This is a genomic window from Sporosalibacterium faouarense, assembly GCF_016765695.1.
Classification (GTDB): Bacteria; Bacillota; Clostridia; order Tissierellales; family VENL01; genus Sporosalibacterium; species Sporosalibacterium faouarense.
The window spans coordinates 1-57,671 of record NZ_JAETGO010000004.1; the positions used below are offsets into that span (position 1 = coordinate 1).

General features: G+C 31.8%; 58 protein-coding genes and 4 riboswitches (1 of these 62 running past the window's edge). Of the genes, 51 read left to right on the forward strand and 7 right to left on the reverse strand.

Features of this window, described 5'->3' with window-relative positions; all coding sequences use genetic code 11:
• Positions 1 to 110: 110 nt before the first annotated feature.
• The gene (locus JMO20_RS00335) at positions 111 to 626 is read left to right on the forward strand and encodes an ECF transporter S component (RefSeq protein ID WP_243414584.1); all 516 of its coding nucleotides are present in this window, start codon (positions 111 to 113) and stop codon (positions 624 to 626) included.
• 42 nt (positions 627 to 668) lie between these two features.
• Here JMO20_RS00335 and JMO20_RS00340 read toward each other — a convergent pair whose 3' ends face one another.
• Positions 669 to 1,136: a hypothetical protein gene (locus JMO20_RS00340; protein WP_202707155.1), complete on the reverse strand. Its 468-nt coding sequence runs from the start codon at positions 1,134 to 1,136 to the stop codon at positions 669 to 671.
• A 492-nt stretch (positions 1,137 to 1,628) separates the two neighbouring features.
• Between JMO20_RS00340 and JMO20_RS00345 the strand changes: the two genes are divergently transcribed.
• The 6 genes from JMO20_RS00345 (at position 1,629) to JMO20_RS00370 (ending at position 7,515) form a co-directional block, all read left to right on the forward strand.
• Complete coding sequence (locus JMO20_RS00345) at positions 1,629 to 2,375, forward strand: AIR synthase related protein (RefSeq protein WP_202707156.1); 747 nt, start codon at positions 1,629 to 1,631, stop codon at positions 2,373 to 2,375.
• 405 nt (positions 2,376 to 2,780) lie between these two features.
• Positions 2,781 to 2,999, forward strand: a complete 219-nt coding sequence (locus tag JMO20_RS00350; RefSeq protein WP_202707157.1) for a hypothetical protein — start codon at positions 2,781 to 2,783, stop codon at positions 2,997 to 2,999.
• 46 nt (positions 3,000 to 3,045) lie between these two features.
• Positions 3,046 to 3,232, forward strand: a riboswitch (cobalamin riboswitch).
• Between the two features lie 170 nt (positions 3,233 to 3,402).
• The gene (locus JMO20_RS00355) at positions 3,403 to 4,581 is read left to right on the forward strand and encodes an aspartate-alanine antiporter-like transporter (protein WP_202707158.1); all 1,179 of its coding nucleotides are present in this window, start codon (positions 3,403 to 3,405) and stop codon (positions 4,579 to 4,581) included.
• A 16-nt stretch (positions 4,582 to 4,597) separates the two neighbouring features.
• Positions 4,598 to 5,758: an ADP-forming succinate--CoA ligase subunit beta gene (gene sucC, locus JMO20_RS00360; protein ID WP_202707159.1), complete on the forward strand. Its 1,161-nt coding sequence runs from the start codon at positions 4,598 to 4,600 to the stop codon at positions 5,756 to 5,758.
• A gap of 16 nt (positions 5,759 to 5,774) precedes the next feature.
• Complete coding sequence (gene sucD, locus JMO20_RS00365; protein ID WP_202707160.1) at positions 5,775 to 6,677, forward strand: succinate--CoA ligase subunit alpha; 903 nt, start codon at positions 5,775 to 5,777, stop codon at positions 6,675 to 6,677.
• Positions 6,667 to 7,515 (forward strand): YitT family protein, encoded by an 849-nt coding sequence (locus tag JMO20_RS00370; protein WP_202707161.1) that lies wholly within the window; start codon positions 6,667 to 6,669, stop codon positions 7,513 to 7,515. The genes sucD and JMO20_RS00370 overlap by 11 nt, the downstream gene beginning before the upstream one ends.
• Before the next feature lie 73 nt (positions 7,516 to 7,588).
• Here JMO20_RS00370 and JMO20_RS00375 read toward each other — a convergent pair whose 3' ends face one another.
• A complete protein-coding gene (locus JMO20_RS00375; protein ID WP_202707162.1) occupies positions 7,589 to 9,112 on the reverse strand; it encodes a putative polysaccharide biosynthesis protein in 1,524 nt (507 codons plus the stop codon).
• Between the two features lie 179 nt (positions 9,113 to 9,291).
• Positions 9,292 to 9,480: riboswitch (cobalamin riboswitch) on the forward strand.
• 147 nt (positions 9,481 to 9,627) lie between these two features.
• Here JMO20_RS00375 and JMO20_RS00380 point away from each other — a divergent pair.
• The 23 genes from JMO20_RS00380 (at position 9,628) to JMO20_RS00490 (ending at position 32,987) form a co-directional block, all read left to right on the forward strand.
• The gene (locus JMO20_RS00380; protein WP_202707163.1) at positions 9,628 to 10,404 is read left to right on the forward strand and encodes a sirohydrochlorin cobaltochelatase; all 777 of its coding nucleotides are present in this window, start codon (positions 9,628 to 9,630) and stop codon (positions 10,402 to 10,404) included.
• 36 nt (positions 10,405 to 10,440) lie between these two features.
• Positions 10,441 to 10,785, forward strand: a complete 345-nt coding sequence (locus tag JMO20_RS00385) for an ATP-binding protein (protein ID WP_207753393.1) — start codon at positions 10,441 to 10,443, stop codon at positions 10,783 to 10,785.
• Positions 10,786 to 10,829: 44 nt separating this feature from the next.
• The gene (locus tag JMO20_RS00390) at positions 10,830 to 11,873 is read left to right on the forward strand and encodes a magnesium chelatase ATPase subunit I (protein ID WP_202707164.1); all 1,044 of its coding nucleotides are present in this window, start codon (positions 10,830 to 10,832) and stop codon (positions 11,871 to 11,873) included.
• Positions 11,849 to 13,777, forward strand: a complete 1,929-nt coding sequence (locus JMO20_RS00395) for a magnesium chelatase subunit D family protein (protein WP_202707165.1) — start codon at positions 11,849 to 11,851, stop codon at positions 13,775 to 13,777. The genes JMO20_RS00390 and JMO20_RS00395 overlap by 25 nt, the downstream gene beginning before the upstream one ends.
• Positions 13,778 to 13,793: 16 nt before the next feature.
• Positions 13,794 to 17,471: a cobaltochelatase subunit CobN gene (locus JMO20_RS00400; protein ID WP_202707166.1), complete on the forward strand. Its 3,678-nt coding sequence runs from the start codon at positions 13,794 to 13,796 to the stop codon at positions 17,469 to 17,471.
• Positions 17,472 to 17,532: 61 nt separating this feature from the next.
• A riboswitch (cobalamin riboswitch) is annotated at positions 17,533 to 17,747 on the forward strand.
• A 232-nt stretch (positions 17,748 to 17,979) separates the two neighbouring features.
• The gene (locus JMO20_RS00405) at positions 17,980 to 19,026 is read left to right on the forward strand and encodes an ABC transporter substrate-binding protein (RefSeq protein WP_202707167.1); all 1,047 of its coding nucleotides are present in this window, start codon (positions 17,980 to 17,982) and stop codon (positions 19,024 to 19,026) included.
• 73 nt (positions 19,027 to 19,099) lie between these two features.
• Complete coding sequence (locus tag JMO20_RS00410) at positions 19,100 to 20,119, forward strand: FecCD family ABC transporter permease (protein ID WP_243414585.1); 1,020 nt, start codon at positions 19,100 to 19,102, stop codon at positions 20,117 to 20,119.
• Complete coding sequence (locus tag JMO20_RS00415; protein ID WP_207753394.1) at positions 20,116 to 20,901, forward strand: ABC transporter ATP-binding protein; 786 nt, start codon at positions 20,116 to 20,118, stop codon at positions 20,899 to 20,901. Before JMO20_RS00410 ends, JMO20_RS00415 begins: the two co-directional genes overlap by 4 nt.
• 123 nt (positions 20,902 to 21,024) lie before the next feature.
• Positions 21,025 to 22,395, forward strand: coding sequence for a cobyrinic acid a,c-diamide synthase CobB (locus JMO20_RS00420; RefSeq protein WP_202707168.1), 1,371 nt, complete (start codon positions 21,025 to 21,027; stop codon positions 22,393 to 22,395).
• Positions 22,396 to 22,527: 132 nt separating this feature from the next.
• The gene (locus JMO20_RS00425; protein ID WP_243414586.1) at positions 22,528 to 23,151 is read left to right on the forward strand and encodes a precorrin-8X methylmutase; all 624 of its coding nucleotides are present in this window, start codon (positions 22,528 to 22,530) and stop codon (positions 23,149 to 23,151) included.
• A gap of 134 nt (positions 23,152 to 23,285) precedes the next feature.
• Positions 23,286 to 24,434: a cobalt-precorrin-5B (C(1))-methyltransferase CbiD gene (cbiD, locus tag JMO20_RS00430; RefSeq protein WP_202707170.1), complete on the forward strand. Its 1,149-nt coding sequence runs from the start codon at positions 23,286 to 23,288 to the stop codon at positions 24,432 to 24,434.
• Complete coding sequence (gene cbiE / locus JMO20_RS00435; protein WP_202707171.1) at positions 24,427 to 25,050, forward strand: precorrin-6y C5,15-methyltransferase (decarboxylating) subunit CbiE; 624 nt, start codon at positions 24,427 to 24,429, stop codon at positions 25,048 to 25,050. Before cbiD ends, cbiE begins: the two co-directional genes overlap by 8 nt.
• The gene (gene cbiT / locus JMO20_RS00440) at positions 25,040 to 25,633 is read left to right on the forward strand and encodes a precorrin-6Y C5,15-methyltransferase (decarboxylating) subunit CbiT (RefSeq protein ID WP_202707172.1); all 594 of its coding nucleotides are present in this window, start codon (positions 25,040 to 25,042) and stop codon (positions 25,631 to 25,633) included. Before cbiE ends, cbiT begins: the two co-directional genes overlap by 11 nt.
• A gap of 7 nt (positions 25,634 to 25,640) precedes the next feature.
• Complete coding sequence (cobI, locus tag JMO20_RS00445) at positions 25,641 to 26,342, forward strand: precorrin-2 C(20)-methyltransferase (RefSeq protein WP_202707173.1); 702 nt, start codon at positions 25,641 to 25,643, stop codon at positions 26,340 to 26,342.
• A 24-nt stretch (positions 26,343 to 26,366) separates the two neighbouring features.
• On the forward strand, positions 26,367 to 27,149 hold the full coding sequence (gene cobM / locus JMO20_RS00450) for a precorrin-4 C(11)-methyltransferase (RefSeq protein WP_202707174.1): 783 nt from the start codon (positions 26,367 to 26,369) through the stop codon (positions 27,147 to 27,149).
• Complete coding sequence (cbiG, locus tag JMO20_RS00455) at positions 27,146 to 28,231, forward strand: cobalt-precorrin 5A hydrolase (protein WP_202707175.1); 1,086 nt, start codon at positions 27,146 to 27,148, stop codon at positions 28,229 to 28,231. The genes cobM and cbiG overlap by 4 nt, the downstream gene beginning before the upstream one ends.
• On the forward strand, positions 28,224 to 28,955 hold the full coding sequence (cobJ, locus tag JMO20_RS00460; protein WP_202707176.1) for a precorrin-3B C(17)-methyltransferase: 732 nt from the start codon (positions 28,224 to 28,226) through the stop codon (positions 28,953 to 28,955). The genes cbiG and cobJ overlap by 8 nt, the downstream gene beginning before the upstream one ends.
• Positions 28,952 to 29,722: a cobalt-precorrin-6A reductase gene (locus tag JMO20_RS00465; RefSeq protein ID WP_202707177.1), complete on the forward strand. Its 771-nt coding sequence runs from the start codon at positions 28,952 to 28,954 to the stop codon at positions 29,720 to 29,722. Before cobJ ends, JMO20_RS00465 begins: the two co-directional genes overlap by 4 nt.
• Before the next feature lie 82 nt (positions 29,723 to 29,804).
• On the forward strand, positions 29,805 to 30,170 hold the full coding sequence (locus JMO20_RS00470) for a sirohydrochlorin chelatase (protein ID WP_202707178.1): 366 nt from the start codon (positions 29,805 to 29,807) through the stop codon (positions 30,168 to 30,170).
• Positions 30,171 to 30,194: 24 nt separating this feature from the next.
• Positions 30,195 to 30,374: riboswitch (cobalamin riboswitch) on the forward strand.
• A gap of 119 nt (positions 30,375 to 30,493) precedes the next feature.
• Entirely contained in the window at positions 30,494 to 31,228 is a 735-nt protein-coding gene (locus JMO20_RS00475; protein ID WP_202707179.1) for an energy-coupling factor ABC transporter permease, read from the forward strand.
• Positions 31,212 to 31,502 (forward strand): energy-coupling factor ABC transporter substrate-binding protein, encoded by a 291-nt coding sequence (locus tag JMO20_RS00480; protein ID WP_202707180.1) that lies wholly within the window; start codon positions 31,212 to 31,214, stop codon positions 31,500 to 31,502. Before JMO20_RS00475 ends, JMO20_RS00480 begins: the two co-directional genes overlap by 17 nt.
• Positions 31,486 to 32,166 carry a cobalt ECF transporter T component CbiQ gene (gene cbiQ, locus JMO20_RS00485; RefSeq protein WP_202707181.1) on the forward strand — a complete coding sequence of 227 codons (681 nt, stop codon included), beginning with the start codon at positions 31,486 to 31,488 and terminating at the stop codon, positions 32,164 to 32,166. Before JMO20_RS00480 ends, cbiQ begins: the two co-directional genes overlap by 17 nt.
• 8 nt (positions 32,167 to 32,174) lie before the next feature.
• Complete coding sequence (locus JMO20_RS00490; protein WP_202707182.1) at positions 32,175 to 32,987, forward strand: energy-coupling factor ABC transporter ATP-binding protein; 813 nt, start codon at positions 32,175 to 32,177, stop codon at positions 32,985 to 32,987.
• A 33-nt stretch (positions 32,988 to 33,020) separates the two neighbouring features.
• On the opposite strand, the gene JMO20_RS00495 is transcribed toward JMO20_RS00490, so the two are convergent.
• Positions 33,021 to 33,446, reverse strand: coding sequence for a flavodoxin (locus JMO20_RS00495; protein WP_202707183.1), 426 nt, complete (start codon positions 33,444 to 33,446; stop codon positions 33,021 to 33,023).
• 117 nt (positions 33,447 to 33,563) lie between these two features.
• Positions 33,564 to 34,160, reverse strand: a complete 597-nt coding sequence (locus tag JMO20_RS00500) for a DUF3793 family protein (RefSeq protein WP_243414587.1) — start codon at positions 34,158 to 34,160, stop codon at positions 33,564 to 33,566.
• 263 nt (positions 34,161 to 34,423) lie between these two features.
• Between JMO20_RS00500 and recQ the strand changes: the two genes are divergently transcribed.
• The 3 genes from recQ to JMO20_RS00515 all read left to right on the forward strand — a co-directional run bounded on the left by recQ (position 34,424) and on the right by JMO20_RS00515 (position 37,941).
• Positions 34,424 to 36,604, forward strand: coding sequence for a DNA helicase RecQ (recQ, locus tag JMO20_RS00505; RefSeq protein WP_202707184.1), 2,181 nt, complete (start codon positions 34,424 to 34,426; stop codon positions 36,602 to 36,604).
• Between the two features lie 216 nt (positions 36,605 to 36,820).
• Positions 36,821 to 37,588 (forward strand): hypothetical protein, encoded by a 768-nt coding sequence (locus JMO20_RS00510; RefSeq protein ID WP_202707185.1) that lies wholly within the window; start codon positions 36,821 to 36,823, stop codon positions 37,586 to 37,588.
• Positions 37,589 to 37,626: 38 nt separating this feature from the next.
• On the forward strand, positions 37,627 to 37,941 hold the full coding sequence (locus JMO20_RS00515; protein ID WP_202707186.1) for an MGMT family protein: 315 nt from the start codon (positions 37,627 to 37,629) through the stop codon (positions 37,939 to 37,941).
• A gap of 32 nt (positions 37,942 to 37,973) precedes the next feature.
• Here the strand turns inward: JMO20_RS00515 and JMO20_RS00520 are convergent, their stop codons facing one another.
• Complete coding sequence (locus tag JMO20_RS00520; protein WP_202707187.1) at positions 37,974 to 38,207, reverse strand: DUF6199 family natural product biosynthesis protein; 234 nt, start codon at positions 38,205 to 38,207, stop codon at positions 37,974 to 37,976.
• Positions 38,208 to 38,470: 263 nt separating this feature from the next.
• Here JMO20_RS00520 and JMO20_RS00525 point away from each other — a divergent pair, with 263 nt between their 5' ends.
• From JMO20_RS00525 to JMO20_RS00560, 8 genes are all read left to right on the forward strand, one after another.
• Positions 38,471 to 38,704 carry a hypothetical protein gene (locus JMO20_RS00525; protein ID WP_202707188.1) on the forward strand — a complete coding sequence of 78 codons (234 nt, stop codon included), beginning with the start codon at positions 38,471 to 38,473 and terminating at the stop codon, positions 38,702 to 38,704.
• A gap of 1,377 nt (positions 38,705 to 40,081) precedes the next feature.
• A complete protein-coding gene (locus JMO20_RS00530) occupies positions 40,082 to 40,426 on the forward strand; it encodes an SDR family NAD(P)-dependent oxidoreductase (RefSeq protein ID WP_341533967.1) in 345 nt (114 codons plus the stop codon).
• A gap of 11 nt (positions 40,427 to 40,437) precedes the next feature.
• Positions 40,438 to 41,691, forward strand: a complete 1,254-nt coding sequence (locus JMO20_RS00535) for an MFS transporter (protein ID WP_202707190.1) — start codon at positions 40,438 to 40,440, stop codon at positions 41,689 to 41,691.
• Between the two features lie 436 nt (positions 41,692 to 42,127).
• Positions 42,128 to 42,739 carry a non-canonical purine NTP pyrophosphatase gene (locus JMO20_RS00540; RefSeq protein WP_202707191.1) on the forward strand — a complete coding sequence of 204 codons (612 nt, stop codon included), beginning with the start codon at positions 42,128 to 42,130 and terminating at the stop codon, positions 42,737 to 42,739.
• Between the two features lie 14 nt (positions 42,740 to 42,753).
• Positions 42,754 to 43,245 carry a peptide deformylase gene (locus JMO20_RS00545; RefSeq protein ID WP_202707192.1) on the forward strand — a complete coding sequence of 164 codons (492 nt, stop codon included), beginning with the start codon at positions 42,754 to 42,756 and terminating at the stop codon, positions 43,243 to 43,245.
• 28 nt (positions 43,246 to 43,273) lie between these two features.
• Complete coding sequence (locus JMO20_RS00550) at positions 43,274 to 43,693, forward strand: NUDIX hydrolase (protein ID WP_202707193.1); 420 nt, start codon at positions 43,274 to 43,276, stop codon at positions 43,691 to 43,693.
• Between the two features lie 148 nt (positions 43,694 to 43,841).
• Positions 43,842 to 44,138 (forward strand): hypothetical protein, encoded by a 297-nt coding sequence (locus tag JMO20_RS00555; RefSeq protein ID WP_202707194.1) that lies wholly within the window; start codon positions 43,842 to 43,844, stop codon positions 44,136 to 44,138.
• An 11-nt stretch (positions 44,139 to 44,149) separates the two neighbouring features.
• Positions 44,150 to 44,479 carry a tRNA-binding protein gene (locus JMO20_RS00560; protein ID WP_202707195.1) on the forward strand — a complete coding sequence of 110 codons (330 nt, stop codon included), beginning with the start codon at positions 44,150 to 44,152 and terminating at the stop codon, positions 44,477 to 44,479.
• A 167-nt stretch (positions 44,480 to 44,646) separates the two neighbouring features.
• On the opposite strand, the gene JMO20_RS00565 is transcribed toward JMO20_RS00560, so the two are convergent.
• Positions 44,647 to 45,255: a TetR/AcrR family transcriptional regulator gene (locus JMO20_RS00565; RefSeq protein WP_202707196.1), complete on the reverse strand. Its 609-nt coding sequence runs from the start codon at positions 45,253 to 45,255 to the stop codon at positions 44,647 to 44,649.
• A 194-nt stretch (positions 45,256 to 45,449) separates the two neighbouring features.
• Here JMO20_RS00565 and JMO20_RS00570 point away from each other — a divergent pair, with 194 nt between their 5' ends.
• From JMO20_RS00570 to JMO20_RS00585, 4 genes are all read left to right on the forward strand, one after another.
• A complete protein-coding gene (locus JMO20_RS00570; protein ID WP_202707197.1) occupies positions 45,450 to 46,301 on the forward strand; it encodes a CsxC family protein in 852 nt (283 codons plus the stop codon).
• 174 nt (positions 46,302 to 46,475) lie between these two features.
• Positions 46,476 to 47,231, forward strand: a complete 756-nt coding sequence (locus tag JMO20_RS00575; RefSeq protein WP_202707198.1) for a hypothetical protein — start codon at positions 46,476 to 46,478, stop codon at positions 47,229 to 47,231.
• 147 nt (positions 47,232 to 47,378) lie between these two features.
• The gene (locus JMO20_RS00580; protein ID WP_202707199.1) at positions 47,379 to 48,575 is read left to right on the forward strand and encodes an MFS transporter; all 1,197 of its coding nucleotides are present in this window, start codon (positions 47,379 to 47,381) and stop codon (positions 48,573 to 48,575) included.
• Positions 48,576 to 48,669: 94 nt separating this feature from the next.
• Complete coding sequence (locus JMO20_RS00585; RefSeq protein ID WP_202707200.1) at positions 48,670 to 49,236, forward strand: GNAT family N-acetyltransferase; 567 nt, start codon at positions 48,670 to 48,672, stop codon at positions 49,234 to 49,236.
• A gap of 79 nt (positions 49,237 to 49,315) precedes the next feature.
• Here the strand turns inward: JMO20_RS00585 and JMO20_RS00590 are convergent, their stop codons facing one another.
• Complete coding sequence (locus tag JMO20_RS00590; RefSeq protein ID WP_202707201.1) at positions 49,316 to 49,696, reverse strand: RidA family protein; 381 nt, start codon at positions 49,694 to 49,696, stop codon at positions 49,316 to 49,318.
• A gap of 427 nt (positions 49,697 to 50,123) precedes the next feature.
• Between JMO20_RS00590 and JMO20_RS00595 the strand changes: the two genes are divergently transcribed.
• The 6 genes from JMO20_RS00595 to JMO20_RS00620 all read left to right on the forward strand — a co-directional run.
• Positions 50,124 to 51,911 carry a MutS family DNA mismatch repair protein gene (locus tag JMO20_RS00595; RefSeq protein WP_202707202.1) on the forward strand — a complete coding sequence of 596 codons (1,788 nt, stop codon included), beginning with the start codon at positions 50,124 to 50,126 and terminating at the stop codon, positions 51,909 to 51,911.
• Between the two features lie 105 nt (positions 51,912 to 52,016).
• A complete protein-coding gene (locus JMO20_RS00600) occupies positions 52,017 to 52,793 on the forward strand; it encodes an ATP-binding protein (RefSeq protein WP_202707203.1) in 777 nt (258 codons plus the stop codon).
• A 241-nt stretch (positions 52,794 to 53,034) separates the two neighbouring features.
• Positions 53,035 to 55,155: a PTS sugar transporter subunit IIA gene (locus JMO20_RS00605; protein WP_202707204.1), complete on the forward strand. Its 2,121-nt coding sequence runs from the start codon at positions 53,035 to 53,037 to the stop codon at positions 55,153 to 55,155.
• A gap of 35 nt (positions 55,156 to 55,190) precedes the next feature.
• On the forward strand, positions 55,191 to 55,472 hold the full coding sequence (locus JMO20_RS00610) for a PTS sugar transporter subunit IIB (protein ID WP_341533966.1): 282 nt from the start codon (positions 55,191 to 55,193) through the stop codon (positions 55,470 to 55,472).
• A 23-nt stretch (positions 55,473 to 55,495) separates the two neighbouring features.
• Complete coding sequence (locus JMO20_RS00615; RefSeq protein ID WP_202707206.1) at positions 55,496 to 56,755, forward strand: PTS ascorbate transporter subunit IIC; 1,260 nt, start codon at positions 55,496 to 55,498, stop codon at positions 56,753 to 56,755.
• A 165-nt stretch (positions 56,756 to 56,920) separates the two neighbouring features.
• Positions 56,921 to 57,671: the 5' portion of a transketolase gene (locus JMO20_RS00620; protein ID WP_202707207.1), read on the forward strand. The gene runs 86 nt beyond the window's last position; only the first 751 of its 837 coding nucleotides appear in the window; its start codon is at positions 56,921 to 56,923; its stop codon lies beyond the right edge, outside the window.

The following is a 57,671-nucleotide window of genomic DNA, read 5'->3' on the forward strand; positions in this document are numbered from 1 at the left end:
AGGTGGAGTGGAGTCTCCATCTGAAGCCCCGATGTTCTGCTTGAGCAGAACGAGTTCACTGATAGGTAAAAAAATAAAAGTATAAAATCATTATATGAGGGGGTATATTTATGAAGTTTAAGGATATGAGTATTAAGATATCAAGTAATACTAGATTGGCATATATAGCTATGTTAATTGCATTATCAGCCGTAGGGTCATTGATTAAAATTCAAGGTAGTATAGCCTTTGATTCAATGCCAGGATTTTTTGCTGCTTTATTTTTAGGACCAGTGGCGGGGGCCTTAGTAGCTGGGATAGGTCATTTTCTTTCAGCATTAACCAGTGGATTTCCATATACATTGCCTATGCATTTAATTGTGGCAGCCGAGATGGCATTATTTGCTTTTATATTTGGTTGGGTTTATAGAAGAAGTAATGGAATAATAGCTTCAATAGTTGCAACAATTCTAAATGGTCCAGTTGCAGCTTTAGTTGTTGTGCCTACATCAATATTTTTTGGATTACCGTTTAATGGTTGGCCTTTATTTTATCTTCTTTTACCGACACTAACTATAGCATCTGCTGCTAATGTTATACTTGCATATGTTGTTTATAAGGGCATTAATAGAAGGATGATAAAGTAAAGTTGTAGAACTCTAAGGTGTATCCATTGGAAATATTAAGTATTATTCATTATCAGAATACTTAATATTTCCAGTATTATATTCTATTAAGATTGTTTTGTTTTTATTATCTCTTATGTACCAATAAACACCCTCAGATATGTTCTGAGACATTCCTTCTATGTTAGCTATGTAAGTTAGCTGAATATCTTTAACGTTTTCAATACCTTTTTTATGAGCTATTTTCAATGCATTTTCTTTTGAAATTCCTTGCTCTAGGCTAACTGAGTGAACTACTTTATAACTAATCCAAACTGCTTTCTTTTCGTCTTTGTAATCTTTCCCAATTACACACCTATAAATTGGTCCTGTAGTTGTCGTACTAATTTCTTGTATACTATTAACTTCTCCTGTAATTATTGCTAAACCTCCTGCTAACGGTTTAGGTAATAACCTAGTAAAATAAACATATATACTTAAGAATCCAATAATAATTATAAGTGTAAAAATTATAAACTTTGACTTTTTCACTTTAAAGACCAGCCTCCAATTTTAACTAGATTTAATTTGATTACTTGTTTAATATTTTACTCAATATATTATCACGTCAAGCTTTATACCAATCATTATCAAGCAAATTTAAATTTTTATATTTAGTTGCTGGAGGCATAATGCTTATTGAATGGATACTTTTTCTATCACAAGTATATTTATCTCCCATTATTAATTTTATATTTTATTACATTATATTTCAAATATGTATTTTATTTCTATACAGAAACTTAATATTATATTGTTTTAACTGACTTATTTTAAAGTTATTGTGTTATAGAGTGTACTGGCACAATTTTTATTTTTATATACTCACTAGAGTATTTTGATATAATATCATTAAGATGATTAATTTGTAGGTTTAAATTAATCTGAAAAGCTCAAATAACTAGTAAAGAGGAGTTACTTATAATAAAAAAGTTTAGGTTTTAAAGAAATTACTAATTAAGTAGATAAAAAAGGAGCATTTACATGTATAAGGCAGAGAAATATAGGGATTTAACCTTTATTGATATAAATAATAATCAAACAATGGTGATAGCCTGTGATTCATGTGGTAGTATTGGAGATAAAGAAAATGATATTGTTAAAACTGACCCAGAGACAGTAGGCTATTTTACATTACGAGTACCCTTGATGGAGATTCTTGCTATTGGTGCGAATCCTGTTACAATAACGAATACTCTATCGGTGGAAATGGATAATACAGGAAAGGGAATTATAAAAGGTATACAGAAAGCATTAAGGCCATTAAACATATCGGATGATATTATAATCACAGGTAGCACTGAGGAAAATTTTCCTGCATCGGTAACTGGAATTGGTATAACAGTTATTGGCATGATAGATAAGGATAATTGGAGAAAACCTGAAACTAAGGCAGGTAATTTAATAGTCGTAGTTGGGATGCCTAAAGTGGGACAAGAAGTATTAGAAGATAAAGAACAAACAATACTATCACCTTCAATTATAAATGAATTAAGAACAATCAAAGGAATCGGAGAAATTGTTCCAGCTGGCTCTAAAGGTCTTATACATGAAATAAAAGAAATTTCAAGAATGAGCAATCTTAAATATACTTTGAAGAATAATTCTATAGATATACATAAAACTGCTGGACCCGCCACCTGTGGGATTATTACTCTAAACAAAGAATCTTTTGAAGAAGTTAGAAAAGTATGCAACATACCATTTAGTGTTATTGGAGAATTTTATTAGGAAAGGAATATCTTATAATGATAAAAATATTTATTTCGATACTACTATTTATTTTATTGTGCGTAGTATCTTTTATTGTAAGAATGAAATCAGAAATAAGTTTCTTCTACAGTAAAAAAGAAGATGATAATTCAAAAAAGAAACTACAGAAGCTATATATTTTTCAAGGAATCATACTTATTATCTTTATAGTTTGGTTACTAATTATGAAATATTGGTAATTAAAGAAATTCTATATTTGAAAACTTCAATTTTTTGTAAGACTAATTTTGACTACGACCTAGAAAGTTGGTTTTTTCTTGAAATCAATAATTAGGGCACGTAATACTGGAGCTAAGAATGTATAATCTAACATAAAATTTTAGTTAATATAAAATTTCTTAAATTTTCAAATGGGGGTTTAAAATGCAGAAGTTTTTTATTTATTTAGGAGGTATCTTTATTTTATTAGCCATAACTGCTAAAGGGATTGTTGAAACTTTTATTTTAAGTAGAATCTTCTCAAAAGGCAAAAATAATAAAGATGAAAAAAGAAAAAGAATTATATTTAAAGTAAGAGTATTTCAGACTATATTTGCAATGACAGGAGCTATCATTCTATTTATTGTTATGATAACTCTTTAACCCTATATTGACATTAAAAATCATTAATGATATATTCATAATACAATTAAATATTGAGGCTGTTGGTGCAATCTTATTTTTGGATTGCTTAAAAGGGAAGTTTGGTGAAATTCCAACATGGTCCCGCCACTGTAATGGATAGAATCTCATTTATACCACTGTGCTAATAGCATGGGAAGGTGTGAGATTTGTTATTCTTAAGTCAGGAGACCTGCCAATAGTAACAATGCTGTTTTATTACTCACGAGGATGAGGAGGTGTTATTTGTAAGTAGAGATTAATCATACTCTACTATATATCAATAATGCCCTTTCTATGTCTAGAAAGGTTTTTTTGTTATGAAATAACTCATGTGTAAAACTCAGCTAATATTAGCTGAGTTTTTTTATTGGAGGTATTAGATTTGAACATTACAGACTTAATTTCAAACCCACTTTTACTTATGGCTTCTAGTATATTTCTAGGACAACTGGTTGGACGATTGCACTACAAAAATATTAAATTAGGAAGCTCAGGAGGATTATTTGTAGGTATTGTAATAAGCTATTTTGTTACTAAATATCTACAAATGCAAGATAGTGATTCTATAATGCTAGATGGTCAGTTTATACCAAAGGAAATATTTACATTAAGCCTTATAGGATTTATTGCATCGGTAGGATTATTAGCATCAAAAAATATCAGAAGTACTATAAAAGATAATGGATATAGGTTTATGATTTTAGCATTCACCATAACCTCCACTGGAGCTTTATCTACATGGTTGTTTATCAAATTATTATTTGGTGACTTAAAAATCAGTATTATTGGAACATATGTAGGAGCTTTAACTAGTTCACCAGGTTTAGCTACTGCTATTGAATCGGCAAGGGAGTTAATGGGGAGCAGTGAAGCGATGGTAGGGCTAGGCTACTCAATTTCATATATACCAGGAGTTATAATTGTAATTTTATTTGTACAACTATTAGGAAAATTTCAAGGTGAAGATAAGTATGTAAGAAAAGGGAAGAAGCAGGAAATAAGCAAAGGTTTCAAGGAAGTCAACTTTAGTATCATTTCCTTCTGCCTTGTTTGTCTAGTGGGAATCATCATTGGGAAGATAAAAATATATTTAGGAAGCTATCTAGGAAATTTTTCTCTAGGATCAACGGGAGGAGTACTTATTAGTGCGTTAGTTCTAGGGGATATAAGGAAAATAGGATTTTTAAATTTTAATATGAATAAGGGGCAATTAGGTGTGGTTAGAGATATATCCCTTAATATGTTTCTTTCCATAGTTGGGTTGAACTATGGATATAATGCATTGAATCTAATCGGTACATCGGGAGCACAGCTATTAGTAGTAGGTGGAGTCACAGCAACTATTAGTATATTTATGGGGTATATAGTTGGTAGGAAGCTATTGAAGTTACAAAACATATATTTGGTTGGAGGTATATGTGGAGGAATGACCAGCACACCTGGCTTAGCTGCTTCTATAGAAGCCTTTGATAGCGATGATGTTACGGTAGGGTATGGAGCTACATATCCCTTTGCATTATTTTTTATGATTTTATTTACTAGTATTTTATTCAAAATATAAGATGGGAGGTCTATTAATGAACATACATGAATATCAAGCTAAAGAACTATTGAGAAAGTATAACATATCAGTACCTAAAGGTGAAGTTATAAACAAGATGGAGGATGCTGAAATGGCTGCTTGGAAAATAGAAAGTGATATAGCAGTTGTAAAGGCTCAAATCCATGCTGGTGGAAGGGGAAAAGCAGGTGGAATAAAGGTAGCAAAGAGTATAGATGAAGTCAAGGCTTATTCAAAAGAGATATTAGGTAAAAAACTAGTTACCCACCAAACTGGCCCTGAAGGAAAGGAAGTTAAAACCCTTTTAATTGAAGAGGGTTGCGATATTGAAAAAGAGTATTATTTGGGAATTACTTTGGATAGAGAAGCTTCAAGATTGACGATGATAGCCTCTGAAGAAGGTGGAACTGAGATCGAGGAAGTAGCAGATAAAAGCCCTGAGAAAATATTCAAAGAAGTTATAGATCCAGTGGTAGGATTAGCTGAATATCAGGCACGAAGACTATGCTTTAATATTAACATACCAACGAAACTAATTAACGATACAGTAAACCTTATGATGAACCTATATCAATGCTTTATGGAAAAGGATTGCTCTTTAGCTGAGATTAATCCATTAGTTGTAACGGGAGACAATAGGGTTATGGCCCTAGATGCTAAATTAAATTTTGATGAAAATAGTTTATATAGAAATAAAGATATATTGGAGTATAGAGACCTAGATGAAGAGGATGAAAAGGAAGTAGAGGCTTCTGAACATGGATTATCATACATCTCTCTTGATGGTAATATTGGTTGCATGGTAAATGGAGCTGGGCTAGCAATGGCAACGATGGATATTATTAAGTTTTATGGAGGAGAGCCTGCTAATTTTCTAGATGTTGGAGGCGGAGCGTCAGAAGAAAAAGTAACTAATGCATTTAAAATAATCTTATCTGATGATAGAGTAAAAGGCATATTCGTTAATATATTCGGCGGAATAATGAAATGCAATGTAATTGCTAAAGGAATAGTTAAAGCAGCTAAGGAGGTTAATTTAACAGTTCCTTTAGTAGTAAGATTAGAAGGTACAAATGTTTCTTTAGGTAAGGAGATCCTTGACGATTCTGACATAAATATAATAACAGTAACATCAATGGATGAAGGTGCAAAAAAAGTAGTAGAGCTAATAAAATAGAAAGGTGGGGACAAAAATGAGTATTTGGGTAGATAAAAATACAAAATTAATTGTGCAAGGTATAACCGGAAAGACAGCTCAATATCATACAAAACAGATGTTAGAATACGGAACTAAAATAGTTTCAGGAGTTACTCCCGGGAAAGGTGGTACAAAAGTAGAGGATGTCCCTGTATTTGATACTGTAGAGCAGGCAGTTATTGAAACTCAAGCTACAGCTTCTGTAATATATGTACCAGCGAAATTTGCAGCAGATGCCATACTAGAGGCAGTAGATGCTGGATTAGATATGGTTATATGTATAACAGAACACATTCCTATAAACGATATGATAAAAGTTAAAAGATATATGGAAGGCAAAAAGACTCGATTAATTGGACCTAATTGTCCAGGTATTATAACACCAGGAGAATGCAAAATTGGTATCATGCCTGGATATATACACAAAGAAGGAAGAATAGGTGTTGTTTCCCGTTCTGGTACTTTAACATATGAAGCTGTTCATCAATTAACTGAAAAGGGAATAGGTCAATCTACAGCCGTTGGAATTGGAGGAGATCCTGTTAATGGTACAGATTTCGTAGATGTATTAAAGGCATTTAATGAGGATGAGAATACCGATGCAGTTGTTATGATTGGCGAAATAGGTGGAACTGCTGAGGAAAAAGCATCTCTATGGATTAAAGAAAATATGAAAAAGCCGGTAGTTGGTTTTATAGGAGGACAAACGGCACCTAAAGGAAAACGAATGGGCCATGCAGGAGCTATTATTTCTGGCGGAAAAGGGACAGCTGATGAAAAGATAAAAACCATGAAAAATTGTGGAATTTCTGTTGCAGAAAATCCTGCAGTCATCGGAAAAGCTCTAGCAAAGGCTCTAAAGGATAATAATTTATGGAGGGCTGAGTATGAGGATTAATATTGAGAGATTTATTCTTATTAATATAGGTATATTGACTATGGCCGTAGGATTATACTATTTCTTAATTCCTGCTAATCTTGCAGTAGGTGGAGTTACAGGATTAGCCATGGTTATAAACAAAGTTTTCCCTGTTATTCCAATAGGGATTATAATGACTATATCAAATATTATTCTTTTTGCCCTTGCCTTTCTAATAATAGGTAAGGAATTCGGTGGCTATACAATATATTCAAGCTTTCTTTTGTCCGGGGTGATATATTTATTTGAAGTTATAAGTCCTATGGATAAGCCAATAATTGATGATATAATGATAAATTTAATCTATGGGATTATAATCCAAGGAATTGGTATGGCTATAATTTTCTATCAAAACTCTTCCACAGGGGGAACTGATATTATAGCAAAGATTATAAATAAGTTTACCCATTTAGATATAGGAAAGGCCTTGCTTTCAGCCGATTTTATTATCACTATATTTGCAGGACTAACCTTTGGTGCTAAGCTTGGATTATATGCATTATTAGGAGTTATTATCAATGCCTATGTAATAGATAATGTTATCGCAGGATTTAGTAAAAAAATGAATATTATGATTATAAGTGATAAAAAAGAAGAAATAAACCAGTATATAATTAAGACCATAAATAGGGGAACTACTCTATATTATGCCGATGGCGGTTTTTCTAAAAAGAAGAAAAATATAATAAATACTGTCGTATCTAGGAAGCAATATATTAAAATTAAGCATTACGTTCAAAATATTGATCCAGATGCTTTTATAACAGTTGGGTTTGTCCATGAAGTATTAGGAGAAGGTTTTAACTTTAGTAAGTAGGGTAAATGAATTTTAAAATGCCTCCCTATAAGATGTGTAAATCTTATAGGGAGGCATTTTCATTAGTTAATATTTATACTTTTATATCGAGTGGATTTGCTTTTAGAAAAATAAGCAGTCCAATATAAGAAATAAAATAGATTAAAATCGTGAAAATCGTTGTATTATTAATCGGTATATTCCAACTCGTTGAAAAATTAGAATAAAGAAAAGTTAGAATAGTCGTAATTAAAATAGATATTCCTATTTTAGAAAAGAATATAAAATCTGTAAAGGTAGAGCGTAAATATCTGTGTAATACTGTCATATCAAAAAGAAAAACTATTATAGGTGATAATATAAATCCAATAAAATATCCATTAACACCATATCTAGGATTACTTATAAGAAATACTATACAAAATAATTGAAAAGCTATTCCTATTATACGATGTACAGTGGCCCTAACCTGCTTGCCAATACCATAAAGAATTCCAGAAAAGATATGTTGAATAGCCAGAAAAACCATACCGCAAGACATGATTTTTATATATTTTGCTGCATGGATATCATTGTATAATAAAACACTAAGGGGATGTGAATGAATAAAGAAAACTATCATAGTGGGTAATGTAATAATAAATGTGATTCTTATGGATAAAGTTATATTGATCTTAATGTCCTTATAGTTTTTTAAATGAGATTGATTTGATAAATTAGGAATAATATTAATTACTAAAGCCGATGTAACAATATAGGGTAGGTATACAAGGGGCATGCCCATTCCCATAATTCTACCTAATGTTTCAATAGACTGGGATTGAGATAAGCCAGCTTCTAAGAGGCTTTTGGGAATCAATATTGTATTCAATGATTGAGAAGCGACACTTACAAAGCCTAAAATAGTTAAAGGTGTGGCAATTTTAATTATTTTTAGCACAATGGATTTAAAAGAATCCTTACTATATATTGCTAGTCCAGTATCTCTTGTGTTTTTCTTATAAATAGACAACAAATAGATTAAATCAAAAAACTCTCCTATGCTAATTCCAAATATGGCAATTTTGCATGAGGTATAAGGAGATACAGGATGTATATAAAATAGTATAAAAATAATTATTATAAAACGCCCGATGTGTTCAATTATTTCTGAAAAACCAGCTTGAGCCATTTTATTTAACCCATAGAGATAACCCCTTAATACTGATGTTAGGGACAATATAGGTATAGCTGGAATAGAAACATAAATTAATGATAAAAGTCTTTCATTATTATATATATTAATACTTATATGTTTTGAAGTAACAATTAATATAAGGGCTAAAATAAAGGAAATTATTAGTGTCAGCAGAATCGTAGCATTGACAGTTACTGTTACATCATAATTACTATTTCTTGATTTAGCTTTTGAAACTAATTTAGAAACAGCAGTTGGAATGCCAGCAGTTGTAACCATTAGAAACATCATAAGAATAGGATTGACTAGATAAAATAGACCGATTGCTTCTGCTCCAATCATTCTAGATAAGGTTATATCATAGCTTAGACTCAGCATCCTTACGATTAAACTAGAAGTAGCAAGAATAATAGTACCATAAATAAATTTTGAATTCTTCAAAGAATCACCTCATAAAAAAATGTTGCTAATTCTATAAATATTAGTGGGAAATCCAAATATGATAAAATATAATTTATCGTTAAGGAAAAAAGAATAATAAGATTTTCATTCTATATGACATTGATACTGTTTAAGAAATAGGATAGAATGTAATAGAAAAGAGTTACTTAAAAATAATTTAATACTATACCTATCTAGGTTCTTTGAGATAATCTCAAGGATTAATAGGGAATCGGGTGAAAATCCCGAACGGTCCGGCCACTGTAAGTGGGGAGGGATTCTTTATATGTCACTGGTTTATTACTGGGAAGGCAAAGAATCAACTAAGATCCACAAGTCAGGAGACCTGCCTAGATAGATTTGCATAAAACCTTCCAGGAAAAGGTAGAGAGCAATATAATATATGTATGGATTCTAGCTTAAAATTTTACATATAGATATTTAGCCCTGACTTTTGGAAGTCAGGGCTTTTAATATACAAAAATTTAACTAAGAGAATGAGGAGGATACAAATAATGAAAAAAGGGATACTTGTAGTTAGCTTTGGAACTAGCTATGAAAACACAAGAAAAGCATGTATAGAGAGTGTGGAAAAGAGAATAGAGAAAGAATTTCCTAAAAGTGAAGTCAGAAGAGCATTTACGTCTAATATAATAATAAACAAATTGAAGAAAAGAGATAGCTTAATAATTGATACTCCAGAACAAGCTTTAAATAAGATGAAAAATGAAGGGTTTGATGAAGTTATTATTCAGCCAACCCATATAATTCCTGGTAAGGAATATGAAGAAATAGTGGAAACTGTAAAAGCTTTTAAGGATTCATTTGAAAAAGTAACTATGGGAAGACCATTATTAACTATGAATAAAGATTATAAGATCGCTGTAGATGCATTAAAGGATCAATTACCAGATATGAAAGAAAATGAAGCTGTTTTATTAATGGGTCATGGTACATATCATCATGCCAACGCATGCTACTCATGCTTACAAAGTGTAATCAATGATGAGGAATTAAATCTCTTTGTTGGTACAGTTGAGGGATATCCAGAATTGGATGATATAATCCCTAAGTTAAATAAGGCTAATATAAATGAGGTTACTTTAATGCCATTTATGCTTGTGGCAGGGGACCATGCAGTAAATGATTTAGTTGGAGAAGAGGATTCATGGAAAAGTATCCTAGAAGAGCAAGGATTTAAGGTGAAGGTACACATGAGTGGTCTAGGAGAAAACCCAAAATATCAAGATATATATGTAAACCACGTTTATGATGCTATGAAAGAACTATAAGAAAATATATTAAGGGAGTACAGGGGGAATATTGAAATGAAAGATTTTATAGAAGGGGTATGGCATCCCGTTATAGATGAAGATAAATGTACCAATTGTGATTTTTGCTATGAGTTTTGTCCAAAGGGAGTATATACTAAGGATAATGAAAAGGTAGTAGTAGAAAATCCCAGTAGCTGTGTAGATGGTTGTCATGGATGTGAATGGCAATGTCCAAGTGGAGCTATTAGATTTCCAGAGCCTATTACTAAGGAATATGTGACTAAGGTAATAAGATGGAGTAAGAAGAAAAATAAAGAGGTTTCAAGTAAGTTTTTAGATTATGTTTTGAAAAATCAAATAATAGAGGAATGTGAAATTAATAGAGAAACTAAGGCTTAATGAGATTTAATATATAAAACTAGAAATTAATTGGAGGTTCAAGGATGAAAAAAACGATTTTCCCATTCACTGCTATAATTGCACAAGAACGAATGAAGAGGGCCTTAATATTAAATGCGATAAACCCTAAAATTGGAGGACTTCTTATTCGAGGAGAGAAAGGAACTGCTAAATCTACAGCTGTAAGGGCTTTAGCTGATTTGCTTCCTGTTTTTGATACTGTAGAAGGATGTAGATTTAACTGTAATCCCCATGAAACAAACAACTTATGCAGAGAATGTGAAGAAAAGCTTAAAGTAAATGAAGAAGTTAAAGTAGAAAAAAGAAATATGAAAGTAGTAGAGCTCCCTGTAAGTGCAACGGAGGATAGAGTTGTAGGAACCATAGATATTGAACATGCATTGAAAAATGGTGAAAAGAAATTTGAAGTTGGAATTTTAGCCCAAGGGAATAGAAATATACTTTATGTGGATGAAGTGAATTTATTAGATGATCATATAGTGGACGTGCTTTTGGATGCAGCGGCAATGGGAGTTAATACTGTTGAGAGAGAAGGAGTATCCTATGCCCATCCTTCAAATTTTGTATTAGTAGGAACCATGAATCCTGAAGAAGGAGATCTTCGTCCCCAGTTTATTGATAGATTTGGATTATCTGTAGAGGTAATGGGAGAAGAAAATGTGAAGGATAGAATGAATGTAATAAAAAGAAGATTAGAATATGAAAGAGATCCAATCGCCTTTTGTGAAAAATTTAAAGAAGAACAGAATAACTTAACGAATACTATATTAAAGGCAAAAGAAAATTTACAGGATGTTAAAATATCTGATCAAGTACTGGAGCTAATAGCTTTAATATCAATAACATTAGAGGTTGATGGTCATAGAGCAGATATTACTATGATAAAAACTGCTTTAACTATTGCCACTTTAGAGGGCAGAAAAGAAGTAGAATTTAAAGATGTGAAGGAAGCAGCAAATTTAGTTTTTCCCCACCGATTGAGAAAAAGACCATTTGATCAAGGAAAGGCTCTGTCAAATACTTTAGATGAGGTTGTGGAAAGATGCAGAGAGCAAGTAAGCATGTAGTTTTTAATAATAAATGTCCCTATCCCTTTACTGCCATTGTTGGAAAGGATGCAGTTAAAAAAGCTATTATGATGAATGTGATAAATCCAAAGGTAGGAGGAGTTTTGATAGTAGGAGAGAAGGGAACTGCTAAATCTACTTTAGTTAGAAGCTTTGGTCAGATATTACCTGAAATAGAAATAATAAATCTTCCCTTAAACATATCTGAGGATAGATTGATAGGAAGTCTAGACCTGAAATATGCTGTAGAAAAGGGAGAGAAAAGACTTGAGACAGGTCTTCTACATCAAGCCCACGGAAACATATTATATGTGGATGAAGTTAATCTCCTTAGTAGAGGTATTGGCAACATGATTTTAGATGTATGGTCCAGTGGTGTTAATACTATAGAGCGGGAAGGAATGTCATATAGCCATCGAGCTAATTTCACTTTAATAGGAACAATGAATCCCGAAGAAGGGCTGCTATCAACAAGTTTCTTAGATAGATTTGGTCTTTATGTTGAAGTTAAAGGTGAGAGGGATGTTATTAATAGATTAGAAATTATGAAAAGAAGAATGGAGTATGAATCAAATCCAGAAAGCTTCTATGATAAATATAAGGATAGTTCATTAGATTTAAGAGAAAAAATAATAAGGGCTAAAGAGATCATTAAAGAAGTTAAAGTTTCTAAGGAAATATTAAAGGCTAGTGTTGAATTATGCAAAGCTTCAAGATCCATAGGCCATAGGGGAGATATTTACTTGGTAGAAGCAGCTAAGGCTATTGCTTCGTTAGAGGACAGAAAAGAAGTAGAGTTTTCTCATTTAAAAGAAGCAGCCAAATTTGTATTGCCCCATAGAATTATGGAACCAAGGGAAAAGCCACAGGAAGAATCTGAAGAGAAAAGAAACAATAACGAATCAAATAATGAGAATAACAATCAGAATCCGCAAGAAAATCAGTCTAGAGAAATTGATAACAATGAATCTAAACACATTGAAGAAGAAAATAAATTGGATATAGATAGTGATTATCAATCTACTCATGAAAATAAAGACTTAGAAAATAAAAGCAAAACAATTATGGAAGATATATCTGATATAGGCTCAATATTCAATGTAAAGGATATTGATATACAGATTAATGATACCATCATCAGAAAGGGAAGTGGAAGAAGGAGTAAAACACTTACTGGAATGACCCAAGGTAGGTATATAAAGGCTGTTATTCCCAAAGGCAAGCCAAAGGATATAGCCATAGATGCTACACTGAGAACATCTGCTTTATACCAAAAGCAACGGGGGAGGAAGGATAAGCTAATAATCAAGGAAAGTGATTTTAGGAAAAAGGTAAGGGAAAAAAGAACAGGAAATACATTGCTCTTCGTTGTAGATGGAAGTGGATCTATGGGAGCGAAAAAAAGGATGAAAGCTGTGAAAGGGGCTATAGTTTCCCTTTTAATGGATGCATATCAAAAGAGGGATAAAGTAGGTATGATTACCTTTAGGGGAGATTCCGCTGAGGAAATGCTCCAAGTAACTAGAAGTGTTGATTTTGCAAAAGACAAGTTAAAGGATCTTCCCACTGGAGGCAGAACTCCTTTAAGTGCTGGACTTATTAAAGGTTATCAAATTCTAAGGTCAACTATGCTTAAAGATAAAGACACCATACCGGTCTTAGTACTAATTACCGATGGAAAGGCGAACAATGCCCTTGGATTAGGTGATCCTGTGGAAGAAGCAATTAGTATATGTCAAGATATATCGCAAAAAGGAATTAAGGCATTAGTAATTGATACAGAATCTGGATTTATACAAATGGGCTTAGCTAAGGAAGTAGCCAAGGCCTTAGATGCACAGTACTATAAGCTTGAAGAGCTTAAGGATGAAAATATAGAGAGGGTAGTTAGAAATATTTTGTAAGGTGGAGGTGGGATAAATGAAAATAACTATTGCGACCGTTAGTTCATCTGCAACTAATGATATATCTAAGACATATAAAGACTTTAGATTAAAGTACTTAGATACCATGGACCTAAAATTATATTATTGTGCAGAAGACTATAGGGAGGAAAATATCAATAGCATTTATGATAGTATTGTAGAGTCTGATTTAACAATTTTAGACTTAATGGGAACCCCTGATAATCTACTAGATACTATAGAAAAGGCCTGTAGGAAAACAAAAGGCTTTATAGTACCCTATGGTGGAAATAATAAAGAAATTCATTCTTTATTAAAGCTCGGTTTAATTACTGGTAATGATATGTCTGGTAGAAATAATAGAAGAAGTATGAGGGCTACTAATCAAGCTAAAATTGATAAGACTAATCCTAAATTTAAGGATATGAAAAACTATAAAAAGATAAACGACTATATCAAGAGTGGAGGAGCAGAAAACATAACTAATCTTTTCCTCTTATTATTAAGGGATTACGGTAATGTTAAAGATATCCCAAAACCTGAAGAACCTATTAAGTTAACAGAGATGTCTATATTTGATCCTAAAACTAGCAAAGAATATAAGGAATTTAAGGAGTATGCAAAAAACTATGGATATGATAAAGACAAACCAATAGTAGCGTTGCTGTTTTATGGACATAACTATCCTACTAGAACTACGGACTGCATAGCTGAATTTGAAGGAAAAATAAAGCCATTTGCAAATGTATTGCCCATAGCCTTTCCTAGATCTGCCAGTAGAGATATAGATAAACTAAAAGAACTTTTAATTGTAGATGGAAGAAAGGTAGACTTAATATTAAACTTTACATCATTTAGATTGGGAGCTGGACCTATGGGTGGTAAGCCCCAAGAAGCTATAGATATGTTAGAAGAGCTGGATGCACCTATGCTCCACCCTATGATAATGTCTAGAAGAACTGAAAAGGAATGGCTTGAATCTCCTCAGGGAATCACATCATCAGAATTTTTAATATCAGTTATGTTACCGGAACTTGATGGAGCCATAGAAACAATACCTATTGCAGCTATGGAAACAACAGGATTAGATAATGAATTAAACATAGAGTTTAAAAGTGCAAGGTTGATAGAGGAAAGAGCCGATAGAATAGCCCACAGAGTTAAAAATTGGTTAAAATTAAAGGGAAAGATAAATAAAGAAAAAAAGGTAGCTATAATCTGTTATAATTATCCCCCGGGAGAGGATAATATTTTTGGCGGAGCATTCTTAAACACTTTTCAGTCTATTGAAAATATATTATTTGCTTTAAAAAAAGAAAATTATAATACAGAAGCCCTAACAAAAGAAGAGTTAATGGATACATTTACTGCAGGGAAGATAGTTAATTCAGGAAGATGGGCATCTGAAAAAGGAAATCAACACTTTATAAAATATAATAGTGATAAATATGTTAAGGAATTAAATAGTAAGTCTTGGAAGGGAGAAATTACAGAACAATGGGGACATCCCCCTGGTGAAATTATGTCTGACGAGGATGATTTCCTAATCCCGGGTGTAGCATTAGGAAATGTCTTTTTAGGATTACAGCCTACCAGAGGACTTCATGAAGACCAAGACAAGGTATACCATGATAAACAACTATTGCCCCATCATCAATATGTTGCTTTCTATAAATGGATAAAGGAAGAGTTTAAGGCAGATGTTATAATTCATGTGGGAACCCATGGAACTTTAGAGTTCTTAAATGGAAAGGAATGCGGTATGTCTGGAGGTTGTATGCCTGATAATTTAATTGGTGATATCCCCCATTTATATTTATATTACTGTGGAAATCCTGCTGAATCAATGATTGCAAAAAGAAGATCCCATGGAACCATTATTAGCTATTCTTCACCACCCTTTGTAGAAAGTGAGCTGTATGGTGAATATTCCAATATTGAGGCATTAATATCTCAATATTATGAATCTGAGCGGTTGGATACTAGTAGATGTAAGCAAATAAAAGAGCAGATATTTACTAAGGCTAAGGAAGTTAATCTTTCTTTTGATGATATGGAAGATATTGAAAAGGAGCTATATAGGCTTAAAAGATCCTTAATTCCAAAGGGGTTACATATTTTTGGCAAAGGATATAGCTCTGAGGAAGCAAAGGACTTTGCTAAATTTGTAATGAGGTATGATAGAGGAGAGGTTAAGTCACTAAAAAGAGTGGCAGCAGAAGCCAAGGACTTAAACTATGATGATATATTAGAGGATAATGATATAGAAAAAATGGAACTCCTTGAAGAAGAGGCTAATAAAGCATTAGAAAGCTATTTCCAAGCAGGAAATATCAAGGACGAATATAGAAGTACCCTTGAATATGGACTAAGGGCTGGGGAATATAGTAAAAAAACCTTTGAATTAGAAAATTTGATTAAGGCATTGAATGGAAGCTATATTCCAGCAAGGCTGGCGGGAGATATGATAAGAAATATAGATGTTCTTCCTTCGGGATTCAACCTCTATCAATTTGACCCAAGGATGGTTCCAAGCGACGTTGCCATAGATCGGGGAAGGAAAATAGCCCAAAATACAATTAATCAGTATGTAGAAAACCATGGAATATATCCAAAGAGCACAGCAGTGGTTTTATGGGGGCTATCCACATCTAGAACCCAAGGAGAAACCCTAGGTCAAATACTGGGATATTTGGGAGTAAGAGTTAAGAATAGAGATAATATCTATAAGCCAGTATATGAAGTGATACCCTATGAAGAGCTAGGTAGACCACGTATTGATGTAGTTATAAATATGTGTGGATTTTTTAGAGATATGTTTCCGAATATGATTGATGAATTAAATGATATTTTTAAGATGATATCCTTATTGGATGAATCCCATGATGAAAATTATTTTAAAGCTAATACTCAAATGATTTATAATAAGCTAATTAGTGAAGGATATGAAGAATCAGAAGCTAGAGAATTGTCCTATGCAAGATTATTTGGACCTGGAGAAGGGGAATACGGGACTAAGGTAGCTAAACTAATTGAAACAAAAAATTGGGAGGATGAGTCTAGTCTAGGACAAAGATATGTAGATAGCTTAAAGCATGTATATACAAAGAACTTTAGGGGGAGGAAAGCAGAGGATTTATTAAATACAAACCTAAAATCAGTAGATATTGTTTCTCAAATAAGGAGCAATCATGAATATGAGGTTACAGATTTAGACCACTATTATGAATACTTCGGAGGATTATCTAAATCTGTAGAGATGGCTAAAGGACAAAGAGCAGAGGTGTTTATCACCGATACAACCAATGAAGTGGTAGAAACTGAAACAGTGGATAAATCCATTGCTAGAGGGGTTAGAACAAGGGTTTTAAATCCTAAGTGGATCAATGAAATGCTTAAGCATGATTATCATGGAGCCCAGAAAATATACGATAGATTTGAGAATATGTTGGGTCTAGCTGCAACCACTGGTAAAGTAGACAATTGGATATTCAGCGAGATGCATAATAAATATGTTAATGATGAAGAGATGAAGGATAGATTAAAGGAAAATAATAAATGGGCATATCTATCAATGGTTGAAATATTATTTGAATGTAATAAAAGAGGATATTGGGATGCTACCGACGATGAATTAAAGGAGCTACAGAAAACATATTTAGAGTTGGAAGGAGATATAGAAGAATACTTATAAATATAAAATTCCTCTATTATGAATATCAGTATTTGTTGACAATCCCAATTTGCTTAATTATAATTAAGTTAGAAAAGATAAGAATTTTCTTTATAAAATACAAGTGAATATGTAGTAGGGAAGTTGGTGAAAATCCAACACGGGGCCGCCACTGTAAAGGGGAGCGTGTTGCAAATACCACTGTTTATTATAGCTATTATTAGCTTTTAATAGATGGGAAGGTGCAATAACGTATCGAACCTAAGTCAGGACACCTATTATCCGATTATGCTCACGAGCCTGAGCATGCGTAGTAGGATAATTGTGTAATTGTGCCCAGCTTAATGCTGGGCTTTTTTATTTGTTAGTGACTCGAGTTATATTATTTATAAAATTTTAAGGGACTGATCATTCCTTAAGACGAAAAACTATAGGATAAAAAAGTGTTAGTTACTTAAGAATGTTAGTTTCAAGGGGAAAAAGTGAAAATATGCAGTTTAACTAATTAAATTAAGGGAGGAAATAATCAATGAAAAAGATTTTAGTTTTTAGCATAATTTTATGTATGGCTTTAACTATGTTTGTAGGATGTACTGGCGATGAAAGCAATGAAACATCTCAAGTGGGAAATAATGACGTAAATGACAATAACAATAATAGTGAAAATAATGAGGATACAACTAATGAGTTTAATGTTTTAGTGGATCAAGTTGAGGTTAATGATGATTCAGTTACTTTTATTGATGCAATGGACAAGGAAGTTACTATAGAGAAAAATCCTCAAAAGGTTATTTGTCTATATAATTCATACTTAGACCTATGGTATGATGCCGGTGGAGAAGTAATAGGAAGAATAGAGAGTAGATCTAAGGTGCCAGAAGGGGCCATGGATGCAGAAGTGGTTGGAAGTATGACAGCTCCAAATATGGAAAAAATCATATCTATGGAGCCAGATCTACTAATATTAAGACCTGGTATGCAGGGTCATAGTGAGATTATTCCAATATTGGAGGAGAATGAAATTCCATATTTAGCTATTGAATATGATAACTTTAATCAGTATCTATATGTGACTAAAATATTCACTGAAATTAACGGAAGAGATGATCTATATGAAAAGAATGGAGCTGAGATTAGTAACAAAGTTAAAGAATTAGTTGATAAAGCACCTAGAGATGAAGAGCCAACTGTATTATTAATGTTTGCATCTACAAGAAGTGTGACCGTAAAACTTCCTAACACTTTCGTTGGCGATATGCTACAAGATTTAGGAGCTAAAAATATAGCATATGATGCTCAATTGACAGATGAGGAAATGGAAGTATTTAGTATGGAAAAAGTAATAGAAAGAGATCCAAATTTTATACTTGTACAAACAATGGGCGATGTAGAGGAAATTAAAGAAAAGCTTATAGAAGATGTTGAATCAAATCCAGCATGGAGCTCTTTAACAGCTGTTAAAGAGGGAAGATATATTTTCCTACCTAAGGATTTATACCTTTACAAACCAAATGCTCAATACGCTGAAGCTTATCAGGGGTTAGCAGAGATTTTATATCCAGATACTTTCAAGTAATATAAACAGCTTTAAATATGAAATCACCTCTCCCTTTGGGAGAGGTATTTCAAATATACATCTACTATAAAGGATGATAAAAATGGAAATGGCTAAAAGTAAAACTAACCATAAAAAAAAGGTAATTATTATTATAATTTTATTTTTTGTTTGCATAGGTAGCTTTTTTGTTAGTGTAGGAAAGGGTTCTTTAGATATTAGCTTTGATAAAGTAATTAAAGCTATATTTATAGAAAAGGATACTGTTAATCATCAAATCATATGGAATATTAGATTACCTAGGACATTAGTGGCTGCCCTTGTTGGAATTTGCCTAGCAATCTCTGGGGCTATTCTTCAAGGAGTTATGAGAAATCCCTTGGCAGCACCAAATATAATTGGAGTTTCCTCGGGAGCTGGACTTATGGCCTATATTATATTAATACTATTTCCCAAATACTATTATTTAGTACCTGTAGGAGCATTTGTAGGCGCTCTATTTGCAACCCTATTGATATATTTATTGGCGTGGAGAAATGGAGTTAGTCCAATGAGATTAATCCTTGCTGGAGTTGCAGTATCTTCTCTTTTAGGTGCAGGAATTAGCTCATTAATGACCTTATTTCCTGACAAGGTAGCTGGAGCAGTGGGATTTATGGTAGGGGGATTATCAGCTAGAACATGGCCAGATTTTAATATGCTATGGCCCTATGCAACACTTGGCATACTATTGACATTTCTGTTTCCAAAAAAACTTAACATACTTATGCTTGGAGATGAAATTGCAACCGGCTTAGGATTACATGTGGAGAGAACAAGAATGATGTTTATAGTATTTGCTGCTCTATTAGCAGCAAGTGCAGTAAGTGTAGTAGGATTATTAGGTTTTGTGGGCTTAATAGTACCCCATACAGCTAGATTGATTATTGGATCTGACTATAGATATTTATTACCATCAACAGCTTTATTAGGAGCTTCAGTGGTTATGATTTGTGATACTATAGCTAGACTAGTCTTTGATCCAGTGGAAATACCTGTAGGTATAGTTATGTCATTATTAGGGGCTCCCTTTTTCTTATTCTTGTTAAGAGAAAGGAGGAGTATGGAACGATGATTATAGAAACTAAGGATGTTTCTTTAAAATATGATAGTAAAGAAATAGTAAAGGATTTAAATATAACTATTAAGAAAGGTGAAATAGTTAGCATTATAGGACCCAATGGCTGTGGAAAATCAACTATATTAAAGTCATTATCAAGATATTTAAAACCCTCCAATGGTAAGATTTTTTTAGATGGTGAAGATATACAGAAAATAGATAACAAGAAAGCAGCTAAAAAAATAGCTATTCTACCTCAAGTAAGAAATGTGCCTAATGATTTTACTGTAGAGACCTTGGTTTCCTACGGCAGATATCCCCATTTGGGATTTGGCAATAGACTGAGAAAGAAGGATTTTGAAATTATTGATTGGGCTATTAATAAAACTGGAATGGATAATTTGAAAACTAGAACTGTAGGGACTCTATCGGGAGGAGAACAGCAAAGGGCATGGATAGCTATGGCTCTAGCCCAAAAGCCTGAGGTATTAATCCTTGATGAACCTACTACCTTTTTAGATATTTCTTATCAGCTAGAGATATTAGAACTGGTGAAGGAATTAAATAGAACCTTGAACTTAACAATTATTATGGTCCTTCATGATATAAATCAAGCTATACGTTATTCCCACACAATATATGTAATTAAAGAGGGAAATGTATATGGCTATGGAGATGCTAAAGAATTAATTGATTTGGAGCTACTTAAAAATGTATTCCGTATAGATGCCGATGCTTTGGAGGATCGTACAAATGGATGTCCATACTATATTCCCCAAAAGATGACATCACGTTAAGGCAGAAAATTATTCTAGACTTTTCTATCTTCATTTATTAAGAACGTATATTATTTTTAAATGTAAACCATAGAATTAAAATTTTTTTAAAAATTTTTCAGTTTAGGAAGAAGGACGATAAATATGAGTAGAATTATGATAGCTGGTACAGCCAGTGGAGTAGGGAAAACAACCATAAGTCTTGGAATCATGGCTGCCCTAACTAAGAGAAATAAGAGGGTATCCCCATATAAGGTAGGGCCTGATTATATAGATCCAGGCTTTCACAAATTTGTTACAGGGAATCCATCCCATAATTTAGATAGCTGGTTACTAAAGGAAAATACGATAAAGTACTTGTTTAAGAAAAATATGAAGAATAAGGATATAGGAATTATTGAAGGGGTAATGGGATTATACGATGGCTTCGGAACGGAAAGGGATCAAGGTAGTTCTGCCCATGTATCTAAGATATTAGATACTCCTGTAATATTAGTTATAGATGGAAAGGCTATGTCCTCCAGTGCAGCAGCTATGGTATTAGGATATAAGATGTATGATCACCATGTAGATATAAAGGGAGTTATTATCAATAATGTATCTGGAAAAGTTCATTATGATTTACTGAGATGTGCTATTGAAAGGGATATAAAGGTACCATGCTTGGGATATCTTCCATCAAACCTAAATGTGGCAATAAATAGTAGACATCTTGGACTTATACCAGCTGAAGAAATAGAGAATCTAAGGACAAAAATAGACGAATTGGCTAATATGATAGAAGAACATATAGACCTAGACAAGGTACAAGAAATCGCAGCCTCAGTAGAAGAAATTGAAGAGGTTGAAAATCCTATCAAAGGCTATGATGGAATCGGACAGGGATTAAGAGTTGGTGTGGCAATGGATAAAGCTTTTAGCTTTTATTATGACGATAGTTTAAATCTTATGAAAGAATTAGGAATAGAACTGGTGCCTTTTAGTCCTATTAAAGATAATGATTTGCCCCAGAATGTAGATGGAATATACCTAGGTGGGGGATTTCCAGAAGTATTTGCCAAAGAGCTTGAAGAGAATAAAAACTTTAGAAATAATCTTAAAAAGCATTTAGAAAATGGACTTCCTGCCTATGGAGAATGTGGTGGTCTAATGTATTTAACCAATAGCATCGAGGATTTAGAAGGGAATAATTATAAGATGGTTGGTTTTATACCAACTGATAGTAAAATGACTAAGAGGCTTCAACGATTTGGATATGTAAATATAAGCATTAATAATGAAATAGATACTAAAGGACATGAATTCCATAGATCAATGATAGAGGACAATGAAAATCTTGAATATGTATACCAAGTGTATAAAATCAGAAATGGAGAGGTTAAGAAACAATGGAAGTGTGGAGTGCATAGGAGAAACACTTTAGCTGGATATGCTCATATCCACTTCTATAGTAATATTGATTTTCTAATAAAGCTGATAAATATAATGAAGGATTACAAAAACTCTAAGAAATAAGGATATTTTATGCAAGATTATATGCTTGTGGCTTCGTTATTTATTATTTTACAGAATTATGTCTTTTACAAGAGATATCCAAGAACTTTACTAAACTAAAAATATATAAGAACAATGAAAGGAAGTGGAGAATTGAAACATATTAAAGATCCAGTAGAGATAGAAAGAAAGAGTTTTGAAATTATAACGGAAGAGTTGGGAGAAAAGAATCAACGCTTTGATGAAAAAACTGGAAAGGTCGTTAAGAGGGTAATACATACTACGGCAGATTTTGAATATGCAGATTTACTGGAAATCCATCCCCATGCTATAGAAAATGGAATGGATGCCTTAAAAAAAGGAAGCAATATTTATGCAGACACTCAAATGGTTCGTTCAGGAATAAATAAGAGAAGACTGGGAGAACTTGGTGGACAAATATGTAACTTTGTCCATGAGGAAAGTGTCTTCATTGAAGCTAAGGAAAGGGAAATTACTAGATCCATGGTTTCAATAGAAAGGGCTTGTAAAGATGAAAAGATAAAAATCTTTGTCATAGGAAATGCTCCAACTGCTTTATTTACTCTTATTAAGTTAATAGAAGAAGGAATGGATAAACCAGACTTAATAGTTGGTGTACCCGTAGGATTTGTTGGTGCAGCAGAATCTAAAGAAGCCCTTAGAAAGCTAGATGTACCATATATAATAACAAGGGGCAGAAAAGGTGGAAGTGGCGTTGCAGCTTCTATAATCAATGCTCTTTTGTATATGATTTAGAGGTGAGAATTTATAACTATAGGGCAATTTCTTCAGGTAAACAGAGGCTATACAATGTTCTCAGATAATGAATATTTCCTATAAGTTTTTTGTTTTTGTAAAAGTAGAGAGTTTGAATAGAATTGAGGGATTAAATGAATACTTTTAAAGGAAAAAAGCTAGATAAATTCGTTACCAAGGGTGGAAAAAAACTTAGATACGGATATACTACAGGCTCTTGTGCAGCTGCAGCTGCTAAGGCAGGAGTAATAATGTTGTTCTCAGGCAAATCAATCTCCACGATAGAAATAGATACTCCAATGGGGTGGGAGCTAGAGCTTCCAGTTGAAGATTCAGTTATAGATGACAAATTTGCCAGCTGCTGTATTGTAAAGGATAGTGGAGATGACCCCGATGTAACCCATAGCATAAGGATATATGCAAGGGTTGAAGAAAGTAATGAAATTGGAGTTGAGATAACTGGAGGAGAGGGAATAGGAAGAGTAACCAAGGCTGGACTAGCTGTTTCTCCTGGGAATTATGCTATTAACCCTGCACCAATGAGAATGATTGTAGATCAAATAAAAAAAGTACTCCCCAATAACAAAGGGGTCAAGGTAACGATATATTCTCCCGAAGGAAAAGAGATAGCTAAAAAGACATTTAATTCTAGATTAGGAATAGAAGGGGGCATATCTATCCTTGGAACTACTGGCATTGTTGAGCCCATGTCCGAGGAGGCAATGAAGGAATCCTTGGCATTGGAGATATCAATGATAAAGGAAAGGGGAATAAAAAGGATAATATTTGTTCCTGGAAACTATGGAAGAGATTTCACCTTCTCTATACTATCACAAGAAAAGACAGAGGATATAACTGTGAAGACCAGTAATTATATTGGATATATGCTAGACAAGGCTAAGGAATATGGTATAGAAGAAATATTTATAATTGGGCATATTGGAAAGATGATTAAAGTGGCAGGGGGAATATTTCATACTCATAGTAAAATGGCCGATGGTAGAATGGAAATTCTTGCAGCTAATTGTGGCTATTTAGGATGCTCTCACAGTCTTATTAAAAAGATTATGGAAAGCATAACAACCGACGAAGCAATTGGATATATAAAGGAAGAAATAGGCTATGAGGTCTTTAAGTTAATTGCTGATAAGATTAGTGAAAAATGCAAAATAAGAACCTATGATGACATTGAGATTGGAACTTTAGTTTTTTCTCAACAATATGGAGAATTAGGAATATGCCATACTGGTAGAAGGATTTTGGAGGAGTTACGAAATGAATAAAATAAAAATAGTAGGATTAGGGCCTGGACATCGAAGTTATATAATACCAAAGGGCAAAAAAGCTATTGATGAATCGGATATAGTTGTGGGAGCTAAACGGAATTTACAAAGTTTAGATTTAAGGGGAAAGGAAAGTCTTCCTATTACAAGTAAGCTTGATGAGGTAGTAGACTATATTAAAAGTAATTATCTTGAGAAAAAAATAGCAGTTATAGTATCGGGAGATACTGGTTTTTATAGTTTTTTAAGGTATCTTAAAAAGCATTTCTCCGTTGATCAAATAGAAGTGATTCCAGGAATAAGCTCTATGCAATACATGTTTTCTGCAATAGGTGAAACATGGGATGATGCTTATATAGCCAGTCTCCATGGTAGAGAAATGAACTTTATTGAGAAGGTAAAGAAATACAAGAAGATAGGTCTTCTTACTGATAAAAATTGGACACCTCAAAAAATCGCCGAAAAACTATCACAAGAAGGGCTAAATAATAGGACTATATATATAGGTGAAAATCTTTCCTATGATAATGAGAAGATATCAAGGATGAATATAGAGGAAGCTAAGGATGCAAATGATTTCGATATATGTGTGGTGGTGATTGTTGATGAAGACTAAATGGAATTATAGGACACCGGGTATTCCAGATAAATTTTTCATTAGGGGAAAAGTTCCAATGACAAAGGAAGAGGTTAGAGCTGTAACCCTTAGTAAACTTAGATTAAAATCAGATGACATAATTGTGGATATTGGAGCTGGTACTGGTTCAATTTCCATAGAATGTGCTTTGATAGCAGAGGACGGACTGGTATATGCTGTGGAAAGGAAAGAAGAAGGGATAAAGCTTATAAAGGAAAATTCACAAATTTTTGAGATTGATAATATTGAAATAATACAGGGAATAGCCCCTGAAATTTTAAAGGAAGTCCCTAAGGTTGATAAGGTAATCGTTGGAGGAAGCGGAGGAAAATTAAAGGAAATATTTCAATGGCTTGAACTTAGTCTAGTAGAAAGTGGAAGGTTGGTTATGAACTTTATAACTTTAGAAAATATGTATAGAGCTATAGAACTATTGAAAGAAAACGGATTTAAGGATATTGATGTGACTCAATTATTTGTTTCTAAGGGCCGAAGCATAGCCAATTTAACAATGATGGAAGGTCATAATCCAGTTTATATAATTTCAGCAGTCAAGGAGTGATTTGATTATGGGAAAATTTTACGGCATAGGAGTCGGGCCAGGAGATCCAGAGTTAATAACTATAAAAGCCATAAAGACCTTGGGAAATATGGATATGGTCATATGCCCCGAGGCTAAAAAGGATAAGGGAAGCATAGCTTTTAGTATAGCTAAGGAATATTTAAAGGAGAATATAGAGCTTTTATATCTTACTTTTCCCATGACCCATGATAAAGAGGTTCTTAAGGAGAAGTGGAGAGAGAACGCTTTAATAATAAAAGAACAGTTGAACAATGGTAAGAATATAGGATTTATAACCATAGGTGACCCTATGGTATTTAGTACATATATGTATCTTCTACCCCACTTAAAGAAGGAAGGAATAGAAATAGAAACTATTCCTGGAATCACTTCATTTTGTGCAGTGGCAAGTAAAGTAAATATTCCTTTATCGGCTGGAGATGAGACCTTAGGTATATTACCCCTAATGAAGGATTGTAATAATCTAGATAAAATGTTAGATGACTATGATAACCTCATAATTATGAAGGCATCCCATAATAGTGCTAAGATGGCAGACAAGCTTGAAGAAAAGGGATATAGGGATAAATTCGTTATGGTATCTAGATGCGGCACCGATAAAGAAGAAATAGCCTATGATATTGACAGATTAAAGGAAGAAAAGGTTCATTATCTTTCTACATTAATAGTGAAAAAGAAAGGTATATAAATGTAATAAAAGGGATGTGATAAAATGGCAATTCAACAACAGGATTACTATAATAAAGTATATTTTATTGGAGCAGGCCCAGGAGACCCTGACCTTATAACAGTTAAAGGTAGAAAGATAGTTGAGGAAGCTGATGTAGTTGTGTATGCAGGCTCTTTGGTAAATCCTAAGATTATAGAGTGCAGAAAAGAAGATAGTCAATTGTATAATAGTGCGGGAATGGACTTAGATGAAATAATTGAAGTAATGAAGAAAGGTATACAGGAAGGTAAGATAGTAGCCAGAGTTCATACAGGAGATCCAAGTATTTATGGCGCTATTAGGGAACAGATGGATAAGCTTAAAGAATTAGAAATAGATTTTGAGGTAGTTCCTGGAGTAAGTTCTTTTGTTGCATCGGCAGCAGCATTAAAAAAAGAATTTACATTACCTAATGTTTCACAAACGGTAATATGCACCAGACTGGAAGGAAGAACGCCTGTACCAAAGGAAGAAAGTCTTGATTCTTTAGCATCCCATAGAGCATCTATGGCTATTTTCCTATCGGTTCATATGATAGGAGATGTGGTTAATAAGCTTAAAAAACACTATAGAGAAGACACTCCTATAGCGGTAGTTCAAAGAGCTACATGGGAGGATGAAAAAATTGTTACAGGGACCCTTATGGACATAGAGGAAAAGGTTAAAGAAGCTAACATAACTAAGACTGCTCAAATTTTAGTTGGAGATTTCCTAGGAAATGAATATAGTCTTTCAAAGCTTTATGATAAGAGTTTTAGTCACGGTTATAGGAGTGGAAAAGAGTGAAATGGGCAATTGTAACATTAACCAAAGGGGCATTAAATCAAGGAAAGATAATACAAAAAAAGATAAAAAATGAAAACCAAGTACAAGTTGAAGAAGTTCATATCTATACATCTACTAAGTGGGAAGGTAATGATTCCTATAGGATTGAAGGTGGATTCTCCGATTTCGTAGGAAGGATTTTTTATAAATACGATATGATTCTTTTTATTATGGCATCTGGAATAGTTGTTAGGTCGATTTCTAAATATATTCAACATAAATCCAAGGACCCAGGAATTCTTGTAATGGATGAAGGAGCTTCCTTTGTTATAAGCTTACTTTCTGGACATTTAGGAAGGGCAAATGAAGGGGCTAAAATTGTAGCCAGCTTGATAGGAGCTCAATCGGTAATAACTACTGCTTCCGATGTTAAGGGAACAATGGCCGTAGATACAATGGCAATGAAATTAAATTGTGAAATCGAAGATTTTGATGATGCAAAGGAAATAACCTCCCTTATAGTTAATGATGAAAGAGTTGGGATAATTTCAGATATCAGAATCAATCTAGATTTGCCTCAAGATATAATAGAAATTTCCAGTGAGACTAAGGATAGGCATTTAGAAGATATAAATGGCATGATATATATTACCAATAAGAAAAGTATAGAAGATAAAAGGGTTAGAACTTTTAATCTACCTAGTGTTATCCTTATACCTAAGAATATAATTATAGGCATTGGCTGTAGAAAAAATATTCCAGGAAAGAAAATAATCGAAGCTATAGATGAAGCCCTTGAAAAATTAAATATAAATAAGGGTAGCATTAAAACAATCTCAACTGTTGATATAAAGAAGAATGAGAGCGGAATAAAGGAAGCCAGTGAGCATTTTGATTGTGGACTTGAAATCATTGATAGACAGGAGATATCAATGATTGAGGATAAGTTCAAAACATCTGAATTTGTTAAAAAGACCATTGGCGTTGGAGCTGTATGTGAGCCTTGTGGATATATATCATCAAATGCAGGTAAATGCTTGCTTAGAAAAACAGCAGTAGATGGAATAACATTATCAATATGGGAGGAGAAAATTAATGGGTAAAATATATGTAGTTGGTCTTGGTCCAGGGGATAAGGAGCATATGTCTCCAGCAGCAACTGCTGCCATATTAAAATCTAACGTGATTATAGGCTATAAAACCTATATAGATCTAATTGAAGAGTTGGTGAAAGATAAAGAAATTCTTTCATCGGGGATGAGAAAGGAAATAGATAGATGCGAAACAGCCCTATCCTATGCAGAAGAAGGTAAAGTTGTTTCTTTAATAAGTAGTGGAGATCCTGGAGTATATGGTATGGCAGGAGCAATGCTAGAAGTTGTACATAAAAAAGAAAGTACAGTCGAAGTTGAGATAGTACCAGGAATTACTGCAGCGAATGCAGCAGCATCAAGCATAGGAGCTCCTTTAATGCATGACTATACAGTTATAAGTCTAAGTGATTTATTAACTGATTGGGAGCTAATAAAAAAGAGAATCCATTGTGCTGGGGAAGGGGATTTTATAGTGGCATTATATAATCCTAAGAGCATGGGAAGACAAACCCATATTGAAGTAGCGAGGGAAATTCTTCTTAAATATAAATCCAAGGATACTCCAGTAGGAATAGTAAGAAACGCTAAAAGGCAAGGAGAAAGCGCTGTATTAACTACCCTTGATAAAATGTTAGATGAAAATATTGATATGTTAACTACTGTTATTATAGGTAATTCCAATTCATTCATTGAAAATAATAAAATGATAACTCCCAGGGGGTATAATGTGTGATATTAGTATTGTCAGGAACCAAGGATGGAAGAAATATAGTAGAGCTTCTTCTGACAAAGGGGCATAGAGTAATTGCCACAACTGCCACAGAATATGGAGGGAAGCTATATAATTCCCATAATAACTTGAAGGTTATTTCACAAAAGCTAAATCATATGGAAATGAAGGAGCTCATCATTTCAAATGGAATCAATCTAGTCATAGATGCCACCCATCCCTATGCTCAAGAGGTATCAAAAAATATAATTGAAGCTGTAAAGCTAACTAATATACCTTATTTTAGATATGAGAGAAAGGATGCTATATTTGAGGATGTTATAGTATGTCCAAGCTTTACGGAAGCAGCCCAATGGTTGAAGAACAAGAAGGGGAACGTCTTATTAACTATAGGAAGTAATCACTTAGAAGTCTTTACTTCAGAAGTTAATTTAAAAAGACTTTATGCTAGAGTTCTCCCCACTGTAAATGTAATGGAAAAATGTGAAGACCTAGGCCTTTTACCTAGACAAATTATAGCCATACAAGGCCCATTTTCTAAGGAATTTAATAAGGTCATATATAATAAATATGATATAAAATATATGGTAACTAAGGATAGTGGAGATATAGGAGGAACTAGGGAAAAAATCCTTGTAGCTCAAGAGCTAGGAATAGAAGTGTTATTGGTAGAAAGACCAAAACTAGAGTATGGTAAATATGGTAAGGTCATAGATGAAATTAATAAGCTAATAGAAGAGATAGAGAATCAAAGGGATTCTTTAGTATAGCTTCGTAAAGTAGAGCAATGCATACAAGAAGAATTATGGAATTTTGATAAATATATGACATAAATAGAAGGAGTGGTTTTAAATGACAAAAGCATTATTAATAGTCGGACATGGAAGTAGGTCTAAGGATGCCCAGGAGACATTTAATAAAATGGTGGAATTAGTAAGAGAAAAATCTTCATATACTATTGTAGAAGGTGCCCATATGGAGATTTGCGGTCCATCAATAGAAGAAGTTGTAGAAAATCTAGTAAAAGAGGAAGTAAGAGAAATCCTAATGGTTCCATATTTCTTATACGAAGGAATACATATAAAGCAGGATATACCTAATCTAATAGGTAAAATATCTGAAAAGTACGATGGTATAAAAATCAAGCTGGGAAGACCTATTGGAGTTGAGCCTATGTTGGCAGACATTTTAATTAGTAGAGCAGAGGAGTTGTCTTAGTAGCAGAATTAAACAGATTAAATAAAATTTAATAGTTATTAAGGTGCTTTGTAATAGAAGCTAAGAGGGAAAGAGGTGAAAATCCTCTACAGCCCCCGCTACTGTAAGTAGGATGAAATCTTCTATATCCACTGGGAAACCGGGAAGGAGAAGAGAGTAAATTAAACTATGAGTCAGGAGACCTGCCTTAATAATATTTATTATTGATACTTCGGAGGGAGGTGTTAGATATGTAGGGTTCTTATTGGGTTCACACATAGATTGCATTAACTCCATCTATGTGTTTTTTTGTTTTTATAATACTATAAAAGGGAGGAATTCTAATGAAGAAGTACAATAAGTATTTTCTAGTTACCGCGTCATTACTAATATTAATAACTCCAAGTTTTGCCCATGCTATGCATATCATGGAGGGGTTCTTACCACCTGTATGGGCTGCAGTTTGGGGAGTAGTAGCTTTACCATTTGTAATTAAAGGATTTATGAATGTAAATAAAATTGTGAAAGAAGAGCCTAATAAGAAGCTTTTATTAGCTCTAGTGGGAGCTTTTGTTTTTATTCTTTCAGCATTAAAGCTACCATCGGTTACAGGAAGCTGTTCTCATCCTACAGGAGTAGGATTAGGTGCAATTTTATTTGGTCCAACTGTTATGAGTGCTTTAGGAATTATAGTGCTATTATTTCAAGCAATATTCCTAGCCCATGGAGGTTTAACAACCTTAGGTGCTAATACTTTTTCTATGGCAATAATAGGTCCTCTTGTAGCCTATGGGATTTATAAGCTTCTTAAAAAGCAAGGAACTAAGGGAGGAGTTGCAGTATTCTTAGCGGCTACATTGGGAGATTTAGCTACTTATGTAGTTACATCAATACAGCTGGCACTAGCCCATCCCGATGCTACTAATGGAGTAATGGCATCAATGGTTGAGTTTTTATCAATTTTTGCTCTAACTCAAATACCAATCGCTATAGCAGAAGGATTATTAACTGTAATAGTATATAATTTATTAGTTGAATATAAAAAAGAAGGGGGAAATTTAATTGAAAACCTTCAATAAGAACTTAATATTAATAGCTTTACTAATAATAATGGTTATAGTTCCATTGGCAATTAATAAGAATGCTGAATTTGGAGGAGCAGATGGAGAGGCCGAAGGGGTTATTGTAGAAGTTTCACCGAACTATGAACCATGGTTTAGCTCCATTTGGGAACCACCAAGTGGAGAAATTGAAAGCTTATTATTTGCTCTTCAGGCTGCCTTAGGAGCAGGAATTATTGCTTACTATTTTGGTTTTATGAAGGGAAAAAGAAATAGTGCTGATAATAGATAAGTATGCCTATACCAATAGGTTAAGAAGTACTAATCCTATGCTAAAGACTTATATAGGATTAACTCTATTAATCTTAGCAATATTAACAGAAACATTCTATATTCATATTGTAATTATTTTAACAATGGCATCTACAGTTACTGTAATAGCTAGAATTCCAATAAAAAACTATATAAAAATCTTATTTTTACCATTAACATTTGCAGCTTTAAGTGTTATAGCTATACTCATATCCTTTTCAAAGGATGATATTAGCTATCTTTGGGGATTTAGTATATCTAATATAAAAGTTTTTATAACAATTGAAAGTCTAAGAGCAGCGAGGATTCTATTTTTTAGAGCCTTTGCTGCTCTAAGCTCTACATTATTTATAGTTTTAACTACTCCGATGGAGCAACTAATATATGTACTAAAAAAGCATAAAATACCTAGAATATTTATAGAGATGTCTATACTAATTTATAGATTTATATTTATCTTTTTAAAGGAATCTAAGGAGATTTATTATGCTCAAGAGTTAAGGTTTGGGTACATTAATTTAAGAAATTCATACAAATCATTATCTTCATTAATTGTAGCTTTATTTACTAGAATAATGATAAGGTACGAAGAAATGGAAACAGCTTTGATAAGTAAGAATTTTGATAAAGAATTTTATCTATAGGTGATTATATGTTGAAAACTAATAATTTAAAATATATATATGAAGATGGAACTATCGCATTAAAAAACATAACTATAGACTTAAACGTGGGAAATATTATAGGTATAATAGGCTCTAATGGGTCAGGGAAGACAACTCTCTTTCTAAATTTATTAGGCATATTAAAACCAACAGAAGGAGAAATTTATTTAGGTATAGATAAATATAGGTATAATAAGAAGTTTTTAGTAAATCTAAGAAAATCCGTTGGAATAGTTTTTCAAAATCCTGATAGACAAATATTTTATTCAAAGGTCTATGATGATATTGCATTTGGACTAAGGAATCTAGGATATGATGAGGATGAAGTCAAAGAAAGAGTAGATAGGGCATTAAAGAAGGTGGATGGAGAAGATTTTAAGGATAAACCTGTTCACTTCCTAAGCTATGGGCAGAAGAAAAGGGTGGCCATAGCAGGAGTCCTAGCCATGGATAATGAAGTAATATTTTTTGATGAACCAACTGCAGGATTAGATCCAGATATGGAAAGAAGAATGATAGAAATTCTAAAGGGAATATCCAACGAAGGCAAAAAAATTGTAATTGCCAGTCATGATATGAATTTGATATATAGAATCTGTGATTATGGATATGTACTAAATAGAGGAGAAATATTAGCATCTGATAAAATAGAAAAAGTATTTTTGATGGATGATATATTAGAAAAAGCTAAGCTCGCTGAACCTTGGCTGGTTAAGCTACATAAGAATTTAGAAATCCCTCTTTTTAAAAAGGAAGAAGAACTCTATAGTTATTGGAAAAATAATAAAAACCCTAGCTAGGACTAGTCCTTACTAGGGTTTTTATAGAGAATACTATTTTCCTAATTCTTGACCTAAGCTTTTGCATTTGTTTATTCCATCTTCCTCAGGAGTTAAATGAATAATCAATCCTTCTCCGATTAGGTTAGCACCATACCCATTCATTCTCTCCACCCAATCTATCATCCATTCACCATCGCCCCAATCATATGAGCCGAATAGAGCAACGGGCTTTCCTGATACTACATCTGAAAGAGATTCTACAAAGGGTTCCATAAAGCTCTCTTCTAAGACTTCAGCCCCCATAGAAGGACAACCTAATGCCACTGCATCTGCGTTAACTACATCCTCTTTTGATGCATCTTCAACTCTCAATATTCTAACTTCATTATCATTTATGTTTGCCCCATCTGCTAAAGCATTTGCCATTAACTCAGTATTTCCAGTTCCACTCCAATAGATTACCACAACTTTTTTCACATATATCCCTCTTTTCATAATAATTTGTTTATATAGATGAGTAATATGCACATTATAGGTTTATATAAAATTAAAATCCTATGATTAACTTATGCAAATTTCTCAAATGTAAGCATTTTATGTATATGCCAATATAGTGTCTATTCCACTACAAGCTAAAATATTTTTCACTCTAAATTTTGCATTTAAGAATTCATTATATCTTTTATCTGATAATGTTGAATCTCCATACACTCTCCAACCTTTAACCTTAGTGAGCTTTAAAGATGGATGACCAATAAATCCCATAACATCCTTTAAAGGATATCCAAGGAAAATTCCAATCTCATCAGGAATAGTTCCACCTTTCATTTTTTCAATAATATAATTTAGATAGGACTCTAAACTATAAGCTTTAGGATAGCCTATACTTATAAGAAATTTATTATTTCTCTTATCTATTAATACAGAATCAAGAGATTTTGGTGTGTAAAAGAGTATTTTCGTGCTTTTTTCATTATAGCGAAAAATCTTAAAAGAAATTTTCCTGCAATCCTTAAAGAAAAAGCGTATTTTACTAATTTTATCAGCTATATTTACATCATTCTTAGGAAAGCTAAGAATTTCAGCTGGTTTAACCCCCAAAATAACTGGCCCTAACGTTTGAATAAGCCAATTAATATAATCATCATCAGTCTGTTTAAAGCAAATTCTAGTATTCATTTCCTTAATCATAAGATGACCCCTTTCCTCCCTCTCTATATGATAACGATAATCACTATCATTTATATTATCAAACGCTTTGCCGATTGTCAATGATAATCATTATCAATTAACCAAAGAAATAAAATTATGGAAAAAGCATATCATTTGATGAAGGAATATTGTTTACTTTTCAAGAATTGAATAAATATAGAAAGAAAAATTAGAAATTAGAATTTTAAATAATAAATAATAAAGAATGATAAATCAAAGCTCATTTGAAGAGGTGTGACAAGATGGATTTAAAATCAATATTAAAAAAATATTTTGGATATGATGAATTTAGAAAAGGACAACAGGAATTGATAGAGGCAACTGTTAATGGTAGAGACGTTTTAGGCATAATGCCCACAGGCGGCGGTAAGTCGTTATGCTATCAGTTACCAGCTATGGCCATTGATGGAGTAACAATAGTTGTATCTCCATTGATTTCTTTAATGAAGGATCAAGTGGATGCTTTAAATGAAATAGGTATAAGTGCTACCTATATAAACAGCACACAGACATATGAAGAATTAACAAATGTATTTAATGATATCTCAAGAGAAAAATATAAAATAGTTTATGTGGCACCGGAAAGGTTAAGTGTACCGTCCTTTCTTAATCTTATTAAATATATAAAGATTTCTTTTATTGCAATTGATGAGGCCCATTGTATAAGTCAGTGGGGTCACGATTTTAGGCCAAGCTATTTAGAGATACCAAAATTTATAGAATCTATAAATCCTAGGCCACCAGTATCAGCCTTTACTGCTACAGCCACAAAACAGATAGTTGAAGAAATTAAACGTCTTATAGGACTAAACAATCCAGTGGAAGAAATAACAGGTTTTGATAGACCGAATCTATACTATCAAGTTTTAAAAGTAAGTAAGAAATTTAAGCATTTATTAGAGTATTTAAACTCTAGTTATGAGGACCAATCTGGAATAATATACTGTGCTACTAGGAAAACAGTTGAGTCGGTGGCAAAAAAGTTAGAAGAAGAGGGTTTCTCAGCTGTAGCCTATCATGGAGGTATGAGAGCCGAGGATAGGCAGAGAAATCAAGATGACTTTATATTAGGAAATAAGAAAATTATAGTTGCAACTAATGCATTTGGAATGGGGATAGACAAGCCTGACGTAAGATTTGTTATCCATTACAATATGCCTAAAAATATGGAAGCCTATTACCAAGAAGCAGGAAGGGCAGGAAGAGACGGAGAAAAAAGTGATTGTATTCTAATGTATTCACCTGCAGATATTGTAAAGCAGAAACTAATTATTCAAAGTAATACTTTTGATGAAGGCAGACAAGAAATACTATATAAAAATCTTCAATATCTGATTGATTATTGTAATACTAATGATTGTCTTAGAAATGAAATACTAAATTATTTTGGGGAGAGGACAAACAAGGAAAATTGTCAAAACTGCAGTAATTGTCTAGATGAATCTGAAATGGTAGATATAACAATAGAGGCTCAGAAAATATTGTCATGCATATACCGTTTAAATCAAAGGTATGGAGTTAATACAGTTATTCAGGTCTTAAGGGGTTCAAGAAATAAAAGATTATTGGAAGCTAGACTTGATAATGTATCAACCTATGGAATAATGAAGGACTACAGCAATCATGTGATTAGAGAGATAATAATGACTCTAACCTCAAAAGGATATGCTCAAATAACTGCTGATAAATATCCAATACTCAAGTTAACTGAAAAATCAAAGATGATACTTAAGGGAAAGACTCAAGTATTTCATAAAAAGGACTTAATTCATAATAAGGCAGATGTAGATAAAAAAGATATGAAGAGTGATAGTTCAGTTTCATCCTATGATAAAGGGTTATTTGAGGAACTAAGGGAATTAAGGTTGGAAAGAGCAACAGAAAAAGGGGTACCACCATATGTTATTTTCCATGATAGAGCATTAAAGGAAATGGCAGCATATATCCCTAAAGACAAAGAGTCTTTCTTAGAGATAAAGGGTGTTGGAGATAAAAAATATGAAAGTTATGGAGAAGAGTTTATTAAATTGATTGAGGAATATTGTAAAATAAATGATATTAAGCCATTAGGTAATAGAAATAAAAATAATCAATCAATGAGTGAAGTTTTGGATAGTAACAATCCAAATTTAGATAGATATGAATTAACATATAATCTTTATTTAAAAGATATATCATTACAAGAGATATCTGAAAAAAGAGGATTTACAAAGGCAACTATTATTAAGCATTTAAAAAGATGTGAAGATAAAGGTAAAGATGTTAACTGGTCAAAATTCATAGATGATATGGAAATAGAAGAAATGATAATAGATAAAATAGAAGAATTAGGGAATGAAAGTTTAAAGACTATAAAAGATGCGTTACCAGAAAATATAACATATGAAGATATACACTTAGTTATTTATAAACATAATATATAGTTTAGTTGGAGATATGTTGATTTTAACTTATAGATTAATAATATGACAAATTAATTTGAAGCAATTGGTAGGATGATTCTTCCTAAGAGATATTTAAAAGAGGATTCTAATAGTTTATATAGAAAATCAAATATGTAGGAAAATAAATATAATTATGAAATCAAACTAAGAAATTTAGTCAGGATATTTTGGGGAGTTATGATAAAGGAGAAGAATATGATTAAGAATAAATTTTTAATGGCTTTAATTATAGTATTATTATGTTTTTTTATAATATTATTGATAAATTGGGCTCCGAGTAGTAGTACATTGGACAATAATATTGATAAAGTAAAGGTTGATGAAGAAAAAGTACATAGCATAAATCACAATAAAGTTTTTCAAGAAATGTTTCCAAATAGCCAATATCCATATGGAGAATTTGAAGCTATTGACAACAATATAATTAGAATGTATAGAGATGATAAGAATCACTACGATGATTTTTCTATAGAGAATATTATTTATGATAAGTTTATAGAGAGTAAGAATGAATATTTAGTAATCATTAGAAAGCTCAATACTAGTCACCAAGAGGGACTTTACAAGGTATTCATGGGAATCTTTGATTTAGAAACTAATACGCTTATAAGTCCTGTTCATGATATTAGTTCAGATCAAGGTGACTTTGGATTTTTTAAGGGTAAGGAAAAAACCTACATTATGTTTGTCGGAAGTACAACTTATAATGGATGGGAAGAGTACTATGGTGATTTATATGACGTAACTAGAAATGATTGGAAAAATGTTTTGCCTAAGGATAATAAATTTTGGGAGAATAAAAGAGCTCTAATCTCCAAGGATGGACTTATTATATATAAGAGAGAAATTGTAGGAAGGGATAATGGAGCAGTTATACCAGATTATAGGTTTGTTTATGATTATGAAATGATATGGGATGAATTAAAATCTAACTTTACTATTGAGAAAAACAAGAAAATATAAAAGTAACAAGAAAGTAATGTTAGAAAGAAGGGATATAAATGACAGCATTTACAGCAAAGGTAATAAAAATCATAAAAAATATTCCCAAAGGAAAGGTAATGACCTATGGTCAAATTGCTGCTGAAGCAGGCAGTCCTAGAGGTGCAAGGCAGGTGGTAAGGGTATTACATTCTATGAGTGATAAATATCAGCTGCCCTGGCATAGGGTTGTAAATAGAAATGGAGAAATATCTCTAAAAGGCGAGAACTACCATATTCAAAAGCAGCTTTTAGATGAAGAGGGAGTTTGTTTTAGGGATGGGAGGATAGATTTGGGGAGATATTTAAATAGAAGTTATAATTTGCTAAATTAGCAATTAGTCACGGAGTTTTCCTAGACCTTATTTTACATGGTAATAGCACTTAAAAAATAGAGTACAATAATTAGCACACAAATAATTATTCCAATAATCGAAGTGAGTTTAGCAAACTCGATAGCTTCTTTACTTGGTTCAAGATCTTCATTCTTAAACTGCCATCTACGACCAAATTTTATAAATTTTTCTGGATACTTTATTTGATAAACAAGCAAAACTATCATAGGTAAGAAAACCATAAACACTACTATGAAACCTGCCATTTTAATCCCCCTTAAATATTTAATAATTTCAATTAAGCAAAACTTGTTTTAAAATTCTAACATTATCTATCCTTAAAATCTCATATATGAGTAAGGCTATATCTAGTTGTGCATATGTTAATATTTTACTATATGTAAATCATATCATACATAACTATAAATGATGTGGAATTTTATGGAATAATCTAGTATGCTTGAATTGAGAAGGAGAATATTTCTTTTGTGCAACAAAGCCATATTAAAAATAAGGTGTTGATTATTTTATGTATACGAAAAAAGCAAGAACAATTCTAATTATACTTACCCTTGCGGTAACTATTTTAGCTCTATTAAATCTTGACAATAAACTTTTTGTGACTTTACCAATATTAATAGCGATAATGATACAAACCTATTCAATCTTAAAGAATAAAAATAGTAAAAAGCTAGATATATTAATGATTTTACCATTGATATTAGCAGTTGTAGTTCTTGTTGTTTCTCATTTTAATAATTAAATTTAAAAAAGGCTTTCAGAGAATAAAATCTGAAAGCTTTTTTTAAAATGAAACAATAGACCTAATATTATGATTCTACTCTTCTTTACTTAAGGCTCTCATATGTTTTCAATGTGTAACAATTTCCTGTATTTTTAAAGAATAATAGATTGTCATAGATAAATATAATTTTAAATCTTTCTGTTTTACTATATTAAATATTAATTCATTGTTTGGTAATTTTTGTTAAATTTGTACAACATATATAATTAAAAAGAAAGAAATTTATAAAAAAATGTCAATACCATTAATAAAAAAAGCAATTAAGGGTTCAAGAATTCTTATATATTGATGTTTATGTATTTCATCAGTAAGGATAACGGTTATGAGTTGTGTTATTCCAGCTAATAATAGATCAGCATGAAGAGTTTTTTTATTTTTAGTTTTATGTCTGTAATGCAGAAACTTTCTTTAAAGTGATTAACCGATTGTTCCAGGATAGAATCTTAACATAGGATGTATTTAAATACTTTTTGTTGGTTGTACTATGTTTTATATATTTAAATAAGACCTTGTTTAAGTTCTCCTGTTTTTATTTTAGCATCACCCCTTTGATTTCAAGGGAATTTAGAGTTTTTGTAGATGAAATAATAGTTGTATAGGAGAAAAAAATTTAATTATGATAAAAAGTATGCATCGAGATTCCTGTGGGATTTCGGTGCATACTTTTTATTGACAAGAGATTTGAAATATTTTCTAAAGATATTTGTATTAAATGCTTCAGTTAACTAAATACAATAAATTTCGATATGGATTTTGTTAAATAAAAATTGTATTATTTATATATAATAATAGACAAATGTTCTTAAATAGCAAACATAAATGAAGATTATAAGTACTAAAAACACATTATATTATTTACTAATAGAAATAACAATTACTAAATTTAATTATTGAATATAATTAAATTTAGTAATTGTTATTTAGGGACTATATTTGATATTTTAATAAGTAGAATATAAGGAAAACGATTGCTTAACATTAAAATGATATTTTATAAAACTAATTTGAATTTTTATGTTAAAGAAAAAAATTGAAAGGAGGGTTTTATGTATAATTATCACGAAGGATATCAAAGAGTGTTGGGACCAGATATTGACGGACTAGATGACAAAGTAAATAGAATAACAATGTGTTCCATAGAAAGATATCCTTAATCTATCAGGAGAGACTATAATAGTTACTAGCAGTGTTATAGGATTGGGACCATGTGTAGTTAATAGATCAGTATAAGCAGGAGCAAATATTGTAACTGTTGACGTTTCAGTAGAATTTACCACAAATGAATTTGGGGGAATTGACATATTAGTTAGTAATGCGTAAATATGGAATTATAAAATATTATCACAAACAACAGAAAAATTTTATCACATAATAATTAATGTTAATTTGAAAGGTGCTATGTTTTTGATAAAAGAAGTTGTAAATAAAATGAAAATTCAAAGTAAAGGTAGAAAAATAATAAACGCAGTCTCTGTTGCAGAACTTTCTGAAGAAGCTATTCCTGTAATGTATAATTATGTAGCATCTAGGTCAGGTTTAATTACTTTAACAAATTTTTTTATAAAAAGATTTAAAACTACAAGGGATAAATATAAATTGTGTTATTCCAGGGGGACTATAACTCCAAGAGCAATAAATACCCTTGTAATTGAAAAAGTTAAAGGAATAGTAAAAAAATAGGGGGAGAAAATATGGAAAATAGAGCTCGTAACACTTTTATTGGAGCTATTATAATGACAATATGTTCGATTGGTTCTTATATGGCTATACCTGTTTATATAGTACCGCTTATGGAAAAATTAAAAGTTGGAGTTGGGCAAATAACACTAATGTTTACTTTTGCTGCAGCTGGAAGCTTAGCAACATCCTTACTAATGGGAACATTGGTAAAAAAGTTTAGTATTAAAAAGCTTGTTATGATAGCAGGAATATTAATAGGTAGTTTTTTTATAGTATTAGGGTATTCCAATAGTATCTTAATTATTTATGCACTAGCGGTATTGTTTGGATTTAGTACTATAGTAGGAGGTTTTGCCACTGCACAAACAGAAATTAATTGGTGGTATGCAACAGGAACTGGAAAGCGAATAGGGTATTTAAGTACTGCTGTAGGACTTGGTGGAATGGTATTTCCCGTAGCAGTAGCTAAGCTTATAGAGATATTTGGTTTGCGAATTGCAGCATCTGGACAAGGGATTTTTATTGGAGGCATAATCATACTGATTGGCGTATTTGTATTATCTGAAGAACCAGATAAATACGGTCTTAAGCCTGTAGGTTATGAAGAAAATGAAGAATTAAATAAAAAAGAAAATACAAGTGGACAGACAAAGTCTAGTCTTACTATAAAACAAATAGCTACTAAGCCACAATTCTGGTTCATACTAATTTCGATTGTATTGATTTCTACAGCTAGTACAGGATTTAATAATAATGCTTCAGCTTTATATCAAAGCAAGGGTATAGATGCAGTAAAAGCAGCACTATTGATATCTATTATGAGCGGTGTTAATTTTATTACAGCACCATTGTATGGTATCCTCATGGATAAAATAGGATATATTAAGGCAACAACACTTTATGGATTAATAGTAGCTGGTATATTTTTCGGTTCAACACTCCTATATGGCTTCGTAGGAGGAGTTATCATAGCAGCATTGATGGCATTCAAGACATTTAATAGTATGCTTGGACCAATTACATTACCAAAACTATTTGGGCGTAAAGAGGCTGCAAGTCTAGTCGGTTTTACAACTGCAGCCCAAAGTGTTGGAACAATGATAGGAGCACCTTTAGCAGGTTTTATGTTTGATGCAACAGGTACATATGACACATGGATGATTACTGGTGGGGTTTTGACTGTAGTTACTGTATTGCTTGTAATCATTGGTAATCGAAATAAGGGGGATGCAAACATAAAGCAACAGGCAAGAACAGCTGAATAAATAATTATTGAGTAAAACATATATGAGGTGGGATTCCCACCTCATATTATAAATAGAGCAGATATTTCCTTTTTATTTCTCTTCTTAGATTTTCTATCTTTACCTTGCATTAATCCACAATTCATCCGTTTCTTCAAGCGGTACTTTTGTTTCTTTGTCTCCAATTAACTTTACTTTCTTATCTAACTCAAATTCTCTATTCTCTTTTTCATTAATTCTTTCCCTTAAACTTCGTATTAAATTCCAAATTCCCTAAGACTTATGTTTTGCCATTTCAGTTACTTTATCTGTAGCTTTTCTATATACTTCATTAATAGTAGAATAATAAGTATCTAATCTATATATAATAAATTGCATAAAATTGGTAGCAATAGTCAAAATTCTATTACACTTGTGATAAAATTAGAACTATACAAGCCAATATGGAGGAGATATAATGATGAAAAAGAAGATACTTTTTGGGACAACCAATCCATCTAAGCTTAACAGAATACGCAATATAGTTAGAGAATTACCCCTTAAAATTATTAGTTTAAAGGATTTAGATATTGAAATCGAGGCTGATGAAGATGGTAATGATGTACACGAAAACGCTTATCAAAAAGCTTTGACATACTATAAAGAAAGTAAAATTCCAACTGTATCTATAGACTCAGGGCTTTATATAGATAAATTTTCAGAGGACAAGCAGCCAGGAATATTTGTAAGAAGAATAAATGGTAAAAAAGCAACTGATGAAGAAATGTTTGAGTACTATAGAGATGAGTTAATAAAAGTAGGAGGGAAAAGCGAAGGGAAGTGGATATCATCAATTACTTTTGTTTTAGACGAAGACAGAACTATTAAGCATGAAGTAATTGAAGAAAGACTTTTTATTGACAGACCCAGTCCAATAAAAAAGAAAGGATTACCCTTGAGCAGTTTAGCCATAGATAAAACATTTAATAAATATGTATCTGAAATAACTGAGGAAGAGAGAACAAAGCTACAAGAAAAGACTGACAAAGAGATATTTAATATGTTTAAGAAAGTTTCAGAAGAGATTTAAAAAGGGGGAATATGATGTCAATTAAGAAAATATTATTACTAGGAAATCCTCAATTGTATAAGGTATCGGAAGAAGTACATAGAGAAGAGCTAGATAATATAAAAAGAATAGTCCAAAACTTACATGACACCATGATGGAATTTAGAAGAAAATATGGTGTAGGTAGAGCAATAGCTGCGCCACAAATAGGTGAAATGAAAAGAGTAATATATATGAATATAGAGAATCCAGAGGTTTTTATTAATCCTAAAATGATTTTTGAGGATGACGATACTATTGAATTGTGGGACGATTGCATGAGCTTTCCTCAGCTTATTGTAAAGGTAAAAAGATATAAGAAAGCTCGAATAGAATATAGGGATTTGGAATGGAACAAGAAGGCCATGGAGTTAGAAGGAGATTTGGCAGAGCTATTACAGCATGAATATGATCACCTTGATGGTATTTTAGCAGTGGCTAGGGCTATTAACGATAAATCTTTTGCAATAAAAAACCATGAAGAATAGATGAAGGCTAGTAAAGGGGCGTTAGAAAATGATAGAAGTTAAGTTTTACGATGATGATACCGTAAGGGAAGGCAAATTGAAGTTTGCAGTTATTATGGCAAAATACAATCAACAATGGATTATGGTACGACATAGAGAAAGGAATACTTGGGAAATTCCTGGTGGACATATCGAGAAAAATGAGAAATCAAAAGAAGCAGCAGCAAGAGAGCTTAAGGAAGAAACCGGGGCCCTTGACTTTGAAATAGTGCCAATATGTATATATTCAGTATCAAGAGATGGAGGAGAAGAAAGCTACGGTAAGCTATTTTATGCTAAAATATTCGAAATCGGAAAATTACCAGATAGTGAGATATGTGAAATAAAACTCACAGACACAATTACAGGTGACTTAACTTACCCAGAAATACAGCCTAAGCTTGCTAAACGTGTTATTCAGGTTATATAAATAAAGTAACTAGATAGATTACTTCAATACATTTAGCTGAAATATAACTAATATAATGGTGAAGAGATCAAATTAATATGTAAAGAATGTTTATAAGATATTAGGGTATTAAATTGAATAATTATATTTAGTAAGGAGGCAGAGCATTATGAAAAAAAGGATTGTAATGGTATTATTAATTAGTGTATTGGCGGGCATACTTTTAACTGGGTGTATTCCAGGGGATGATAGCTATAGTGCAAATGATCCAGCAAACTTTTTATCTGGTGTATGGCACGGATGGATTGCGCCTATATCATTAATTATTTCTCTATTTAATCATGATATACAAATATATGAGCCAATTAATACTGGCTGGTGGTATGACTTTGGATTTTATATTGCAATAATAAGTGGTTTCGGAGGAATTTCATTAAGTAGAAAGAAAAGAAAATCTAGAGACTAAGGAGTGGAACAATGGCAACTATAGATGATTTTAGTAAGTTAGATATTAGGGTTGGAGAGATAATAGAGGTTGAAGATTTCCCCAAGGCAAGAAATCCAAGTTATAAATTAAAAGTTGATTTTGGTGAAGAAATAGGTATTAAAAGGTCCAGTGCACAAATAACTGATTTGTATTCCAAAGAAGAGCTAGTAGGAAAAAAAGTTTTAGGAATAGTAAATTTTCCACCAAGAAACATAGCAGGATTTCAGTCTGAAGTGTTAGTTTTGGGAACATATTCAAAGGATGGTGTAATACTTATAACTTCTGACAAAGAAGCTGATAAGGGAGATAAGCTTGGGTAAAAGTAGAATAGGATTTATGAATAAAAAAACTGTCCATATATTTTTAATATGGATAGTTTCTTTATTGTGGTGTAGTTATTGATTTGAAGTTATATTAGAGATTCATATAAATAATTACTTCATATTGCAGTATCATAGTATGCGATATTTATTAATTAGTCTTTTTTTCATTTGTCACCAAATATAAAATTAATTTTTCGTTTTATACCTTCACAGCATTCGTCAAAGGCAACATCTTCAGAATATATATATAAAGCATACTCAAAGAATAAGGCACTATAGATTAATTCAATAGCCTCTTTAGTATCAAAATCTTCATCTAAAACCCTTTTATCTTTTAAGTCATTCAATAAATCTTTTAACTTAAGCATAATTTTATAATCAAGACTTACCAGCTTATGTAGGAAATTAGGATTTGACTTAAAGCTATTAAGGGATGCCAATAAAAGCTCACGCATAATCTTTTTACTAAACAAATCCAGTTTCTTTACATACTTATAGATAATATTATATACAGCATTAGAAACACCCTTATTTAAATCTATCATTTCATCAAATTGCATATCATTATTAATGTCAAATTCTTCCTTCATGGCAGCGATAAATATATCTGATTTTGAATTATAATAATTGTATACGGTACCTACACCAATTTCTGCCCTTTGTGCAATTTCTTCGGTAGTACACTCTTCATAACCATTTTCCTTAAATAATTCCTTTGAAGCTTCAAGAATTTTTTTTCTAGTTAACTCTTTTTTCTTACTACGTAGTCCCATAATAATACCCCCTAAAAAGTGAATTTATTTATTATGAACACATTCACATTTTATACCCATAAAATTAATTTGTCAATTAATAAATAAAATCTATAAAATATGTAACCAAACTTGTGTCGGGGCATAGTATGTACTAGGATTTGGACAACAGATCTAATTCAACTAATATTAATAAATGGGGGAGTTGAAAATATATGGCTAAAAATGGGAAAGCTTCAGTTTCTAATGTAGAGGTTTCTCTAAATAATGTTCAAAGTAAAGCAAATGCAAATAGTGAAAGCAACAATAATATTTTAAATCATAGAGATTATTGTGCAGATGTACACGGTGGAACAGTAGAATCCTGTGATAACATTTCAACAGATATTACGCCAATAACTAGCGGAGTAGTGGCTAAAATACCAGTAGTTTTATCAGAGTTCACAGTAAGAATTGCTATAAATTCAAAAATTGAATTACCTGAACCCGCTATAGAGATAAAGAATATTAAGAAAAGAGTAAAAATAACTCAATGCTTATTACTTCAAAACACCAATGTGCTATTTATAAAAGGATTTATAAGAAAGAACATTGATTACTCAACTAGAGATTGCTCAAATAAAAAGGCTATATGTGGCGACATCCATCATTGTACTGTAGATGTACCTTTCCAATGTACTACTATAGTTGCATTTAATGGAACCACTCCAGCACCTGTAGTAACTAATACTCAATCAGAATTTGAATATTTTAGAAGACAAGAATTACCAAGAGAATTTGCAGAAAAAGATAAGCTATTAGCTGGAGATTTATCAGAATATAATCAAATGAGTACTGAAAATCTTAATGAGCTTCCTTTCTGTGAGTTAATTAGTTCAAGAATAGTTGAATTTGATGAGTACTTGAATAGAACTCCAATATATAAACCACATGCACCATTTGAAGAAAAAGAATTTGAAGAAATAGAAGAAAAAATGGTAGTATTCTTAACCCTTAAACTTCTTCAAAATCGTCAAGTTGCAATTGGTTCTATAGGGGGAATTGTAAGGCCTTGTGAAGATTGTTAAAGATATAGTTTTTAAGAACATCTGTCTGCTTAGACGGATGTTTTTAATTATATTAACTTATTTTATGAGATGAACTAAAGTACTAATATTAGCATAAAATATATTATATTACTGTATTTTTATGTACTAATGGTGAAGGAGTTGATAATAGAATTGAAGGAGCATAGTAAATCAATGAAATATAAAAAAGAACCTAAGGTTAGCAGTAAAATTTTAGGCGATTGTGTAAGCACTATAGAGAGCATAGATGCTTATCTAGATGATATAATAGTTGAAGTACCAGTTGTTTTAGCTAAATTCATATTATTTATTAGTTTAAGTTCATATGTTATGATGCCTGATGGAACAAGTAAAATTAAAGATATTTCTAATAATTTGAAGATAACTAAAAGCATTTTAATGCCTAATACCAATATTGTTTTTATTGATGGTATTATAAATAAAAAGATATCATACTATACTTTTCTACCTTCTGGAGTAATAGGGGATACTCAAACGAGAAAGCAATATAAGATTAATATTCCTTTTGAATGTGTCGCTGATATTATTTTTAATGGGGATAAACCTTTACCTATAGTTGAATCTAGCGAAGTGGAAACAAACTATTATAGTAATTCTAAAGGTGGAAGAAATTATTATATAGATGATAGTTTTCTAGAATCGGATTCAAAAACAAGGAGTAAAATATCAAATATATACTTTAATAAATCACCATATTGTGAAATAATAAAATCTGACATAGTAAGTAATAATGAATTGATAAAAAATAAAAAGATTCATAATATTAGCAAACCCCTTGGAATATTAGAATTGACAGAAATTAGAAGCGAAATGGTTGTTGAAATAACTATGAGGATAGTACAAGATAAGAATGTAGCTATAAGTGGAGATGAAGCTTCTAGGAAAGAAATTGATAAAAATGATACTTAAAATTAAATAAGGAAGGTACTGAACTCAGATGAGAACATTACCTTCCTTATACTTACATTATATCATACTAAAAATTTGAAAAAAAGTCTTATGTTTCAAGAATCCTTCCTATATAATAGAAACACTATCTTTTAGGGAGGGGTTTTATTGAAAAAAGGCATCAGAGACAAGAATATCATAATGTTGTTCATAGGGGGATTTATATCTAACATTGGTGACATGATGTATAATTTAGCTTTAACTATAACATTGTACACAGCATCTCAATCTATAACTCCAGTTGCAATAATGTTTTTGGCAAGGGGAGTTTTAAGAATTCCTATTCAATATTTATCTGGTATTTTGGCAGATAATTTCAACAGAAAGTATATTATAATAGTTACAAATATTATTAGTGTTCCTGTAGCTTTGTCTCTAGTTTTAATGAATAAAGGGAGTCTGTGGATAGGATATGTGGTTGCATTTTTATTACAATCTTTAAATGATATAGACATATGTTCAGAAAACTCTATATTACCTGAGTTAGTTAAAAAAGAAGAATTAGCCGAAGTAAATTCAATATTTTCAGTTTTAGGGAAAATAGCGATATTCATATCACCTGCTCTAGCTGGTCTTTTATACAAATCATATGGTACAACAAGTATTTTTATAATTAATTCACTAACTTTTCTAATAGCTGGTCTAGCATTTACTTTAATAAAGTATATTCCACAAAATACTATTGGATCAAACAAAAGCAATATTCTAGCTTCTGGATTTAAAGGTTTTAAATTAATTAAATCTTATGGTTCAGTAATTCTTATATTTATAGTGATGAGCAGCTTCTCTCTATTAGGTATGATGTATGAGGTAATGAAGGTAGCAGTATCAGATATTAATTTAGGACTTGGAGCTGATGGAATTATATACTTTGGCTATGCCCTTGCGATAGGAGGTTTAGTATCTCCTTTGATAGTAAAATTCATAAAGAAAAAAGAAATTAATATATTCATAGTAGCATCATTAGTTGTGGCATTTACTTACATAGTATGGAGTAGCACACATAATATTTATATTTCCTTCATCATTCTTATAATAGCTGGATTGTTTAAAAGTATCCAAGGAATATACTCTACAACAATAATTCAAAAGGACATATCTAATCAATATATAGGAAGGATATTTGCATTATATAAAATGATATTGACTTTAACTGCCATGATTGGTATTTCTCTTTCGCCAATACTCTACAGGTTTATTGGAATAAGGTATATCTTCCTATTGTTTAGCTTGCTAGCTATTTTATTATCATCATTTGCCTTGGTTTATAATATGAAAAAAAATACTATTAAAATTACGAATTAATTATGTGAGTAAATCAAAGCCCAGATGAAATCTTGTAAAAATATATTTAATTTGTAAATATTCAATTTTTAAAAACAAAAAGGTGGTGAAATATGTGAGAAAAATATATGGGACTGATAGGTTAATTCTTAAAACCTTTACAAATTCATTTAAAGAAGCACAAGCTGTTTTGAATTTTTATGAAAGGAATAGAGAGTTTTTTAAACCCTGGGAACCCTTAAGAGATGAAGAATTTTATAAGCTTGAAAATAGAAGGGACATATTATCATGGGAATTAAATTCTATGAGAAGAAAAGAGAGCATAAGATTATGGATATTTGATAAAAATGATACTAAATTTGAAGATATTATGGGGATGGTTAGCCTTACTAATATCATAAGGGGAGCTTTTCAATCATGTTTTCTAGGCTATGCTATGGATAAGGATGCTATTAATAAAGGATATGCTACAGAGGCAATTGGAAAGGCCATAGAAATCGGTTTTAATGAGCTTAATCTACATAGAATAGAAGCAAATATAATGCCTAAGAATAAGGCATCTTTAAGAGTTGCAGAAAAGCTTGGGCTTCAAAATGAAGGATTAGCTAAAAATTACTTGAAGATTAATGGTGAATGGGAAGACCATATTCATATGGTAATATTAAATGAAAAAATGGAGTAAATGGGTAAAAACCATTTGCTCCATTTTCTTATACTCAATAGAATTGATTATACTTTCAAAAATCCTTTAGAAGCTATTCTTATATTATTGCTACAGCTTCAATCTCAACATTTCCATCTAGTGGTAATCTTGCTACCTCAACGCAAGCTCTAGCTGGTTTATGCTCATTGAAGAATTCTCCGTAAACTTCATTAATATCCCCGAATTGATTCATATCTTTTATGTATATATTAACCTTAACTACATCTGTTAATGAAGCACCACCTTCAGCTAATACTTCCTTCAAGTTTGTTAAAGACATTCTAGCTTCACTTTTAATATCATCTTGAACAAGCTTTCCAGTTTCAGGATTAATAGCTAACTGACCAGATGTATATATCATGTTTCCAGCCTTCATACCTTGTGAGTAAGGACCTATAGCCTTTGGTGCTTTTTCAGTTGAAATTACTACCTTTTCCATATTTATCCCTCCAGTTAATAGTTCAACATAATTTATTTATTCAAGAATATTTTACCACTATTTTTATGGCGAGTAAAACTAATTTGAAAATTAAAGATGGAAAAATCCTATTATCAGCTATTAATTTAGATATATCTAATGTTAAGTTAATGACGGTCTAGTACTTTAAATGTATATTTAGCAGGAAATGTATTTATTTATAAGAAAACAAGGCATACTATTTTAATAATAGAGTGAACTGCTCATCACTTGCCTGCGCAGAAGAGGTGGCTTCTAGTATTTTATACTAGAACTTTTCCTGTTTTCAAGAATTGTGCCTTTGATATTTTATAGTTAAAGTTTTAAATAGGAAGCTCATAACGATTAAAAAAATGAAAAAAAGTGGTATAATTTAGAATATATAAAAAAGGGAGATTGAGGTGACATTTTGAAGAAAAGAATAGATGAGAACATAAATGATATAAACGAAAATACAGTTAAAAAGCATCAAATTATTTCTTACACGATATTGGCAATTACAGGTTTAATATTCTTTATTTTTGTTAATTTAGGTATGAAGGTTAATGAAAGCTACTACTTAGGGAATGTATTGATTATACCAGGATTATTTTTGTTTTTCAAAGCTAATAAACACTATAAAACTCTTCAAAGAGTTATGTATCTAAAGGAGCAATGGGGGAAGTCACAAAAACAAAATAAAAAGAAAAAGGCCTCCACACTATATAATCATTTAAGCAATAAAGGCAATGAAGGATTTCTTGATGATCAGACTTGGCATGACTTAAATATGGATAATATATTTTATAAGCTTAATCGAACCCATTCTACACCAGGGAGAGAGGTTTTATATAAAATGCTAAGAAAACCATTATTTGATGCTGACAAACTAAATGCTAGAGCAAAACAAATAAATAAATTTCAAGAAAATGAAAGTTTAAGAATCAGAACTCAATTGATTCTTATGAATTTAGGAATTGATTCATCATTTAATGCTACTGATTTCCTTTGGGAAGAAGTGCCGAAGCCTAGTAAATTTAGATATATATTTCTCTTAATGTCAATTTTAGCTATAGCAGCTATAGGGCAAATATTCTTTACTGGGATTAAAGGAGCTATTTTAATATTACCTGTCTATTTAATCAATCTTTTTGTACACAATTATATGAGTCGTAGATACTCCCATAAGATTCCTACTATAAGCTATATAAATGCTATTATTAACTCTGGAATAGATATGAGTAAAATAAAATCTGATGAGTTAGTTGAACATGTAGATATACTTAAAGAATGTACAAATAAGACAAAGAAGATATTAAAAAAGACAATTTTTCTAAAGAAACAGCTTTATAATGATATCACTGATATAATGTATGAATATTTTAAAATATTCTTCCTGTTAGAAGTCAATAGCTTTAATGCTGCCATTAGTGATATAAATAAGAATATTAATGAGATAAGGAATATATATTTAACCTTGGGAGAAATAGATGCCCTTCAATCAATTGCATCCTATAGGACTGATATTGAAAACTATTGTGAGCCAGAATTTAATGATAATAAAGTATTGCATATAGAAGAGGGTGTTAATCCTTTAATAGAAAAGCCAGTAGCAAACTCTATAGATATAAACCAGAAAGGCATTTTGATAACCGGATCAAATATGGCTGGCAAATCAACCTTTTTAAGGACTGTAGGAGTAAATGTAGTATTTGCCCAAACCATATGTACATGCTTAGCATCTAAATATAGAGGAAAGTTATATAATATATTAACATCTATAAGCCAAACCGATGATTTGACTAAGGGTAAAAGCTTCTATTTCACTGAATCTGAACGAATACGTAGAATGATAGAATTATCAAATAGAGAGTATCCAACTCTATGTATTGTGGATGAAATGCTTTCAGGAACTAATTCCATGGAGCGGGTAAATGCATCAGAAGAAATCCTTAGATACATGATTAAGAGAAATGTTTTAGTAATAGTGGCTACCCATGATTTGGATTTGGCAAAGAGACTATATAATGATTACAAATGCTATTATTTTAATGATAATGTTACCAAAGAAGGTTTAGACTTTGACTATAGTATAAAAGAAGGTATAGCAGTTACCTCAAATGCTATAAAACTTTTAGATTATTTAGGATATCCTGAAGAAATAGTAGCAAAAGCTAAAGAAAAGGTTGCTCATAATATGGAGAGATTTGGAAGTTAGCATAATGTGATATATCTCACTTTATTTTATGGTATATATCACATTAATAAACTCAATATCCCCTTATAATAAAGATAACAATAAATATTAAAGGGGTGCTAAGAAATGGCGATAAGAGAAATTGTTAAAATAAATGAAGAAAAATGTAACGGATGCGGATTATGTGTACCAGGTTGTGCAGAAGGGGCTATTAAGATAGTAGACGGAAAGGCTAAACTAATTGCAGATAATCTTTGTGATGGAATTGGAAACTGTATAGGACATTGCCCTCAGGATGCTATTGAGGTTATCAGAAGGGAAGCAGATGAATTTGATGAAGAGGCTGTTGATAAACATTTAAGTTCTACAAAGAAAAAGGCTCAACCAGCTAATACAGGCGTACAAAAAATGGGTCATGGCGGTCATGGACATGGTGGACATAACGGAGGATGCCCAGGTAGTAGAGCAATGTCTATAAATAGAACTAGCAATAAGCAAGGATCAACAGTATCATCGGAAGACATAGAGGTAAAAATTAAACCTCAACTAAATCAATGGCCAGTGCAATTAAAACTTGTACCAGAGTCAGCACCATATTTAGATGGTAGAGACTTACTTGTAACTGCCGATTGTGTACCATTTGCTTATCCTAACTATCATTTAGATTTACTTAAAGGTAAATCAGTAGTTATAGGGTGTCCAAAGCTAGATGATGTACAATTTTATATTGAAAAACTAACTAATATGCTTAAAATAAATGATATAAAAAATGTCACCGTTGCCCATATGGAAGTTCCATGTTGTAGTGGAATAGTAATGGCAGTAGATGAAGCGGTAAAGAGATCTGGAAAAGATATAAATGTTGAGAAAGTTAAGATAAAAATAAATGGAGAAAGAGAATAGTATTATAGCAAATCGACTCAAGGAAAGCCTTGGGTCTTTTTTTATGCCATTTATTAGTTGACTTTTTTCCGAATCAATTAGAAGAAATATGCCATAGAAACATACATGAAATGGATAAATAACTTATATAAATGTAATAAAGATAAAAATTGGAGAATACATTTTTTAATACAAGCTAAAAAAATAGTTCATAATTTCCTAATTATGGTATTAAAAAACTAAAAAGATAAGGATGGTAGATGTGGAGTTAAATCAAAGAAAAATTGATATACTTCAAAAGCTAAGAAGACGTAAAGATTTTATTAAGGTAGAAGACCTTGCTAAAGAATATAAGGTGACTAACAGGACAATAAGATATGACTTAGATAAGATAGAGGAATTTTTAGTCAAGAATGGCTTTCACTACTTACAAAAGGAACATAAAAAAGGTGTAAAGCTATCTAAATCTAAAAGGATAGAGGAATTTATAGATAAGTTTATTAATTCGAAAACTCCTTATAGATATTTTTATTCAAAGGATGAGAGATTTAAAGTGATGATAGTTAAATTATTACAGTCTAGTGATCCCTTAAGTATAAGTTATTTTGAAAAGCTTTTATACATATCAAGAAATACAGTGTTGAAGGAATTAGATTTAATAGAGATGTGGCTAAAAAACAGAGGACTAGAGTTAATTAGAAAACCTAGAGTTGGAATCTTTATAGATGGAGAGGAAATAAACAAAAGAAAGGCTATTATAGAAGTGACAAGTGAAAGCATTTCTATAGAAGATATATATAGCTATATAAATCAGAAAATGGCCCAGAACAAAATTAATAGTCTACAATTCGATGTACTTTTTTCAGAAATAGATATTAATTTTTTAAATGATTTAATTCTATATTCAGAAATTCAGCTAAAAAGGGAATTTAGTGATAGAGCCTACAGTAATCTTTTAACCCATTTAGCCCTTATGATTAAGAGGATATTATTGCAAAAGCATATATATTTGCCTGATTTGAATGAGGAATCACTAGAGGAATCAAAGGAATATTTTGTAGCTAAGGAGATTATTAAAAGAATTGAAGGAAAATACAAGATAGAGGTACCAGAGGTTGAAATATATTATATATCAATACATTTGCTTGGAGCTAAAACTCTTAAATACAACGGAGTTCTGGAAGACGATCTATATGAAGTAGCGAAAAAGATGACAGAGGGAATTGAAGAAATATATAATGTGTCTTTTGAAAATAAGAACAAAATAATTATAGGATTGGTAGTACACTTGAGACCAGCTATATATAGAATTAAATACAATCTTAAACTCTCTAATCCTCTCTATAATGAAATTATTAATAATTATAGAGATTTATTTCTAAATACTAAATTAGTTATTAGAAATCTAGAAAAATACATTGGTACAAAAATTAGTAATCAAGAAATAGCTTATATAACATTACATTTTGGAGCAGCTCTAGAGTATGCTAGTGAAAGCAAAGTCAATAGAACCAGAGTAATTGTAGTTTGTGGCACAGGAATTGGAACTTCCAATATGATTGCCTCTCAGTTAGAAAAGGAATTTGATATTGAGATAGTCGATACAGTATCTAGTAGAAATATTAAAGAGATTGAAAAAAGCAAATATGATTTGATTATTAGTACTGTTGATATACCTGAGATTGAAGGCAACACATTTATTAAGATTAGTCCCCTATTGCTCAAGGGTGATTATGAGAAGCTAAAAAGCACCTTAGTATCTAAAAGTAACTTTAGCAATCATTATGATGACACTTTAATAAATAGATTACTCAGAGTAGTTGAAAAATACTGTGACATTAAAGACAGATTACAATTAGAATATGAGTTTATGTATGAATTGAAGGCTAGTAAGCATGAAATACATCAGAAGGGAAAGGTTTATATGCTAAATGATTTATTGAAAAGAGATGTAATCAATCTTAATGTATCCTGTAATGACTGGAAGCAAGCAATTGATAAGTCTACTCATCTATTAATAGCAAAAGGATATATAGAAGAGTCATATAGAGAAGCTATATATGACAATTTTAAAGAAATGGGACCTTATATGGTGGTAGGACCTGGAATAGTTCTGGCTCATGCTAGACCTGAAAACGGTGTCAATAAACTTTGTATGAGCTTAATTACATTAAAGGAGCCGGTGGACTTTGGACATAAAGAAAATGATCCCATAAAGCTAGTTATTACATTTGCAGCCCAGGATAATGAAAGTCATTTAAAGGCCTTATCTCAATTGATGGAGCTCCTGATGAACACTGAGGATTTAGAAACAATTATGAACTGTAAAGATAAAGAAAGAGTACTATCTATAATCAGAAAATATTCCAGTAATAGTGAATAATTATGCAGAAATAAATGTGGAAAGGGGGAAATACAGTGAAAATACTTGTAGCTTGTGGTAGTGGACTAGGTAGTAGCTTTATGATTGAAATGAACATAAGGAAGATTATTAAAGAGCTAGGTGTGGAGGCAGAAGTAAGCCATACAGATTTAAGCACTGCAAAAAGTGAAAAAGCGGATATTTATGTGGGAACTAGGGATATTGCTGACCAGCTAATAGGATTAGGAGGAGAGGTTATATCGCTAAAAAGTATGATAGACTTTGATGAACTAAAGGATAAGCTAAAGAGTGGTTTAGGGAAAAAGGGACTTATATAAAAATAATAAAGGGGGAGTGTTAAATGTTAGATTTAATTCTTGACATTCTTAGTGTGCCTGCAATTTTAGTAGGTTTAATCGCATTAATAGGTCTAGTAGTTCAGAAGAAGCCATCATCAGATGTTTTTAAAGGAACTATAAAAACAATATTAGGTTTTTTAGTTCTTAGTGGAGGTGCTGCTATAGCAGTTGATGCTTTGGGACATTTTGGAGTTATGTTCCAAGAGGCATTCAATGTTCAAGGGGTTGTACCTCACAATGAAGCGGTTGTAGCAATGGCATTGGAAAAATTCGGAACCAGTACAGCACTTATTATGGCTTTTGGTATGTTAGCGAATATTTTAATTGCAAGATTTACAAAGTTAAAATATATATTCTTAACAGGACATCATACACTTTATATGGCTTGTATGATAGCTGTAATATTAGTAGTTGGTGGACTTGAAGGAACTGTATTAATTATCGTAGGTTCTATATTATTAGGTCTTGTAATGGCATTATTCCCAGCGATAGCCCATCCAACGATGAAAAAAATCACTGGAACAGATGATGTGGCCTTTGGTCACTTTGGAACAGTAGGGTATGTGCTTTCAGCTTGGGTTGGTAAATTAGTAGGTAAGAACTCTAAGTCAACGGAAGAAATGAAGTTCCCTAAGGGCTTAGGTTTCTTAAGAGATAGCTCAGTGGCAGTTGCCATAGTTATGGGACTTTTCTACATTGTAGTAGCTATAGCTAGTGGAAAAACATTTGTTGAAGAGTTAAGTGATGGTCAAAACTTTATTATTTTTGCCATTATTCAAGCAATTACCTTTGCCGGTGGAGTTTATATAATTCTAGCAGGTGTAAGGTTAATATTAGCCGAAATAATTCCTGCATTTAAAGGTATATCAGAAAAAATAGTACCCGATGCTAAGCCAGCACTGGATTGTCCAGTAGTATTCCCTTATGCACCTAATGCTGTCCTTATTGGATTTTTATCAAGTTTTCTTGGTGGAATAGTTGGTATGCTTGTTCTTATAGGGATGAAAGCAACAATAATTCTTCCAGGTGTTGTTCCTCATTTCTTCTGTGGAGCAACTGCAGGGGTATTCGGTAACGCTACAGGTGGTAAGCGAGGAGCATTTTTAGGAGCATTTGCCCATGGATTACTTATAACATTCTTACCAGTACTATTAATGCCAGTATTAGGAGACCTGGGATTTGCTAATACAACATTCAGTGATGCCGATTTTGGTGTAGTAGGTATAATCCTAGGAAATATCATTAAAATTTTTGTTCATTAAATAGCTTAAAGGGTAGATTCTTATCTACCCTTTTTAAATAGAGGAGAGATAAAAGAGGTGTATAGTAAGCTAAAGAAATTCTTATTATTTGAGTATATTCTGAAATGAGAGAAAGCAAACGTATATATCATATATATATAAATGAAATAAGAATGGAGGGGTATGATGAAGTGTAATGAGATTAAAGAGTTAAAAAAAGTAGCTCTGTCAGTTAGAAGGGACTGTATAGAAGTTCAAAAGTTAGTTGGATCAGGACATCTAGGAGGATCTTTTTCAGTGGTCGAGCTATTGACCTATCTTTACTTCAGTAGAATGGATATTGATCCTAAAATGCCACTGAAGAAAAATAGAGATGTATTAATACTTAGTAAAGGTCATGCATCTTTAGCATATTATAGTATTCTTGCTAGAAGAGGTTTCTTTCCATTGGATGAACTAAAGACATATAGAAAGATAAACTCTAGGCTTCAAGGACATACACATATTGATGAACCACCAGGAGTTGAATGTAGTACTGGTTCTTTAGGTCAAGGATTATCCTATGGAATAGGTGTGGCTCTTGGATACAAAAAGGCCAATCTAGATAATAAGGTCTATGTTATCCTTGGAGATGGGGAAATTCAAGAGGGGCAGATATGGGAAGGAATTATGCTACAAGGAAAGCTTCAGATGGATAACTTAATAACAATAATTGATAATAATAAAATACAACTAGATGACACTTGTGAAAATATTATGGGATATTATAATCTAAAGGCTGTATTGCAAGGTTTTAACCACAATGTTATTGAGATAGATGGTAATAATTTTGAAGAGATCCACAAAGCAATTAATCAAATACAAGAAAATAAATCTAATATTATTATTGCTAATACTGTGAAAGGAAAAGGTGTATCATTTATGGAAAATGTAGTTG

What these genes read in the sequence shown, in the direction of transcription:
- JMO20_RS00335 (WP_243414584.1), top strand. Translation starts at nt 111, where the DNA reads ATGAAGTTTAAGGATATGAGTATTAAGATATCAAGTAATACTAGATTG.
- JMO20_RS00345 (WP_202707156.1), top strand. Translation starts at nt 1,629, where the DNA reads ATGTATAAGGCAGAGAAATATAGGGATTTAACCTTTATTGATATAAAT.
- JMO20_RS00350 (WP_202707157.1), top strand. Translation starts at nt 2,781, where the DNA reads ATGCAGAAGTTTTTTATTTATTTAGGAGGTATCTTTATTTTATTAGCC.
- sucC (WP_202707159.1), top strand. Translation starts at nt 4,598, where the DNA reads ATGAACATACATGAATATCAAGCTAAAGAACTATTGAGAAAGTATAAC.
- sucD (WP_202707160.1), top strand. Translation starts at nt 5,775, where the DNA reads ATGAGTATTTGGGTAGATAAAAATACAAAATTAATTGTGCAAGGTATA.
- JMO20_RS00370 (WP_202707161.1), top strand. Translation starts at nt 6,667, where the DNA reads ATGAGGATTAATATTGAGAGATTTATTCTTATTAATATAGGTATATTG.
- JMO20_RS00380 (WP_202707163.1), top strand. Translation starts at nt 9,628, where the DNA reads ATGAAAAAAGGGATACTTGTAGTTAGCTTTGGAACTAGCTATGAAAAC.
- JMO20_RS00385 (WP_207753393.1), top strand. Translation starts at nt 10,441, where the DNA reads ATGAAAGATTTTATAGAAGGGGTATGGCATCCCGTTATAGATGAAGAT.
- JMO20_RS00390 (WP_202707164.1), top strand. Translation starts at nt 10,830, where the DNA reads ATGAAAAAAACGATTTTCCCATTCACTGCTATAATTGCACAAGAACGA.
- JMO20_RS00395 (WP_202707165.1), top strand. Translation starts at nt 11,849, where the DNA reads ATGCAGAGAGCAAGTAAGCATGTAGTTTTTAATAATAAATGTCCCTAT.
- JMO20_RS00400 (WP_202707166.1), top strand. Translation starts at nt 13,794, where the DNA reads ATGAAAATAACTATTGCGACCGTTAGTTCATCTGCAACTAATGATATA.
- JMO20_RS00405 (WP_202707167.1), top strand. Translation starts at nt 17,980, where the DNA reads ATGAAAAAGATTTTAGTTTTTAGCATAATTTTATGTATGGCTTTAACT.
- JMO20_RS00410 (WP_243414585.1), top strand. Translation starts at nt 19,100, where the DNA reads ATGATAAAAATGGAAATGGCTAAAAGTAAAACTAACCATAAAAAAAAG.
- JMO20_RS00415 (WP_207753394.1), top strand. Translation starts at nt 20,116, where the DNA reads ATGATTATAGAAACTAAGGATGTTTCTTTAAAATATGATAGTAAAGAA.
- JMO20_RS00420 (WP_202707168.1), top strand. Translation starts at nt 21,025, where the DNA reads ATGAGTAGAATTATGATAGCTGGTACAGCCAGTGGAGTAGGGAAAACA.
- cbiD (WP_202707170.1), top strand. Translation starts at nt 23,286, where the DNA reads ATGAATACTTTTAAAGGAAAAAAGCTAGATAAATTCGTTACCAAGGGT.
- cbiE (WP_202707171.1), top strand. Translation starts at nt 24,427, where the DNA reads ATGAATAAAATAAAAATAGTAGGATTAGGGCCTGGACATCGAAGTTAT.
- cbiT (WP_202707172.1), top strand. Translation starts at nt 25,040, where the DNA reads ATGAAGACTAAATGGAATTATAGGACACCGGGTATTCCAGATAAATTT.
- cobI (WP_202707173.1), top strand. Translation starts at nt 25,641, where the DNA reads ATGGGAAAATTTTACGGCATAGGAGTCGGGCCAGGAGATCCAGAGTTA.
- cobM (WP_202707174.1), top strand. Translation starts at nt 26,367, where the DNA reads ATGGCAATTCAACAACAGGATTACTATAATAAAGTATATTTTATTGGA.
- cobJ (WP_202707176.1), top strand. Translation starts at nt 28,224, where the DNA reads ATGGGTAAAATATATGTAGTTGGTCTTGGTCCAGGGGATAAGGAGCAT.
- JMO20_RS00470 (WP_202707178.1), top strand. Translation starts at nt 29,805, where the DNA reads ATGACAAAAGCATTATTAATAGTCGGACATGGAAGTAGGTCTAAGGAT.
- JMO20_RS00475 (WP_202707179.1), top strand. Translation starts at nt 30,494, where the DNA reads ATGAAGAAGTACAATAAGTATTTTCTAGTTACCGCGTCATTACTAATA.
- JMO20_RS00490 (WP_202707182.1), top strand. Translation starts at nt 32,175, where the DNA reads ATGTTGAAAACTAATAATTTAAAATATATATATGAAGATGGAACTATC.
- JMO20_RS00500 (WP_243414587.1), bottom strand. Translation starts at nt 34,160, where the DNA reads ATGATTAAGGAAATGAATACTAGAATTTGCTTTAAACAGACTGATGAT.
- recQ (WP_202707184.1), top strand. Translation starts at nt 34,424, where the DNA reads ATGGATTTAAAATCAATATTAAAAAAATATTTTGGATATGATGAATTT.
- JMO20_RS00510 (WP_202707185.1), top strand. Translation starts at nt 36,821, where the DNA reads ATGATTAAGAATAAATTTTTAATGGCTTTAATTATAGTATTATTATGT.
- JMO20_RS00515 (WP_202707186.1), top strand. Translation starts at nt 37,627, where the DNA reads ATGACAGCATTTACAGCAAAGGTAATAAAAATCATAAAAAATATTCCC.
- JMO20_RS00520 (WP_202707187.1), bottom strand. Translation starts at nt 38,207, where the DNA reads ATGGCAGGTTTCATAGTAGTGTTTATGGTTTTCTTACCTATGATAGTT.
- JMO20_RS00525 (WP_202707188.1), top strand. Translation starts at nt 38,471, where the DNA reads ATGTATACGAAAAAAGCAAGAACAATTCTAATTATACTTACCCTTGCG.
- JMO20_RS00535 (WP_202707190.1), top strand. Translation starts at nt 40,438, where the DNA reads ATGGAAAATAGAGCTCGTAACACTTTTATTGGAGCTATTATAATGACA.
- JMO20_RS00540 (WP_202707191.1), top strand. Translation starts at nt 42,128, where the DNA reads ATGATGAAAAAGAAGATACTTTTTGGGACAACCAATCCATCTAAGCTT.
- JMO20_RS00545 (WP_202707192.1), top strand. Translation starts at nt 42,754, where the DNA reads ATGTCAATTAAGAAAATATTATTACTAGGAAATCCTCAATTGTATAAG.
- JMO20_RS00550 (WP_202707193.1), top strand. Translation starts at nt 43,274, where the DNA reads ATGATAGAAGTTAAGTTTTACGATGATGATACCGTAAGGGAAGGCAAA.
- JMO20_RS00555 (WP_202707194.1), top strand. Translation starts at nt 43,842, where the DNA reads ATGAAAAAAAGGATTGTAATGGTATTATTAATTAGTGTATTGGCGGGC.
- JMO20_RS00560 (WP_202707195.1), top strand. Translation starts at nt 44,150, where the DNA reads ATGGCAACTATAGATGATTTTAGTAAGTTAGATATTAGGGTTGGAGAG.
- JMO20_RS00565 (WP_202707196.1), bottom strand. Translation starts at nt 45,255, where the DNA reads ATGGGACTACGTAGTAAGAAAAAAGAGTTAACTAGAAAAAAAATTCTT.
- JMO20_RS00570 (WP_202707197.1), top strand. Translation starts at nt 45,450, where the DNA reads ATGGCTAAAAATGGGAAAGCTTCAGTTTCTAATGTAGAGGTTTCTCTA.
- JMO20_RS00575 (WP_202707198.1), top strand. Translation starts at nt 46,476, where the DNA reads ATGAAATATAAAAAAGAACCTAAGGTTAGCAGTAAAATTTTAGGCGAT.
- JMO20_RS00590 (WP_202707201.1), bottom strand. Translation starts at nt 49,696, where the DNA reads ATGGAAAAGGTAGTAATTTCAACTGAAAAAGCACCAAAGGCTATAGGT.
- JMO20_RS00600 (WP_202707203.1), top strand. Translation starts at nt 52,017, where the DNA reads ATGGCGATAAGAGAAATTGTTAAAATAAATGAAGAAAAATGTAACGGA.
- JMO20_RS00615 (WP_202707206.1), top strand. Translation starts at nt 55,496, where the DNA reads ATGTTAGATTTAATTCTTGACATTCTTAGTGTGCCTGCAATTTTAGTA.